We start from the raw sequence: 57671 nt of genomic DNA, 5'->3' as shown, positions 1-57671 counted from the left end.
TTTTTTAAACTGAATTCCAAACAATGAAATACTTTCAATTTGGGTATTTAATGAAGTAATTTGATTTGTAGAAGTATTAACGGCTGCCATTAAACTATCAATAGTTTTCTTTTGTGCTTGTATAGAATTATAATTTGAAATAATTTCTTTTTTGGAAGCTGACAAAGAATCAGAAACATTAGACTTTAATTTCACCAACCAATTGTATTTAACAACTTTATAATCTTGGTATTTATTGGATTCATCAATTAAATAATCAAACTGATTTTTTACAGAACCTGTATCAATAAATCTCTTTGTAGTTTGGCTAAATACTGTTGTAGTTATTAAAAATGCAGTGAAAGCTAAAATTAATTTTTTTAACATATATTGGTTAGTTTTTGTTTAATAACGAGCTTAAATTTTACTTATTGTTTGTGTAATAAACTTCTAATTCGTTTAAATATTGTTGTTTTTTTTCATCTTCTAATAAAGAATAGTTAAAAGAGTTTTTTGCTAACTCATAAATATCTGACTTTGTTAAATTTAAGGCTTTTTGAATTTCAATATAATTTTTGTTTACTTGTCCTCCAAAATAGGCTGGATCATCAGAGTTTATGGTAACTTTTAATCCTAACTCCATCATTTTTTTTAAAGGATGATTTTTCAAATCATCAACTACTTGTAATGCGGTGTTAGAAAGTGGGCATACAGTTAAAGCCAAATTTCGTTTTACGATTTCTTTGACTAAAGTTTCATCTTGTAAAGAATTATTTCCGTGGTCAATACGTTTTATTCCTAAAATATCTATAGCTTCCCAAATATAATCGGCATTACCTTCTTCTCCGGCATGGGCAACTGGTATATAACCTTCTTTTACTGAGGCTTTATAAACATTTTTAAATTTTGAAGGTGGATTTCCTTTTTCAGAGGAGTCTAGGCCAATTGCTTTAATTTTAGATTTAAAAGGAAGTGATTCTTTTAATGTTTTAAAAGCATCTTCTTCGCTTAAATGGCGCAAATAGCTCATAATTAAAAATGATGAAATGTTTAATTTTTCTTCGGCATCTTTACAAGCTTTGGAAATTCCATTAATCACAACTTCAAATGGAATACCACGTTCTGTATGAGTTTGTGGATCAAACATTATCTCAGTATGCCTTACATTTTGGTTGGCACATTTTTGCAGATAACTATAAGTTAAATCATAAAAATCTTGTTCGGAGGTTAGCACGCCTGCACCTTGATAATAAATATCTAAAAAATCCTGTAAGCAATTAAATTTATAAGCTTCTTCAATTTCGGCTACTGTATCATAGGGAATTTTGATATTATTTCTTTTAGCAATTTTAAACATTAGTTCAGGTTCAAAAGACCCTTCAATATGCAAATGCAATTCTGCTTTAGGTAAATTTTCAATAAAATTTTTCATCAGTTGTACTCTTTTTACTTGACAAAATTAACCAATTAAATATTTTAAATGATATTTGTTTAAAAGTTTAGCATGAAAAAAGTAATTTTTATAGGTTTAATTTTAATTGGAATTTTCATTCTTTTAAAGAAAATAACAGATACTACAATGGAAAAAATTGAGATTGGAGATGTAGTTCCATCATTTACATTATTGGATCAAAATGGAAATAAATTTACAGTTAACAATAAACTAAATAGACCAATAGTGATTTATTTTTATCCAAAAGATGATACCCCAGGATGCACTAAAGAAGCTTGTAAGTTTAGAGATGATTTTGAATTATTTTCAGATTTAAATGCGTTAGTTATTGGAATTAGTAGTGATAGTGTTCATTCTCACAAAAAATTTGAAGAAAAATATAATTTGCCATTTACTTTATTAGCAGATACTAATAATGTTATTAGAAAACTGTTTGGAGTTCCTAAAAGTATGTTTATTTTACCTGGAAGAGTTACTTATATAATAAATAAAAAAGGAAGAGTTGATTATATTTTTAACAATCAGTTTGAAGCAGAAAAACATATAGAAATAGCTCTTAAAAAACTAAAAGAACAATAAGGCTAAATTTAACCTTATTGTTCTTTTTTTTAGGAAGCCATTACATTGGGAGTAATTAAAGGAAATTTAAAAACTGCCTTACAAATGGTATCATTAGTATTAGAATGAAGCATTACTTTTGTTAACAAATGTAGCTCAGAAGTGTTGTATTTGATGATTTGAGATTTAAGAAGCAATTTATCATTTAAAAATGCATTTTTTAATACTTGTAATTTATAAAGTTTTGGAGTTGGAACAACTGTTTCTTTATGTGAAACAATTATATTTTTTACAAAATTTTCCATTTCATTATAAAGTACATTGGTTAATAGTGCATTGTTATTATTAATGTCTTTTTTAGTAACTGTAAAATATTTTTTAGGGCTAGGGTATGTGTTTTCAATAGTTTTCATTTTCAAATTTTTAGTGATGTATTATTAAGGGTATAGGTATGTGTCTATTTCTTTTTGATAATAATTGTTTACAAAGCGTTGAAATAGTTAAATAGACTTGTTGCATTAAGATTACATGTTTCATAATAGTTGTTTTTTAATTAATAATTTTGATATAAAAAAAGGTGCTTTTTGAAAAAAGCACCTTTTAAATATTATATAATTTATGTTAAATATTATTCATAATAACTGAAAGTGCCTTTAGTGGTTTTGCCTTGTTGTTTTAAAATACACATGGTATAGGTAATACACACAAACGAAATTAAGGAGCGCAGATCCTTAATGACTGTTTTAATAATTGATTGTATGCCTAAATTTGCTTTCATAATTGAACCAAAAATAATCAATTATTTTAATTAATAAACATTATTGATAAAATAATTATTTAATCATTAAAATCTTGTAAATTTGCACTTATTAATAAATTCAATAATTATGGCAAGTATAAAAAATTTAAAAAAAGATATTAATTACGTTTTAGGAGATATTATTGAAGAGTGCTACACTTGGGAATTATTAAATCCAAAAGCTGATACCAAAGCTTCTGAAGCAATTATAGAAGAAGCTATTGAAGCATTTGATAGTATGATTGATATGGTTCATAAAAAAGATGTGGAAAATAAAAAAGCACATTTTAAATCAGTAGAAAAAGAATTACACGCTAAAGCAGATGCTTTGATAGAAAAAGTAAATAAATTATAATCGTTAAATATATTTATTTAAGACTATTTTAAAATATATTTTTTTTTTGTAAATTGGTACAATAATTAACCAATAAATACGTTCTTATTTTTAACCAACTAAAAAATTTTAATCTATGGCAAGAGCAATGTTTGAGTACACTAAAACTGTACTCGAAAAAGTTAGCTTTAACACAGAATTGTTTAAAAAAGAATTAGAAAAAGCAGTTAACAGATTATTACCCTATGAAATAAAAGAATTATATTTTTGGCTAAAAGAATTCACCTCAAATAAACCAGAGTTACATAGATGTTTAGCTTTAGTAGAAAGAAATTAAAGAAAAGGAGCCTTAGGCTCCTTTTCTTTTTTGGATAGGGCTTATAATTTTAACATCATTAAAGGCAATTACACCTCTAATTACGCTATCTATTACACTTTTTAAAGTTTCAATTAAATGAATTTTCAATTGAGATTTGTGATAGATGATGCTTACTTCTCTTGCCGGAACAGGCTCTTTAAATTCTTTTAAATAAACTTGATCATTGGTGTTTACATCTAATGTTTGAAGATATGGAAGTAAGGTCATCCCTAACCCTTCTTTAGATAACTTTATTAAAGTATCAAAGCTTCCACTATGTAGTTGAAAATGTTGATTTTTGTTACCAAAGGTACTACATAGGTTTAAAATACTTTCTTTAAAACAATGCCCATCTTCCAAAAGTAGAATATCATCAATTTCTAAATTTTCTACATCTAAGGTGTCATTTTTAAAAAGCCGATGTTCTTTTGGTACAAAACCAACAAATGGTTCGTAATATAAAACACGTTCTTTGATAGCTTCATTTTCTAAAGGGGTTGCTGCAATGGCAACATCAATATGTCCATCAACTAATTTTTTTACAATTTCTTCGGTTGTGAGTTCTTCAATTTTTAAATTTACTTTAGGGTATTTTTTTATAAAAACTTTTAAAAATAAAGGAAGTAGTGTAGGCATAATAGTTGGAATAATACCTAACCTAAAGTCCCCACCAATAAACCCTTTTTGTTGATCTACTATATCATTAATTCGGTTACTTTCATCAACAATTATTTTAGCTTGTTCAATTATTTTTTCACCAACTTCAGTAAGTTGAATTGGTTTCTTTTTTCTATTAAAAATTTGAGTTTCTAGTTCTTCTTCTAATTTTTGTATTTGCATACTCAACGTAGGTTGGGTAACAAAACAATGTTCAGATGCTACAGTAAAATTTTGATATTCTGCAACCGCTAAAACATATTTTAATTGAGTAATGGTCATAGTTATAAATATTTATGATAAAGATATTAAAACTATCAATAATAATTATCATATTTTAAGAGTTTTTTTGAAGATATTTGTATTAGAAATTAAATCAAAAAAATAACTATATTATGAATACAACAATTATTGGATTAGATAAAAAGGAAACTGAAAGTTTAGCAAAAGATTTAAACGGTTTATTAGCAAATTTTCAAGTGTATTATCAAAATTTAAGAGGGTTACATTGGAATATTAAAGGAAAATCTTTTTTTGAATTACATGTTAAATTTGAAGAGTTTTATACAGACTCACAAGAAAAAATAGATTTGATTGCAGAGCGTATTTTAACATTAGGAGGTACTCCACTACATACTTTTAATGATTATACAGAATTGGCAAAAGTACCTGTAGGTAAAAATGTAACTAATGATGTTGAAGCTGTTCAGTTGGTAGTTACCTCATTATCAGAATTACTGAAAATTGAAAGAATTATTTTAGAAGCTTCGGGAGAGGCTAATGATGAAGGGACCAACTCTATGATGAGTGATTTTATTGCGGAACAAGAAAAAACAATTTGGATGTTAAACGCTTGGCTACAATAAGCTAAATAAAAAAAGCCGTTTAATTAAACGGCTTTTTTTAATACAAATCCCAGAATTTTCTTTTTTTGTTTAATTCTTCTTCTTGACGTGCGTACTCTTCAACAGGTACTACTTTTAAAAACGAAGGATGTTGTTCAATTTCAAATTCTATTCTTTTTACAATTTCATCAACAGTTTCATTTTCATAATCAATTTCCATAGGTGGTTTAATAACCATAGATTGTAAAATATTTCTTTTCTTTATAATTAATCCTTTTTTATCAAAAGAACGTCTAAAGCCATCAATTACTATGGGTACTACAACTGGTTTATAGGTTTTTATAATATGGGCAGTACCTCTTCTAATTGGTTTAAATGGTTTCGTTGTTCCTTGAGGAAATGTAATTACCCAACCATCATCTAATGCTTTTTTAATATTACTAATGTCAGACATTTTTACTTGTCTGTTAACTTCTTTTCCTGCACTTCTCCATGTCCTATCAATAGAAACAGATCCTGCATAAGCAAATATTTTAGGTAATAAACCTGATTTCATAGTTTCAGAAGCTGCAATAAAATAGATATTTAATTTTGGTTGCCATATGTAACCAATATTTTTTAATGAATCAACACGCCCTTTTAATGCAGCATTAAATACGTGAAACATAGCTGCTACATCTGCAAAATAAGTTTGATGATTTGAAACAAATAATACATTGGTTTCTGGAAGATCTCTAATAATTTCAGATCCTTCAATTTGTAATTTGTTAAATCTACGGTAACGTCCATGTGAAATGACTCCAAATATGCGTACGAGCCATTTTTTTAAAAATAAAATATGTCCGAACGGATTTCTCTTAAAAATCGGCATTTAGTTGGTTTGGTTTTGAATGAAGTACAAATTTAAGAAAATTTAGTTTAAAGTTCTTTTAATAACTCTTTGATTTCACTTAGCATCATGGCAGTTGCTCCCCAAACAATGTAATTGTTTAATTTAAAGCAAGGTACCTCCATATTTTTAGCATAGGAAGTTGATAAAGTAGTTTTAGAAAGCTTTTGATCGTCTAATAAATCTTTAAGTGAAACTTCAATTAATTGTTCAACTTCATAATTTTTAGTAAATGTTGGTGTTTCAGAAATTACACCTAAATAAGGAGTTACTAAAAAATTACTTGGCGGAATGTAAACCTCTGTCATTTCCTTAAAAACAGTAATTTTAGAGCTTCTAATCCCTACTTCTTCTTCAGTTTCTCTTAAAGCTGTATTTTTTAAAGTTTGGTCATTCTCATCAAATTTACCTCCAGGGAAACTAATTTGTGATGAGTGAGTTCCATTATAGTTTGCTCTTAAGGTTAGTAAAAATTGAGTTTGTTGAAATTTGTTAGGATAGAAAAGAGCGAGTACTCCAGCTTTTTTGGGGTTTTTAGCGTTAATTTTTTCTTCAGAATATTTTAAACGAATTTTTGGAGCTAATTTAAATTGCACCTCTAAACCACCAATTAACTTGGCTGAAATTTTAGAAAGATTATTATTAAAATAATTAAAATCCATTTATATTTTTGAATAAAAAGTAGGTAAAGACCAATGAAATTTCACAGCTAAAAGCCTCACTGTAATAATTATTGACGATGTAGAAATATAAATAATAGTTTCATTAAAATCTAAATGATGTAAAATTAAAAAAGTTATGGAACCTAATACACAAGCAGTGGCATAAATTTCTTTTCTAAAAATTACAGGAATTTCATTACATAAAATATCTCTAATAACACCTCCAAATGAAGCAGACATTGTTGCTATAGCAACAATTATAATAGGATGGAAGTTGTTACTTAAGCCTATCTCAGTTCCCATAATGGTGTATAAACCTAAACCAATTGTATCAAATAAAAAGAGTGATTTATTTAGGTACTTCAATTTTTTTCTAAAAAAAATAGCGATAAAATAAGCGGTAATAATTAAGAAAATTACATCGGTGTTTTTCATCCAAAAAACAGGTTGAGCACCAATTAAAAGATCTCTTAAAGTACCGCCACCAACGGAGGTTGCAAAAGCTATAATAAATACTCCAAAAGGATCCATTCGTTTACGCATGGCAACTAAAGATCCAGAAATTGCGAAGGCAAAAATTCCTAAAATATCAAAAATTTGAAATAGTGTCATTACATTTGTTGTGTGAAATAATTATAATCTTTTAATACAACATCAATCAATTCAATAGGTTTCAATTCAGAATTAATGTCTGTAATTTCAAGAATTTTTTGATGAATTTTTACAATGGTTTTATGGTTGCCATTTCTTTTGGCTTTTAAATACAATTCTTTTATAGTTTGAATATCGTTATCTGACAGCATAGTTACTTGTGGAAACGTTGGTTTATATTCATCGGGAAGTTCCATAATAAGCGTGTCATTAATTGAAATACTTTTTCTTTCTGAAATAACGGTAGTTCCAGCAGCTAAATCGCCTAAACGTTGTCCTTTGCCATTTAATAATATGGTTAATAAAGCGACTGATCCTGAAGCTATTGTAATGTCAATAATTCTTAAAACCCATCTTATTAAGAAACTACTAAATGTAGGTTTTGAACCATCTAATTTAGTAACTCTAATTTTACAAATATATTTTCCGGGTGTTTGTCCGTTAAATAAAGTTTCAAAAAATAAACTATAAAAAAATACTGGTAAACTCAATAAAGTATAAAATACGTAAATAGACTCAGTAGGCATAAACCCCAATGCATTAATAATTAATAACATAACTATATAGTAACCTGCAATAATAAACATATCCAATAAGAATGCACCAATACGAGTACTTAAAGAAGCTACGTTTTGCTGTATGGTAACATTTTGAGCGGTTTCAATATTAAAATTATCCATTTTTGTGTTTAAACTTTTTGGCGGAGACCATTTGATTTTTTACTTTCGTTGACTTAAATACTAGTCAAAAAATAATTGCTCCAATAAAAAAACAAAAGTATAAAAAATGCGTGAAGCATCATTTGTAAAAAAGAATAAAAATAAATGGTTGTTATTTGAAAGTGTTTTGGAAAAAACAACGGAAATATCACCAAATAAATTATCCGATTTATATATAGAAATTACAGACGATTTAAGTTACGCAAAAACGTTTTACCCTAAAAGTAAAACAGCTGTTTATTTAAATGTATTAGCCTCGAAAGCACATCAAAAAATATATACAACTAAAAAGGAAAGTAAAAACAGGTTAATCACCTTTTTTAAAACAGAATTTCCTTTAGAATTTGCTCAATATCATAAACAACTTGGTATTGCCTTTATCACTTTCTTATTATTTGCAATAATTGGAGCTTATTCAGCAGCAACTGATGGAGATTTTGTTCGTTTAATTTTAGGAGATAGTTACGTGAATATGACCCTTGACAATATAGATAAAGGAGATCCTATGGCTGTTTATAAACAAATGAATGAAGGTAATATGTTTTTGTTAATTACTTTAAATAATATTAAAGTAGCAATGACCGCTTTTGTTTTTGGAATGTTTTTTTCAGTAGGTTCGTTATATGTAATGTTGCAAAACGGAATTATGTTAGGATCGTTTTTATACTTTTTTTACGATAAAGGATTGCTTTGGGAATCTTCTCGTACTATTTGGATTCATGGTACTATAGAAATTTCGGTTATTATAATTGCTGGATGCGCTGGAATAGTTTTAGGAAATGGCTTACTTTTTCCAAAAACTTATTCAAGGTTAGCATCACTAAAAAAAAGTTTTAAAGCAGGACTTAAAATTATGGTTAGTACCATTCCTTTTTTTATAGTTGCCGGATTTTTAGAAGGTTTTGTAACAAGACAAACTCAAATGCCAGATTGGCTAGCAGTTTTAATTATACTAATTTCACTTTGCATCATCATTTATTATTATATTATTTACCCAATTAAATTAACCAAACAACTAAATGGAAACTAATTTTATTGAATTTAAAAAAGAACGTGACTTAGGTGCTATCATTACCGATACTTTTAAGTTTATTAGAGAAAATTGGAAAGAGTATTTTTTAACGGTGTTAAAAATTGTAGGTCCAGTGCTTTTAATTGCACTTACAGTATTGGTATTATATATGTTCACCATGTCAGATTTATTTAAAGATTTAGACAATGTTGATGCTAATCCTGGAGGTTTTTTGTCTAAAATATTCTCTTGGTTTTTTGGGTTAATGTTTGTGTATATTTTGTTATATACACTTTTATCTATGGCCTCATTATATTTTATAAAATCGTATATTAATAATTTTGGAAAACCTAATTTTAATGAAGTTAAAGCTAATATTTATAAAAATATTTGGAAGTTTTTAGGTTTAGGTTTTTTAATAACTTTAGTAACAGTTGCTGGAGCTATATTTTGTTACTTGCCAGGTATTTACTTAGGAACCGTTTTATCATTAGCAACTTCTATAATGGTTTTTGAGGAAAAAAGTATTGGAGATACTTTTTCTCAGGCATTTACTTTAATTAAAGGGCAGTGGTGGAATACTTTTGGAGTATTATTAGTTGTTTGGATATTGTTAATGATATTAGGACAAGCATTTTCAATTCCAGCGTTTATTTACCAAATGGTAAAAATGGGTACTATGATGCAAAATGAAGATCCAACAGCTGTTTTTGAAATTTTTAAAGATCCCATATATTTAATTTTAAATATTTTTTCTTACCTATTTCAATTCATTTTATATTCAATACCTCTAATTTCAACAGTATTCATTTATTTTGATTTAAATGAACAAAAAAACTTTACTGGAACTTTTGAAAAAATTGAAAACTTAGGAAACAATAATTAACTGTATTGAGATGAATAAAGTACTTGTAATCCTGTTTTTTATGTTACTAACTTTTGAAGCTTTCGCTAAGCAAGATTCATTAGTAATAAAAGTAATAAAAAGAGACACGAGTATTATTGTTCAAAAAAAAATCAATCAAAAAGCTTTAGAAACTTATAAAGCAGATAAAGAGTTTATTTATATTGAGGAAACTAATGAAGTAGAGCCAACTTGGTTAGATCGTTTATTAAATTGGTTGGGAAGGCAATTTGTAAAATTATTAGAATGGATATTTGGTGTGGAAAATGCTTCAGGTATTTTTGCTAAAATCCTAACAAGTATTCCATATATTATTGCTGCAATTTTATTGTTTTTGATTGTAAAATTCTTTTTAAAAGTAAATTCAAATTCTATCATAAATACTGGAACCAATTCAGCCATAGTTAATTTAACCAATGAAGAAGAGTTGATTAAAAACCAAGATTTACTAAAACTAATTCAGCAAGCAATTGCACAAAATAATTTTCGTTTAGCTGTAAGGTACTCTTATTTAAATATGTTAAAACAACTAGAACAACAAAAATTAATAGTTTGGGAGCAACAAAAAACCAATGAAGATTATATAAAGGAAATTTCAAAACAATCTTTAAAAAAATCATTTAAAGAACTCACTCGATTATACGATTTTGTTTGGTATGGAAATTTCGAAATAAACGAATTAGAGTTTGCCAAAGCAACTGCTAATTTTGAGGAGGTTTATAAATTAATTGAAAAAGCATAAGTGGATAAAAAAACAAAAATTTATAGCATTTTATTTTTAGTACTTATTTTAGGGTATATTTATCTTGAAAATACTAAAAAGCAACCTATAAATTGGTTTCCAACATATGCTGCTAAGCATAAAATACCTTATGGAACTTTTGTGCTTAAAAATCAACTAGAAAATTTATTTCCAACTACTGAAATTAAAACAATTAATTTACCTCCTTTTGAATATTTAAAAGATTCAACTCGAACAGGTACTTATTTTTTTGTAGATGATGCCTTAAATTTTGGAGATGCTGAATTTTTACGTTTAATGAAATTTGTTGAAAGAGGAAATGATGTATTTATTTCAACTCATGGAATGAATATAGATACCTTGAATTTTAAAACTGAACGATTATTAAGTACCAATTTTGATGAAAAAGTAATTTTTAAATTACCAAATAAAGCTTTTAAAAGTAAAGAATATACTTTTGATAGACCATTTATGAATCAGGTATTTACTAAAATTGATACTTTAAACTCAACTATTTTAGGAATTACTGCCTATGTTAATGAAAATGGTAAACGAACCGAAGAAGGTATTAATTTTGTAAAGTTTAGGTATGGAAAAGGAAATTTTTATTTGCATACTTTTCCAGAAGCTTTTACCAACTATTATATTTTAAAATCGCCAAATCAACAGCATGCAGCCAATATTTTATCCTATTTAAGAGAAGATATTCCCATATTATGGGACACTTATTATAAAACTGGTAAAAGCAAAATAGCTTCACCTATGCACTATTTATTGAGTTCAAAATATTTGAAATGGGCTTATTATATGGGCTTAGTAGGAGTTTTATTTTTTGTGCTCTTTGAAGGAAAAAGAAAACAACGAATGATTCCTATTCGTGTTCCGTTAAAAAACCAAACATTAGCTTTTACAAGAACCATTGCTAATATGTATTTTGAAAAACAAGCTCATAAAACAATAGCAGAACATAAAATAAATTATTTGTTAGAGTATATTAGAACTAAATTACATATTCCAACAACAAAAATAGATACTACTTTTTATAATTATGTAGCTTCACGAAGTGGTAATAGCTATAAAGAAGTTGAAAAACTCTTTCAATTTTGTGAGGAAATTCATTTAAAAAACGAAATAACAAACCTTGAGTTAATCAAGTTAAACGATATGATTGAAAAATTTAAAAAAACAATTCAATATGGAAACTAACGATTTGAATTTTAATAATAGAATAGATTTAGAGCACTTAAAAAATGCTGTTATTCAAATAAAAGAGGAATTGAGTAAAATAATTGTAGGGCAAGAAAATTTTATAGATCTTTTAATGGTAGCGTTATTGGCTGATGGACATGTTTTAATTGAAGGTGTGCCAGGAGTTGCTAAAACAATTACAGCCAAATTATTAGCAAAAACCATTGCTACAGATTTTAGCAGAATTCAATTTACACCAGATTTAATGCCTAGCGATGTTTTAGGAACCTCTGTATTAAATATGAAAACTTCAGAATTTGAATTTAAAGAAGGCCCCATATTTTCTAATTTAGTGTTAATTGATGAAATTAATAGAGCACCAGCTAAAACTCAAGCAGCATTATTTGAAGTTATGGAAGAACGCCAAGTTTCAATTGATGGGCACACTTATAAAATGCAACCTCCTTTTATGGTTTTAGCCACACAAAATCCAATTGAACAAGAAGGAACTTATGCTTTACCAGAAGCTCAATTAGACCGTTTTTTATTTAAAATAGATGTGGGTTACCCTAATTTAGAAGAAGAAATTTTGATTATAAAAACTCATCAAAATAGAAAAGGTGTATTGCCTTTAACTTTAATAAAATCATTGCTTTCAGAAGCTGATTTATTAGATTATAAAAGTAAAATCCACGAAATTTTAGTGGAGGAAAAAATTATGACATATATTGCCCAATTAATTACTAAAACACGCAATCATCCACATTTATATTTAGGAGGCTCTCCAAGAGCTAGTATAGCAGTACTAAATGCTTCAAAAGCTTATGCAGCTATTAACGGACGAGATTTTGTAATACCTGAAGATATTAAAAAAGTATTGTACCCAGTTTTACGTCATAGAATTATACTTACTCCAGAACGTGAAATGGAAGGAATGACAACTGATAAAGTAATTGAAATGATTGTGCAATCGATAGAAGTTCCACGGTAGTTATTCAATTTTTTTAGATGAACTTAATTAAAAATACCTACATACACCAACGCTTTTTTGTTTATATAAGCATAATTGCTGTTACTTTTTTGGTTTCATTTTGGTTTCCATTTTTGTATAGCATTGCTTGGTTTATGAGTACTTTTTTAGCAGTACTATTTATAAGTGATTTTTATGTGTTGTTTAATTTAAAAAAAGGGGTGGTGGCAAGAAGAATTTTATCAGAAAAATTTTCTAACTCAGATAAAAATCCAATTCCCATAACTATAAAGAACAATTACTTTTTTAAAATTGAAGCTAAAGTTATAGATGAATTACCAGTTCAATTTCAAAAAAGAGATTTTGAATATATCGTTGTATTGAAACCATCTGAAGTATATGATTTTGAGTATAACGTAACTCCTGTAGAACGAGGGGAGTATCTTTTTGGAAAATTAAATATTTATGTTTCATCTCCTTTAAAAATAATTTCGCGTCGTTTTAAATTTCAAGATAATCAATCGGTGGCAGTTTACCCTTCATACATCCAAATGAAAAAGTATGAATTTTTAGCAATGAGCAACCGTTTAACCGAATTTGGTTTAAAAAAGATTAGAAGAATAGGGCATACCTTAGAGTTTGAACAAATTAAAAATTACATTTCAGGTGATGATGTACGGACTATTAACTGGAAAGCTACAGCCAAACGTTCTCAATTAATGGTAAATCAATATCAAGATGAAAAATCACAACCGATCTATTCTATTATTGATTTAGGAAGGGTGATGAAAATGCCTTTTGAAGCATTAAAATTATTAGACTATGCTATAAATTCTACTTTAGCATTTTCAAATATAGCGCTTCGAAAAAATGATAAGGCTGGTTTACTTACATTTGCTAAAAAAGTGGATACCATAGTTGCTGCAAGCAATAAAAAAACACATTTAAATACTATAAATGAAGCTTTATATAAAATTACAACAACATATACCGATGCAGATTTCGGTTATTTATATGCAGTTATAAAACGTAAAATTACGCAACGAAGTTTATTAATTTTATATACTAACTTTGAACATATTTCATCATTAAAAAGACAACTTCCTTTTTTACAAGCAATAGCAAAGCAACACTTACTGGTAGTGGTATTTTTTGAGAATACTGAACTAGATGAGTTGATACAAAATAACGCAGAAGATTTGCAAGCCATTTACCACAAAACAATTGCTGAAAAGTTTGCATATGAAAAGCGTTTAATTGTAAAAGAATTAGAAAGTAAAGGAATTTATGGAATTTTAACGAAGCCTAAAAATTTAACGGTAAACGTTGTTAATAAATATTTAGAGTTTAAGGCAAAAGGTTTTATTTAAGCCCTTGTTTTACAGCTAAAGCAGCTCCTATAATACCTGCATCATTTTCTGCAATTGCAGGAACAATAGGAGTTTTAATATTTATTTGAGCTTCAAATTTGCTAAACTTTTTACTGGAGCCACCACCTACTATAATTAAATCTGGTGACAATATTAAATTTATATGTTTAAAGTATTTGTGAAGTCTTTTCCCCCATTGTTTTCGACTAAGATTTTCTTCTATTCGAACAGAATTTGCAGCGTATTTTTCAAAAACACAACCGCTTTTATGCAAAACATGTCCAAATTCGGTATTGGGTAATAATTTGCCATCTAAAAACAGCGCAGATCCTATGCCTGTTCCAAGTGTAACCATAATAACCACACCATTTACATTTTTTCCTGCGCCAAAGGCAACTTCTGAAAGTCCAGCAGCATCAGCATCATTTACAATTGTAAAATCATTTCCTGTTTTGGCTTTAAAAAAATCATCAATTTTTAAATTTTTAAAATCTTTATGTAAGTTCCCTCCACTTAAACAAGTTCCGTGCTGTAGAGGAGTAGGGAATCCACAACCTACTGGGCCTTTCCATTTAAAGTGAGTAATAATTTTTTGAATTGTTTCGGCTACAGCCTCTGGAGTAGCTGGATTTGGAGTTGGTATCCTTCGTCTGTTTGAAGTTAGTTTGCCTGTTTCAACATTTACTATAGCTCCTTTAATTCCTGTGCCACCCACATCTATACCGAGTATCTCCATAATGTGTTATATGATATTATAAAAAACAATAGTATAAAAATTATATGAATAAAAAAATGATAGCTATTAGTTTTTGTTTTTAAAACTTATGGGTATGGTTGTATAACTTAGTGAATTTGATTAAAAAATACGCAAAGAAATAACTAATTAATATATGCTTTATTGATTATGTGAATTATAAACAATATCCAACGCTTTCAGATTGCTCTTTAATAGCTGCTGTGATATTTTCAAAACTAAATAAAACATCACTATCTTTTTTTAAATTTATAATGACATGACCATCCGATTTATTAATTATGGGAACTAAAGGTTCATATAAAACATGAAATGCTTTATAGGCATAAATAAATCTTTCATTAAAACTAATTTCATTTAATTGGTAGGTTTTACCATCTGCATCAATAAAAACAACACGTTGTAATTTTTCATTCATGGAATTGTTAGGTACCTCTTTTTCTTTCATAGATAGTTGTATTTTTAATAATCCATAGCATTGGATGTTAACCTAAAGTTAGAAACTTTGGTTTTTGGAGTTAAAAATAACAATTTTATTTTTTAAAAGTATTCTAAATATTAAATTTAAATTAACATTTTTTTAATTAGTTGACAATTTAGACATTTTAAAATGTAATTAAAATAGTTTTCTGATAAGGTTTTTGCTTTAGAAGTATTTTTATGTTATTGACTGACAGAATATAACTGAATTTTTTAGGGTTATTTATACCAAAAAATCTTGTGATAAGAAAAAGGTTAAGTTTGTTTTATTTTTTTATAAAAAAATAAATTAGTTTAATTTATATATTTTTGAATCGTAATTAAATATCAACATGGTAAATTCAAAACAGATTAAGGATGCTGCAATAATTGAGCGTTTAGCTAATAGTGATGCAACAGCATTGAATTTACTTTATGAAACCTATTGGGAACGACTATTTATTTCAGCTTATAACTTATTAAAAAATAAAGAAGCTTGTGAAGATATTTTACAAGAACTTTTTATTAGTTTATGGAATAAGAGAGAAAAACTACAAATCAATATTTCCATAAAAAGCTATTTATATGCAAGTGTTACTTATAAAGTTTATGATTATTTAAGAAAAAATTCCAAAGTAATTCAACTTGAATTATTGGAAGATTTTGATAAAAGAATCCATTTTTCAAATCCTGAATCCAAAATGATTCATGAAGAACTAGTACAGTTGATAAATGAGGCCATACAAACCTTACCTGAAAAATGTAGAAAGGTTTTTGTGATGAGTAGAGAAGAACAACTTAGCCATAAAGAAATTGCCGAAAAACTTCAAATTTCATCCAAAACTGTTGAAGCTCATATTACAAAAGCACTTAAAACAATTAAACTTTCATTGGGGTCATTAGCCACTTTAGAGCTTGTATATTACATAGTTTACAACTTCAATTAATAACTTTTTAAAACATTAATTATCTAATGTTTTACCTAAAAAATTAATTATTTTAAAAAAAAATCAAATTCCTATTAGGGATAAGATTGTTTTTAACGACATATATTATAAATACAATGAAAAGAAAAATGAATACTAAACAAAAGACATATCTTCTTCAGCTTATAGATAAGTTCCAAAAAGGAACAGCTTCAAATGAAGAAATATCATATTTAACAAATTTTTATTTGAGTCATCAAAACTCAAAGGAATGGCCAATTGAAATAAAGAATAAAGAAATTATTAAAGAAATAATATTTAATAATATCAAATCAAGTACCTATAGTCAAAGCAACAAAAAATCTAAAATAAGATTTTTAGGAATCAAAAACCTATTAAAATATGCTGCAGTTTTAATAGGTGTTTTGTTTGTAACAATTTACTTTTTCGATAATGAGCTATTTTTAAAAAATGAAATTTCAAGCAATAAAATTATAGAACCTGGTAAAGATAAAGCCATTTTAACTCTAGAAGACGGAACCAATGTTGCTCTAGAAAAAGGGAAGACTTATGCAACAGAAAATATAAAGAGTAATGGAGAAGAATTGGTTTATGATTCAGAAAAAAAAGAAAATAATAATCATAAACTAACCGACGAAGCATCCAACCAACCTATAGCTTATAATTATTTAACAATTCCTAGAGGAGGGCAATTTTATTTAGTTTTAACTGATGGTACTAAGGTTTGGTTAAATTCAGATACTAAATTAAAATACCCAGTATCATTTACTGCTGGAACATCGCGAGAGGTAGAATTAGTTTATGGTGAGGCCTATTTTGAGGTTTCACCTAGTACACTTCATAATGGTGATTCTTTTGTAGTAATTTCTAAAATGCAACAAATAGAAGTGCTTGGAACTGAGTTTAATGTGAAAGCTTATAAAGATGAAACAATTTCTTATACCACTTTAGTAGAAGGAAAAGTCGCTCTACTAGTTGACAATTCAAAAGAGTTTTTGGTTCCTAATCAACAAGCCAAGGTAGCTATAAATACTAAAGAAATAATTGATATTTTAAATGTAGATGTTGATGATGAAATTTCTTGGAAAGAAGGAGTTTTTAGTTTTAAACACAAAACTCTTAAAGAAATCATGAAAGTTTTAGAAAGATGGTACGATGTAGAAATTAATTTTTCTAATAGCAATATTGAAGAAGTAAAATTTGTTGGAGTTCTTAGCAAAAAACAACCATTAGATGATATTTTAACAATTATTAAAAACACCAATACCATAAGTGATTATGAAATAAATAATAAAATAATAATGCTTAAATAAAAAAATAAAAAAGAGAGTAAAGCAAAGACCGACCAAAGTACCGTGCTCTCTCTCTTTATTTATGAATTAATTAATTAAAAAATGTTTAACTAACTAACATGCAAATTTATGAAAATTAAATTAACCAATCGGTTTTTCTATTTCAGAAAAATCCTATTAATGAACCTTATGAGAACTTTTATCTTACTATTTTGTTCCACGGTTTTTAGTTTTACTTCTGGAAGCCTTTTATCACAAAATGCAAAAATTACAATTGACAGTGATAAAACAATCACAGTAGATGAAGTTTTCGAAATAATTAAATCACAAACAGATTATACATTTCTTTACCAAGAAAATTTGTTTAAAAACTTACCAAAAGTCAAAGTTGAAAAAGGAGTAATTAAAGCTAATACTCTTTTAAAAATGAGCTTACCACCAGGTGTTTTTGATTTTGAGTTTACTTCAAGTAATAGCATTATTATAAAACAAATTATAGCTATTGATGAAACTGAGAGTTTTGGAAAACAACAAATAATTAGTGGTGTTGTTACCGATGGTAATAATGTGCCATTATTTGGAGTTACCGTGTTAGTCAATAAAAATGAACGAGGTACAGCAACCGATATGGATGGTAAATATAGCATTCAAGCAAAAGAAGGAGATATTATCAGCTTCAGTTATGTAGGTTTTACCAATCAAGAATTTACATTGACAGCTGACCAAACTACACTCAATGTGGTTTTAAAAGAAAATGCTGCTGAATTAGAAGAAGTTGTATTGATAGGTTATGGTAGCCAAAAAAGAAAAAACATAACAGGGTCGGTGACAAAAGTTGATCTTAAAGAGTTACATAAACTCAACTCAACAAGTATTGACAATGCATTGGTGGGTAAGGCTTCTGGAGTTTATGTTGTTACTTCATCTGGAGCACCAGGTTCATCAGCAGCTATAAGAATTAGAGGGATAACTTCAATTTTTGGTAATAATGAGCCACTTTATGTAATAGATGGTGTTCCAATTGAAATAGGTCAAGGATTAGGAAATTCTTATTATTCACAAAATTCTTCTAGCTCACTTTCGCCTTTATCATCAATAAATCCACAAGATATTGAGAGTATTGATATTTTAAAAGATGCTTCTGCAACAGCTATATATGGATCTAGAGGTGCAAACGGTGTTGTAATTATAACCACCAAAAAAGGAAGTTATTCTTCTGTGCCAAACATTAGTTTAAGCACAAGAGGAAGTGTTTCTAAATTTACTAAGGAATACTCCATGTTAAATGCAAATCAATTTCATGATATAGTTAAAACTGCTTATGAAAATGCAGGAAGTGATTTGCCTGAAGATGATCAATTATACCCTTATGGTGAAGATGTTAATACCAATTGGCAGGAAGCAACTGCACAAGATGCTTTTGATACTAATTATTATTTAAACGCCAATGGAGGTTCTATTAATGGTGGATCTCTTTATTCATTATCAGCGAGTATAAATGATCAAAAAGGAGCTATTTATGGTACTGGTTTCAAAAGAAATAATGTAAGAACAAAACTTGAAACTAAATTGTCTGAAAAACTTAGAGTTGGTACTAACTTTAATTATAGTGATTCTAACAATAAAGGTAGTAATACTACATTTTATTACCAAACTATAAAATATAGACCAGATGTTCCTATTTATGATGAAGAGGGGAATTTTGGAGCAGATACTGGAGGAGTACAATCTAACCCTTATACAAAAGTTCGTTACCCTTCTTATGTAGATAGTAAAAACTTAATGATTTCGTTGTTTGGTGAATATGAATTAATGCAAGGATTAATGTTTAAATCTACCTATTCATATACAACTGCAAATAACAAAAGTTTTAGATATACTCCTAGTCACGATGTCTTTGAGTTACGAAACAACCGTAAAGGAACTTTAAACCAAACAGATTCTCAATTTTCATCTAGAATTTTAGACAATACATTAACGTACAATAAGAGCTTTGATAAACACGATTTTAATTCTGTTTTAGGGGTATCATATACACAAAACAAAAGTGAGTTTTCTTCAATAAGAGCTACAGATTTTCCTGATGATAACGTAATGGTTACACCAGGAGCAGCTTCAAATTTAAGTTTATCTAGCGGAGGAACAATTAGTGGTTTATCTTCCTATTTTTTAAGAGCAAATTATAATTTTGATGATAGATATTATGTAACGTTTACTGGTAGAGCAGATAATTCTACCAAATTTGGACCTAATAATCAATGGGGATATTTCCCGTCAGGAGCTTTAGCTTGGAGAATTTCTAGAGAAGACTTTTTAAAAGATATTGAATTTATTAACGATATTAAATTGCGTGCTTCTTATGGTAAAACAGGTTCTGCTAACTTTGCAGATTTTCAATACGCAACATTTTTTAGCTCTGGAAGCTTTTACAATAACAATAATGGAGTAGTTTCTAATACCATCCCAAATCCAGACATTAAATGGGAAACTACCAATCAGCTTGATATAGCTGTTGACTATTCATTATTAGATAGAAGAATTAATGGTTCTTTAGGATATTTTCATAAAAAAACCTCAGATCAAATTTTATATAGAGATGTAATTCTTGAAACAGGAGGAAGCAGTCAATATTCAAATATTGGAGATTTTCAAAATAAAGGATTTGAATTCCAAGTAGGTGTTGAAATTTTTTCAAATGAAAAATTTCAATGGACAACAGAATTAAATTTAACTACTATAAAAAGTAAAGTTTTAAAACTAAATGGAGGTTACTATAATAATTTGGTTGAAGGAGAATCAATGAGTTATTTTTCGGGCTATAAAGTAGCAGGAATTTTCCAAACTCAAGCAGAAATTGATGCTTTAAATGCTACTTCACCAGAAGGAGTGTATCAATCATCTAATACTGCTCCTGGTGATTTTATGTTTGTGGATGTAAATGATGATGGATTTATTGGTGATGATGATAATACCATTATTGGAAATGCTGAGCCAGACTTTTTTGGAGGCTGGAACAATATTTTTAGATTTGGAAATTTTGAAGTATCTACCTTGTTTAACTTTAGCGTTGGTAACTACTTATATAATTCAAATAAAAAAGACCTGCTAATTTTTAATAATTATTCTAGCAATTATTCAACTGGAATTTTAAATGCTTGGACACCAGACAATACCAATACTAATATTCCACGTTTAGTTTCAAGAGATCCAAATAATAATAGAAGAGATTCAGATTTCTTTATAGAAGATGCTTCATTTTTTAAATTAAAAAATATTAATATAACTTATAAGTTTAATCCAAAATTATTAGAAAAGTTATTCATTCAACGTGCTAGTGTCTCATTATCAGCTAGTAATGTATTTGTAATAACAAAGTATAGTGGTTTAGATCCAGAGGTTAATTATGGTGCTGCTAGTAATTTTAATCAAGGTTACGATAGTGCTTCATATCCACCTGTTAGTACAATTTCATTAGGGTTAAACTTAAATTTATAAAATTATGATACAAATTAAATATATTAAACATATACTGATAGTTACAGGAATTTTAATGTTCACATCTTGTAATTTAACAGATGTTACAGATGTAGATCCTGTTTATCAAATATCTGAAGACAAAGTAATAACAAATATAGATCAGGCTCAAACTGCTTTATATGGAACTTATGGAGCACTAATTGATGGCGCTTCATACATAAGTTATACACCAGCAATAACTTCAATGATGGGACTAACTATGAAACCTGGAGTTTGGGGTGGAGGAACTGAAAACTCATTTTTTAAGAATGATGTATTGTCGGATAATTATTATCTTGAATTGATTTATACAGATATGTATTTCCTAATCAACAATGCCAATCATGTAATTACTAAAACTGAAAAATTAGAAACGGAAGATGCTAGAAAGAATGAAATTGTAGCAGAAGCCAAGTTTTTAAGAGCATTATCAAACTTTTATTTATTAAGACTTTGGGGAGAATTTTTTGATGAAAATTCTACAAATGGAATAGTGCTTAAAAAAGAACCAATTGTAAGTGCTAATCCACAAGCAAGAGCATCAGTTGCTGAAACCTACAATTTAATTTTAGAGGATCTGGAGTATGCAATTCAATATGCACCTAGTTTTTCTGATACATTTTATGCTTCAAGTATAGCAGCTAAAGCTTTAAAAAGTAAAGTACTTTTATATAAAAAAGACTATAGTAATGCAGCACAAGTAGCCTTAGAGGTAATTAACTCTAATGAGAGAGAATTAGAAGATACATTTTCTGATATTTTCACTAAAAAAATTATTGAAACTAAAGAAGCTATTTTTCAAACTCCATTTGATAATTCAAATGACAGAAATAATAAAGCCTTTATGTATAGAGCTTATTTTGGAGTTTCTGATTATTATATAAGTCAAATGGAAGATGATGCTAGATATGAAGCAGCAATTGCTTATACTTCATCTGGAAGTGCAAGAAACAATAAATTTAACAATTCAGTTTATAACGGAGTTCCATTAACTGCTGATACTGAATATTTTATTCGTTTGGGCGAAATATATCTTATTTATGCTGAAGCAGTTTTAAGAGGAAATGATGATATTGATGAGGCTTTAGATGCTTTAAATAACATTAGAGAGCGAAGCGAAAATATTTTAATTTCATCTACTAATAAAGATGAAATATTAGAAGCCATAAGAGTTGAAAAAGTACTTGAACTTGGAGCCGAAAGTGGTGAAGAATGGTATGATTTAGTACGTTATCATAAAGAGGGCAATATAGATATTAACACTTACAAAGAAATCTCTTCTGATAGTAAATTAATACTTCCATTACCAATACAAACAGTACAATTATCAGAAGGTTTAATTAATCAGAATCCAGGCTATTAATGAAAAATATATTTTATATAATTTTAGTGGGAATCATATTTTCTTGTGCTCAAGAAAAAAAAGAACTCCCTAAAGCTATCGATTTTAGAAATGGTACTTTTAAAGAGTTATTAGCAGTAGCTGAAAAAGAAGATAAACTTATTTTTATTGATTGTTATACTTCTTGGTGTGCACCTTGTAAATGGATGGATAAAAATGTTTTCGTCAATGAAAATGTCTATTCTTTCTACAATTCAACATTTATCAATTATAAAATTGATATGGAAAAAGGAGAAGGACCAGAATTGGCAAAGAAATACCAAGTAAGTTCATATCCTACATATCTTTTTATAAATTCTAAAGGAGACTTAGTACATAAGTCAACTTCAAGAATGAGTGTTGAAGAGTTTATAACTGTAGGTGAAAATGCTATAGATCCAAGTAAAGCTTTTGGAATTTTGACTGCAAAATATGAGCAAAACAAAATGTCGAATGATGAAATGCTTAATTACGCTATTTCTCTACAAAAGATGAGAATTAATACAGCTGATGAAGTTTTGGACAAGCTAATGTTAAAAGTAGATGATGAGTGGTTGTTATCTTTATCAGGTTGGAAACTAATAGAGAGCTTTGTTTTTGATGAAAATTCTAAATTATTTAATGTATTAAACTCTAATAAAGAATACTTTATTTCAATAACAAATAAAAAAACTGTTTATAAAGTTTATCAAAGAATTTTACAAAGAAAGATGTATGCTTCAACAAATGAGCAAAATGAAACCTTGTTTTTTCAACAGTTAGATTCTTTAAAAAAATTAACAGATAAGGCAAGGGATATAGCCATACTTCATTGTAATTATTATGCTAAAGCAAACGATGCTGATAAATTTATAAAAACTTCCAATTACTATGTAGATAACTTTTTAACGGATGATCCTGAAACAATTGCATTTATTGCTAGAAGCGTTTATAGAAAGTCTTTTGAAGAGAGCCCTAAAATTCTTCTTCAAGCAGCTGAGTTAATAACAAAGGCTTATGAAATGAATCCAAACGATTATGGAACCGTTAGTACTTTTGCACAAATACAAGGTATTGTGGGAAATAAAGAAGAAGCAATTAAAGCAGGAGAATTAGCTGTAAAAATGGCTGATACTATAAGTAGTAAAGTTAAAAAAAGAGCTTTACAAAACTTAAAAGAATTAAAAGAGAAACAATAATTTTTCATATTTGAGTTAATGAACCGCTTTATTTAATTTATTTAAATGGGCGGTTTCTTTTTGTGAAAATTACAATTTAAAGCAATCTATAACAATTAAAAAATACACATGAAAAAAATTATCTACGGAATATTAATTTTTAGCATCCTTTCTTGTAAAAAAGAAGAAATAAAAGAGTATGTACTTTTTTCAGGCAATATAAAAAATAGTACAGCAAACGACTTAATAATAATGAGTAGTAATTCAACTTTTAGAGACACTATTAAAATTTCAGCTAATGGAACTTTTAAAGATACTTTAAAAATTGACAATGGAACACACTTAATTTCATATGGGAAGCTATTTACACGAATTTATTTTGAACAAGGAACTTCTTTTGAAGTAAATTTTGATGCAAATAACTTTAGAGAGACTTTAACATTTTTAGGTGAAAACCCTCATGAAAATAATTACTTATTACAAAAGCAAGAAAAACAAAGCGAGCTAATTGGTAAAAGAAATGATTTTTATGCGTTAAATGAAGATGAATTTAAAACAAAATCAAAAATTATTGAAGAAACTCTTTTAAGAGAAATAAATAAGAATAAAACAGTTTCTGAAGCATTTAAAGAATTAGAAAAAAAGAATATCAAATATGAACATTTAAATAGATTGAGTTCATATGAGAAGTCACATGCATACACAACTAAAAATCCAGATTTTAAAGTATCTAGTGAGTTTTTACAAGAAATCAAAGATATTAACTATTTTAATGGGGAAGATTTTCTTTTTTCTAATAATTATAAAAGGTTAGTAGATAAGTATGTAGAGTCTAAAACAAAAGAGCTAATTGAAAATAATTCTGAAGCTGAAGATATCGTTAAGTTAAAAGTAATTGCTGAAATTCCTAACGAAGTTATTAAAAATAATCTTTTGTATAAAGAAGCCAAATATGGAATAACATACACTTACGATTTAGAAGCATATTATACAATATTTAATAATGCATCAAGTAACCCAATATACAAAAGCGAAATCACTGAAAATTATAAAAAATTAATTAAGGTTGCCAAAGGTAAGCCTTCTCCTTTATTTGAAAATTATGAGAATTATAATGGAGAAACTACATCTTTTAATGACCTTAAAGGAAAATACCTTTATATAGATGTTTGGGCAACTTGGTGTGGACCTTGTAAAATTGAAATACCACACCTAAAAAAGATTGAAAAACTATATCATAATAAAAATATCGAATTTGTAAGTATATCAATAGATAAACAATCTGATAAATTAAAATGGAAAAAGATGGTTGAAAAAGAGCAACTAGGAGGTGTTCAATTATTAGCGGATAAAGATTGGAACTCTCAATTTGTTAAAGATTATTTAATTAAAGGGATTCCACGATTTATTTTAATTGATCCACAAGGGAATATTATTACAGCAAATGCCCCAAGACCCTCTGAAAATTCATTAATTGATTTATTTAATGAGTTAGCTATTTAAAAATTAATTAAATACGCTCCTCAATCCATTTTTTAAAATCAAAAAAGTTTTGGGGAGCTACTCCATGTCCTACTGGATATTCTTGATAACTATTTTTAATTTTTAATTGATTTAAAAACTGAGGTGATTTGTTTGCCCATTCTACAGGAATTACTTGATCTACAGTTCCGTGTGAAATAAAGAAATCTAATTTAGAATAATCTTTTAAAGTCAAATCAGATGGTAGTAACTCTGGGTTTACATAACCACTTAAAGCAATAATTTTTTGAACTTTTTCAGGATAATTTAAAGCTACAGCATAACTTAATATGGTTCCTTGGCTGAACCCTAATAAAAATGTTTTTTCAGGAGTTATTTTATATTCATTCTGAATTTCATCTATAAAAGAGGAAATCAAATCTCTCGCTGAAATTGCTTCTGGGATATCTGAAAACTTACCAGCATCAGCTGTAAAATTTATAGTATACCAAGAATAGCTTCCAAAGCCTAAATTTTGAGGGGCACGCGCACTTATAATAATTAACTCTTCTGGTAGCTCAGTAGCAAAAGAAAATAAATCTTCTTCGTTGCTACCGTACCCATGTAATAAAATTAATAGCGGTGTGTTTTCTGTAATTTGATTAGGTTCTCTTGAGATATAGTCGAGTGATAATTTTTTCATAAAGTAATATAAAAGTCGTGCTGTTTGGCACGACTTCAAAAGTAAGTTTTAATATACGATTACGCAATTCCTTTAAACCAATCTTGAAATAAATCTCCAATTAAAGGTATCTTTTTCTCTTCACCTTGTGCAGCTCCAACAAGTCCAATAATCCAAAATACAAATAAAATTAGGCTGATAGGACCTGAAATCCAGTAACCTCCAAACCTTCCAATAATAAATATATTTACCACATAAAATACGGTTAGTCCTATAGTTTGTCTGATGTGAAAAGAAGCAAAGGAGTTTCTTTTATCATTGTTCATAATAAACGCAATTAAAGTACCTATCCAAGTAATGTAACTTATAATTGCCATTGTTTTACCTTCTTTAACTGTGAAATTTTCCATTTTAATATATTTTTTAGTTGAAGTAATTATTCTATTTAAAGTACCATTTTATTATTTGAAATTACACCATAAACTTTCCCATTCATAAGTTTGTTTAAAAAGATAGAGTTTTTTGACGTAGAAAGTATATTTTCTTCTTTAAAACTATAATTATGTTGAGGGTTAAATAGTGTTAGATTTGCCTTTTTTCCAATATTTATTGAGGTATTATCAATCCCAAATCGTGTTCTTGGATTCGAAGTTAAAGCTTTGATTAATACGTCTAAATTTATAATGTTATTTAAAGCGCCAAATAAACTTTCTAATCCAATAGTTCCAAATTTAGCACTCTCATATTCTACTTTTTTATGTTCAATATCAATGGGGTTGTGGTCACTTGTAACCATATCAATTGTTCCTTCATTTAAACCTTTAATTAAGGCTTTAGTATCTTTTAAAGTTCTTAAAGGAGGTAGTACTTTTGTATTAGAATCAAAGTGATGTAATTCTTCATCTGTTAATGCCAAATGATGAGCGGAAACACTGCAAGTAACATTTAGTCCTTTCTTTTTAGCTTCTTTAATAAGTTTTACTGATTTTTTTGTAGAAATGGTTGGGATATGTAATTTTCCACCGGTGTATTCTAACAAAAATAAATCTCTTGCAATTTGTAGTTCTTCAGCTAAAGCAGGAATTCCTTTCAATCCTAATTTAGTACTATTTACTTCTTCATTCACTAAACCAGAAGTAGCTATAGAATTGTCTTGAGGGAAACTTAAAATTAAACCATCAAAATTTTGAGCATATTGTAAACCAATTTTTAATAAGTTAGCATTGTTGATAGGTTTATTATAGTCTCCAAAAGCAATAGCTCCAGAGTTTTGCATATCAAATAATTCTGCAATATCATCACTTTTAGCTCCTTTGGTTAAGGCTCCAATAGGGTATAAGCTAGTTGCAAAATTAGCTCCTTTATTTTTAAGAAATTCAATCGCAGATTTGTTATCAACTATTGGATAGGTATTTGGGTTAACTGCTACGGCAGTAAAACCACTTTTTGCAGCAGTAATTAAACCATTTTCAATGGTTTCACGTTCTTCAAAACCAGGCTCTCCAAAACATACACTTGAATCGAACCAACCTTGTGAAATATGAAGGTTTTCTATATTTATTTCTTTATAATTCTTCGTGTTTTTTAAAGAATCTTCTATTTGAGTAATTTTTCCATTTTCAATTAAAAGATCTTTAGTTTGGAGGTGAAACGGACTAGAACTATCAATAATTATTGCAGATTTTAAGAGTACATTCATATGTTGAAATATTTTAATATAAGCATTTCAAGAAACAAAAATAGTATAGAAAATGCTAAAAACCATTTAAAAAGCCAATTGATTTTCCCTTGATTGGAAATTTCATCAAAAACTTGTTCTGTAGAAGTTGTTACCTCAACGTTTGGATTGTTATTTGATAATTTTTGTAAATCTAAATATTCAAGTTCGCTTTCTTGTTTTGGATAGTTGAATGCCAGTGTTTTAATCTTGGAATTGTTATATGAAACCGAATAAAAACCACTTTTTAAAATTTGGTTTTGTAAGTTTAAAATTACTTTATTTTGAAACGCATTTTGAAGCGGAATAAATTCAGTATCACCATTAGACATTTTAAGTATTTGATCTTTTCCAATAGTTGAATAAATTGGAATTTCATTTTCTGAAGTGATATAATAATACAAATTAGTGGGTTGTAAACTATGTTTGGCAAAGTTGTAAAAAATAGGTACAACTAAGGGAGATTGTATAAAGTTTGAAATATTGATGTTTAATGGAGAATTAAATAAATAAAATGAACTATTGTTTGTGGTGCTTGATGAAACAAAAGGCTTGTTAGAATCTAAATTTACAATAGCTGTACTATTGAGTAAGTTGGTTGAGTATTGTAACGAGGTTTTAGGATATTTAAAATTTGAGATTCGTTTTTCAAATACATTTTTTACAATTGGATGCTCATAATTAATGGTTGTTACAAAATGTTCATTTTCAATTTTTGAACCTATAGAGCCTAAAGCTAATTTATTTAATAAATTATTATAAGTGGCTATTTCGCTATCTTTTGAAGGAATTACTACAATATTTCCTCCAGTATTAAAATATTGTTGTAAACTACTTATTAATTGTGTTGGAATTGAAACTAATTCATTTAAAATAATTAAATGTTGATGATTAAAAATGTTATAATTTATCTGTTGTATAGTTTGATGCTTATAATTAAATTCATCAAGGGTATAAATTTTTTTCAAAAATGAAGAGTTTTCTCCAATGGTTAATACATTTATTTTTTCGGGATTTGTAATGGTAAAAAAGAAATCGTTATCAAATTCTAAACTAGAATCCTGAAGTGTTAATTTGCCATTAAAATTTTGTTCTTTTTTAACACTAAATTCAATAGTACTTTTATTTGAATTACTAAAAACAGCGGTTGTTTTACCAATTAAAGTTGAATTATTAAAAAGAGAAACAGTAATTTTTTCAGAAGTATTTTTGGTACATTTAATAATTGCATTAATTGTTAAGTCTGTTAATAAGTTGTCTTCAACGTATACACTATCAATAAAAAAGTTAATGTTATTTTTGGGAGTTACTTTTAATAAATTTGTTGAAGTGTTATTGGATGTAAAGTTTAATTTGTTGTTTAAATTAAATTTCTGAAAATCAGAAATTAAAATTGACTTATGTATGGTGTTAGGTTGGTTAGAATTTACTTGGTTTAATTTCAATAAAACAGTATTTAAATCAATTTTATATGGAGAATATTTGATAGAAATAAGGGTATTTTTTAAACGGGTTTCATCTAAACCTTTGAAATAATTATCATTGGTAAGTATTGATATTCTGTTATTTTTTTGATGAGTATTTTCAATAATCTCTTGTGCAATGCTTTTTAAGAGCTCACCCGATTCTCCTTTAGCTTGCATGCTATACGAATTATCTAAATAAATACTGGTTTCAAAATTTTGCTGAGTTGTGTACTTTGAAAAGTAAGGTTGTGAAAAAGCGATAATTATACAGCTAAAGGCTAAAATTCGAGTAATTAAAGTTAACCACTTTTTTAACCGAGCACTTTTGCGAGTTTGTTGTTCAATTTTTTTTAAAAATTTAACATTGGTAAAAGGAACTTTTGCAAATTTTTGTAATTGAAATAAATGAACAATTATTGGAATAATTACTAAAAAAAGTGCGTATAAAATTTCCGGATGCTTAAACTGCATTGTTCAAAAAGATTTTTCAAAGATATTAAATTACAAGTAATTTATGCAAAATAGTTTTTTAAAATCCCTAAAGCATAATGACTGGCTATAGTATTGGCAAATTTTGGAAAATCTATGGTTGCATTGTCATTTGCTTTATCAGAAATTATTCTAATGATTGAGAAGGGAATTTGATATTCATAACAAACTTGGGCAACAGCAGCACCTTCCATTTCAACACAACATGCCGAAGGCAACCAATTATTTAATTGTTTTATTTTTTCAATAGATGAAATAAATTGATCTCCACTAGCAATATCTCCTTCAATTACTTTTGGCTGAGTAATTTGAAATTTTAAAGCATCATGAACAGTTATGAATTGATGATACGAATTTAAAAAATTGTTGGCGGCTTTTAAAAGTTGCTTTGTGTTGGATGTTTCTAAATATTTTTTTCTTAAAATAGGAATTTCAAATTTTTCAAATAGTGGACTGGCATCCATATCATGTTGGTATAAGTTTTTGCCCAAAACAATATCTCCAATATTTAATTTTGAATTAATAGCTCCGGCCACACCAGTAAAAATAATTTCATCAACATCAAAGTCATTAATAAGTTGTGTTGTTGTTACTGCAGAAGCTACTTTACCCCAACGAGAAAATACCAACACTACTTTTTTATTAAATAGGGTTCCAGAAAAATAAGTTCTCATTCCTTTTTCTGTAGTTGTAACGTTCTTAAGTTCGTTTAAAAGTGCTTGAATTTCTTCTTGCATTGCACTTATAATTCCTATTTTAATCATTTTTTATTTTAAAATTGAAAACTTATTTTGTGAGTACCAAGCTAACTTTGATTGCTGTGAAGGTTTGATAATTTTGTTTTTGCAACAATAAGTCCATCCTTCATTTCTAATTTACGATCAGCCATATTTGCTAGTTCAGAATTATGAGTAACTATCACAAAAGTTTGATTGAATTTATTGCGAAGTTCAAAAAATAATTCGTGTAAATTTTTTGCAGAAGCGGAATCTAAATTTCCACTAGGTTCATCAGCAAAAATCACATCGGGGTTGTTAATTAAGGCTCTTGCAACCGCCACCCGTTGCTGTTCACCACCTGAAAGTTCGTTGGGTTTATGGTTCATTCTTTCAGATAAACCTAAAAAGCTTAAAAGTTCTTTTGCTTTTACTTCCGTTTCTTTTTTTTGTTGACCTCCTATATAGGCTGGAATACACACATTTTCCAAAGCAGTAAATTCTGGTAGTAATTGGTGAAATTGAAATATAAAACCAATATGTTTATTTCTAAACTTTGATAAATTTTTGTCTTTTAAATTTAATAAGTCTGTAGTGTTTATTGATAGTGTTGAAGTTTTGTTTAAATGTGGTTTGTCTAAAGTTCCTAAAATTTGTAGTAAAGTTGTTTTACCTGCTCCAGACGGACCAACTATAGCTACTATTTCTCCTTTTTTTATAGATAAACTAACACCTTTTAAAACTTCTAAATCGCCATAAAATTTGTGAATATTTTTTGCTTCAATCATAGTGTAAATTAATGTTGTGAAAATACACAATTAAATTAAACTTACAACCAAGTTTTAAGTTTGTTATAATCTAAATAATAGATAAGCTTTAAAGAAATATTATTAACTACAGGCTCTTTAAAAAGGTTGTCTAAGTTTTCTTTAAATTTTAAATGAGATAAATCATCTTCATTAAAAATTGAATTTCTGTATAATGCAACCAGTTGACTTCCAGGAGCAAACTCCCAAGTGTAGCTTAAGTCAAAATTCCAAATATTATAATTAATATCGTGATTTGCCGTATAATCACTTTCAGTTAAAATACCATCTTCTTCTAGTAAATAAAACTGAGTTTTATATTCAACAGGTGACCAATAGTGACGGAATGTAAGGTTAAGAGCTGATTTAATACTGAAATTATATTTTCCAGATATAGCATTTGTAATAGATTTGGTATCTCTTTTTCCAAAAATAATAGTTCCATCTTCCAAATCATTCACGTATCCTTTATCGTTGGTATCTTTTGAATATTCTAATTGATAAACAAAGGATAATTTATCATTTACTCTAAAACGTGGGGAAAAACCAGTATTGATAAAATAGTTATCATCATTTATTCTTTTAGAAATAAAGATGTTGGCATCTATGGCAAATTTTTTCCTGTAATCAGTAGAAATCCATTGATTTGAAGCAATTCTTCCAGGTTTTTTATAATAGCGATTTTCAACTCTAGGTTCATAATAATCATATTCATTTCCTATAATTGTTTGAAAATTACCACCAAAGGCAAGTTTTGTTTTTTTGGTGTAAAAATTATAATTAACCCCAACAGAGTTACTGGTATATTTATTGGGTTTGTACAGATAATCTAAGTCAGCCCAAAAAGTAATGCGATAATCATCAAATTTTTCAGTAGGTTCAAAAACCCTATAGCTTATGTAAGACTCAAAATTGCTAAAATTATTTCTTCTTTGAAAGCCTAAATCATTTTTATTAAACTTTTTATCTTCTAAGTGGTGTTCAATTCCCCATTGCCAGTTACCACTAATTTCTCTAAAAGCAATATCGGTAAAAAAGCCATTTGTTTTTTCGCCAAACTCGTTTATATAACTCATACCAACACCACCTTCAATTTTAAAAATATTTGCTTTATTGGTGAGGTCAAAAAGTAGTGCTGAAACATTGGCATCTCTAAAAGATCCTTCTCTGAAAACATTTGTGTTGATAAAGCTTACAGATGAATTTTTGTTGAATTGTTGATCTAAAACGAGTACGTTATAATTAGCAAAAGGTTCGGTTATAACTTCTCTAACTTCTTGCGTATTTTTATCTTGTATCCTTGTAACGGTTTTTTCGGTAATTGCATTAAAAAAGCCAATGCCTAGTCCATTTTTTGTTCTTCCTGAAATTTTTAAAGCATTTAACATTTTAACATTTGAAGGTGCTTCTAAAATTTCTTCATTTTCGAGTAATTCTTCTTCCTCAACATAAGTAGAAGGAGAATTTCCAACTCTTCGAGAATAGAATAAGTTTCCTTTGCTAAACAATTCTGTCCCTTCTGTAAAAAAAGCTCTTTTTTCAGAATATTGCTGTTCAAAAGGTCCTAAATTTAAGGTTACATCATCAAAAGCAGTTTGACCAAAATCTGGAATTAAAGTAGCATCTAAAGTAAAGCTTTCACTAATTCCGTATTTAACATCCATTCCTAAGCTAGTATTAACTTCATTTTCACCATCATAAGTAGTGAAAGCAATTGAAGAGTAGGGAGAAAAACTTAATCTAATAGGAGGAGAAATATTGGAAATACCTTTTAAAATTCCAGCATATTGTTGAATATTACCTTTGGTTTTGTCAATAGGATTCCATACAAATTGTTCTTTAGTATTTTGTATTCTTCTGTGAAAATTTAACCCCCAAGTTTGGATTTCTTGGTTTGAAAAACGCAAGGCGGAATATGGTATTTTTACTTCAACTACCCATTTTTCATCATCAAGCTTTACAGCACTTTCCCAAACACTGTTCCAACTAAAATCTTCATTATTAATGGTAGCTTTGGCATCACCTTGGTTTCCTGTTGCTTGAATAAAAAATTCGGTATCATTCTGTCCATCATTTAATGGATTTAACATAATTCCAAACCAATCAACCTGAGCAAAATTATCTCTAGTTGCAGATTCAAAAGCAATATTTTTTATATCATCATCATATAAAAAAGCCCCAAAATAAATGGCTTCATCATCATATACAACTTTAACTTCTGTCTTTTTTCCAGGATATTCTTTATCACCATTTCCAGGTCTAAACATCACAAAGTCTTTTGCTATTTGTGCTCCAAACCAAGCATCATCATTCAAAACGCCATCTATTTTTGGAGGTGTAGTAATTCGTCTAGTAATTAAATTTTTTTTATTTTCTTGTGCTGAAATAAGGATGCTATAAAATATGGCAAAAAGCCAAAAAAAATTTTTCATAAACTATGATAGTTCTATTATGTAAAATAATTATGCTAAAATATTTAACATATTTTGTAACCAATCATAAATAAATGTTAATAATGAGTTAATGGTATTGTTTTATGAAAATAATTTAATTATAAATTTGTTGAGTAAATAATCTGAAAATTAAGTTAATGTAACCAATGTATGAAGCTGTAAAAACTAAAAGTATTGCAGCAGATAATAGTAGAGCAGGGGTTAAAATAACGGATTTTAAAAAGATTTTTTTCATGAGATTTAAAGTTTAAAGTAGTACTATATGCTACATTAAATTTAAATTATTTTAAAGGCTTTTCACTGTAGTTTAAACAATTAAATTAAAGTGTTTTCAAAGTAATATTCAATAGTTTAGAATGTAATTTTCAACTTATTAAAATTGTAATTTTTGAAATTGAAATTTTATCAAATTTTTGTAAAAAAATAAGCAACACTATTTATTTAAGTAACTTAATTAAGGTTATTTCAAAACTTTTTAATAATTCATCTAAATTTTAAGTTTTGATTATTACATTTGTGAATATTTTTTAAAATAATATTTCTAATGAATTTACACGAATACCAAGGAAAAGAGTTGTTAAATAGTTTTGGCGTTAGAATACAACGCGGTATAGTTGCTAATAATCATAAAAAAGCTGTAGAAGCTGCAAAACAATTAACTGCAGAAACTGGTACAGGTTGGTGGGTTGTTAAAGCACAAATTCACGCTGGAGGACGTGGAAAAGGTGGCGGAGTTAAATTAGCTAAAAATTTGCAAGAAGTAGAAACTATTTCTGAAAATATAATTGGAATGATGTTAAAAACACCTCAAACACCTCCACAAGGAAAAAAGGTGAACCAAGTTTTAATTGCTGAAGATGTCTATTATCCTGGAGATAGTGAACCAGAAGAATATTATATGTCGGTTTTATTAAATAGAGCAACCGGAAGAAATATGATTATGTATTCTACTGAAGGGGGAATGGACATTGAAACTGTTGCAGAAAAAACACCTCATTTAATTTTCACAGAAGAAATTGATCCTTTATTAGGATTAATGCCATTCCAAGCGCGTAAAATTGCTTTCAATTTAGGGTTGTCTGGAGCTGCATTAAAAGAGATGATTAAGTTTGTAACATCGTTATATACTGCTTTTGTAAAATCTGACTCTTCATTATTTGAAATCAATCCAGTATTAAAAACTTCAGATGATAAAATATTAGCAGTTGATTCTAAAGTTACTTTAGATGATAATGCATTATTTCGCCATAAAGATTTAGCAACTTTAAGAGATTTACGTGAAGAAAATGAAATTGAAGTAGAAGCAAATGCTGCAGGTTTAAACTATGTTGATTTAGATGGAAATGTAGGGTGTATGGTTAATGGTGCAGGTTTAGCGATGAGTACAATGGATTTAATTAAACAATCTGGAGGAGAGCCTGCTAACTTTTTAGATGTTGGTGGTACTGCTGATGCAAAACGTGTTGAAACAGCCTTTAGAATAATTTTAAAAGATCCAAATGTAAAAGCTATTCTAGTGAATATATTTGGAGGTATTGTGCGTTGTGATAGAGTAGCACAAGGAGTTATTGATGCCTATAAAAACATGGGTGATGCTATTAAAGTTCCAATAATTGTACGTTTACAAGGTACAAATGCAATTGAGGCAAAAGAGTTAATTGATGCTAGTGGTTTAGACGTAATATCTGCTACTGAGTTTCAAGAAGCTGCAGATAAAGTTCAAGAAGTTTTGGCTTAAAGACAAAAACTTACATAACAAAAGATAAAGAAACTCTCAAATAAATGAGAGTTTTTTTATGCTCAAAAATTAACCATAAAATTACGGTAACTTTTGTTGCTAAAGCTATTTTAAACCTTTATGAATTCATTACGTCAAATCTAGTATAAAATAATTTACTTATGAGAAAAATGATTTTAGTAACTGTAATTGTGTTTTTGGCTATAACAGTTGGTTGTACTAATGATAATAATGAAAATTCTATAATTGATATAGTTTTAACACAAGATGAAATTAATGATTTACTTTTTTTAAGAGAAGAAGAAAAATTAGCAAGAGATGTTTATTTGTATTCATATGATAAATATGGAACTATTGTATTTAACAACATTGCCTCTAGCGAATCTTCTCATATGAATAGCGTATTAATTTTATTAAATAAATACAATATAGAAGATCCTATATTGGAAAATAGAGGAGAGTTTAGAAACACTACACTTCAAAAAATTTATAATGATTTAATTGAACTCTCCGATATATCATTATTAGAAGCTTTAAGAGTTGGTAATATTATTGAAGATTTGGATATTAAAGATTTAACTTTAAATGAAAGTAGAACTGAAAAAATAGATTTATTAAGTCTGTATGATTTCTTAAAATGTGGTTCTCAAAATCATTTAAGAAATTTTAATAATCAGTTAATTTCAAATGGAGGAAATTATGTTCCTGAATATCTTACACAGATAGCATTTGAGACTATAGTGAATAGTACAAATGAATGGTGTGGTTTTAATTGATTAGTTTTTAGAAATTAAATAAGTTATTTTTGTAGTTGTTATATAAAAAGCTATAAAGTAATTTGGTGGAATCAGCTAGAATTCAACAGCATGTTGCTAGTGAATATTCTAATTAAAATGTAGCTATAAAAAAACACCTTTGTAATTACAAAGGTGTTTTTTTATGTATAAAAGTATATTTATTAAATATCTTCAAAATTTACATCGGTAAAACTTTCTGTACTTGAAGAGGCTTCGTTTAATTCAGAAGGTCTTTTAAAATCTTTTTGGTGACGTTCAGAGATCACTTCTTCACCTTTTTCATTTAAAATATAATCAGTTGCAGCTTTTAGCATCTCATTAAATTCATTAAAATCTTCTTTGTATAAGTAAATTTTGTGTTTTTTGTAATGGAAAGATCCATCGTCATGTGTAAATTTTTTACTCTCGGTAACAGTTAAGTAATAGTCATCTGCTTTTGTAGCTCTTACGTCAAAAAAGTAGGTTCTTCTTCCTGCTCTAAGAACTTGAGAGAATATCTCTTCTTGTTCTAAATGTTCTTTGTCATTCATAATTAACTTTCTATATTTAGTAATCTTTTTTTTAGATTTATTCACAAATCTATAAAATTATTTCAGTTATTTAACAATTTTTAAATTTCTTTTTCTAAAAGTTGTTGTTCGTAGAGTTCTTTATAATATCCATCAATATTAACTAGCTCATTATGTGAACCTTTTTGAATTATTTTTCCATCTTCTAAAATAATAATCACATCTGCATTTTTTACAGATGATACTCTATGACTAACAATTAAAGTAGTTTTATTTCTACTTATTTTATGAAGATTGTTCAAAATTATTTCTTCAGTTTCGGTGTCAACTGCAGAAAGGCAATCATCAAAAATTAAAATATTAGGATTTTTTATAATTGCTCTAGCTATTGAAATACGTTGTTTTTGTCCTCCAGATAAAGTTACACCTCGTTCACCAACATAGGTGTCATATCCTTTATTAAACTCAATAATGTTATGATGAATATATGCGTCTTTAGCTGCTTGTTCAATTTTAGCATTTGAGGCATTTTCATCTCCAAATTTGATATTGTTTTTGATGGTGTCAGAAAATAAAAATGCTTCTTGAGGAACAAAACCAATATTTTGACGTAAGTTATTTAAGTTTAGTTGCTCAATATTAGTACCATCAATTAATATTTCTCCAGTATCAACATCGTACAAACGAGCAATTAAATTGATGATGGTGGATTTTCCGGAACCAGTATTTCCTAAAATGGCTAATGTTTTTCCTTTTTCAAGTTTAAAACTTACATTTTTTAAAGCGGTAATATTGGTGTCATCATAAGTAAATGTAACATTTTTAAACTCTATGGTTCCTTCAATAGTTGAAGGTTGTTCTTGATTGTTTTTTATTTCGGGTTCATGTTTTAAAAATTCATTAATACGTTGTTGAGAAGCCTCAGCTTGTTGTACTATTGAAGTTACCCAGCCAACTACTGCAACGGGCCAAGTTAACATGTTTACATACATAATAAATTCTGCAATAACACCTAAAGAGATCGTGCCTTCAATATAACGCATACCTCCAATATATATGACTAAGATATTGCTTAAACCTATCAATAAAATCATTAATGGGAAAAATAGGGCTTGAGCTTTAAATAAATTGATGTTTTTATCTTGTGCTTCATTTGCTAATGTTCCAAATTCAACCATTGTTTTATGTTCAATTCCATAAGATTTTAAAATACTTATTCCAGAAAATGTTTCTTGAGCATTAGCTGTTAACTTAGATAAATATTGTTGAACTATGGTACTTCTTTTATTAATAACTCTACTTAAAATATAAATTGAAATCGATAAAATTGGGAGTGGTAGTAAGGTGTAATTAGTTAATATTGGGTCAATATTATACATTTTTATAATTGCTACTACAAACAGTACTAGCATATTAATAGAGTACATTATTGCTGGTCCAAAATACATGCGAACTTTACTAACATCTTCACTAATTCTATTCATTAAATCACCTGTTTGATTTTGTTTGTAAAAGTTTAGGGATAAACGTTGATATTGTTGGTAAATCTCATTTTTTAAATCAAACTCAATTAATCTAGACATTACAATAATTGTTTGTCTCATTAAAAAGGTGAAAAAACCAGCTAAAAGTGCGGCCCCAACAATAAGTAAAATATTATTTAACAACTGGGCTTTAACAATTGGCAAATCAGAAACAATCCCATTTGTATAGTCTTCAGCAATGTTAACCGACTGCCTAATAAGTTGTGGTACTTGTAAAGCTAAAAATTTAGAAGCAACAGTAATTATAATTCCAATTAGTAATCTGTATTTATATTTAAAAAAGTATTTGTTTAAGTATTGTAAGGCTTTCATAAAAGAATTAAGGGCAATCAATTTTAAAGCACGAAGATACATTATTAATATTTTAATTTCGGTATTTTAAGATAGAATTAACTTTACTTAAAAAATGAAAAACACTGCTCATTTTATAAAAAATAATACTATTTTTGCCGTGTTAAAAACAATTTTTTCAAAGTTCTTTAAATGATAAATAGAAGACATATTAGAGTTAAAGTAATGCAATCGGTTTATGCTTTACTACAGTCTAAAAGTGACAACTTAACAAAAGAAGAAAAGTTCTTATATGCAAGTATTGATAAAATGTATGATTTATATGTTTTATTAATTCGTTTACTTGTTGAAGTTAGAAATATGGAAAAAAACCATATTGAAATTTCTAGAAAAAAGTTTTTAGCAACTTCAGAAGATTTGAATCCAAATATTAAATTTATAAACAATCAAGTTTTTAATACCTTAAATGAAAGTGTTTCATTAAATGAGTATTTAGAAACTAAAAATTTAAATTACTGGACTTTAGATAACGAGTATATCACAGAAATTTGGAAACAAATTAAAGAAAGTGAGTTGTATGCTACTTATATGAACTCTAAACATTCAAATTTTCAAGAAGATAAAGAGTTTGTAGTGGCTATTTTTAAAACTATTGTAGCTCCTAATGAAAAATTAGCTGAGTATTTTGAAGATAAAAATATAAGTTGGTTAGATGACATTCCTTTTGTAAATACTTGGATTGTAAAATCATTAAATCAATTAAATGTAAATCAATCTTTTCAACTTGGGAAGCTTTATAAAGATGAGGACGATAAAAAGTTTGTAGTAGATTTGTTTAGAAAAGTAGTGTTAAAACACACTGAATTTGAAAAGGAAATTGAAGATAAAACACCTAATTGGGATTCAGATAGGATTGCTGAAGTTGATATGATATTAATTAAAATGGCTATTTGTGAGTTTGTAAATTTCCCTTCAATTCCAACCAGAGTTACTATTAATGAATATATTGAAATAGCCAAAGATTATTCAACCAATAAAAGTAGTTACTTTATAAATGGAGTATTAGATAAAATTTTAAAAGATTTTACAACTTCAAAAAGATTGAATAAAATAGGGAGAGGATTATTATAATTTTTTACTTTTACTGAAATTTACTTATTATGAAAAAAATTACGATTATTTGTGCAACTTTATTAAGTGTAGTTTTTATTTCTTGTAACGACAGTGCTACCAAAAAAATAAAATCTACTAATTTAGAAACTGCTAAAGAAAGAGATGAAATCATTAGCCTTGGAGGACCAGTTATAGAGTTTGACAAAATGGAATTTGATTTTGGTACCATTACAGAGGGAGAAATAATAGATGGAACTTTTAAAATTTCCAATACAGGAAAAACAGATTTATTAATTATAAATGCAAAACCATCTTGTGGATGTACTGTTCCAGAATGGCCAAAAGAACCTATTAAACCAGGAGCTTCAGCCGAACTTAAATTTTCTTTCAATTCTAATGGAAGAGTAGGTAAACAGCATAAAACCATAACTTTACAAACAAATACTGAAAAAGTTACAGAAATGTTACGTATTAAAGGTACGGTAACAGCAAAAAACTCATAAATATTAATATACTTAAATAAATAAAATGTATACAACAATTTTTTTACAAACAGGAGGAGGAAGTACTTTAACGGGAATGTTGCCTTTTTTATTAATGTTTGTGGTGATTTATCTTTTTATGATTCGCCCACAAATGAAACGTGCAAAAAACGAAAAACAATTCCAGAGTTCTATAGCTAAAGGAAATAAAATAGTTACTACTAGTGGTATTCATGGTAAAATTGTTGATATTGTTGATAGTGATAATACTGTAATAATTGAAACAGGAGCAGGTAAAATTAAATTTGAACGCTCCTCAATTTCTATGGAGCTGAGTAAAAAATACCAACCAGCTATAGAAAAAAAATAAGAAATTTTTATATGATTTAAAGTGAGCCATTGAGCTCACTTTTTTTGTATATTTATTTTTTAATTTATACTATGAATGCAGCAGCAAAACAAGCTAAATTATCATTAAAAAATAATAGAAAATTTAAAATATTTTTATTTTTTTTAATATTAACTTCTATAATTTGGTTGTTAATTGAGTTGTCTAAAACTTATACAAGCACAGTTAATTTTAAAGTTGAATATAGAAACTTACCAAAAGATAAGTTATTACAAAGTAAGCCGATAGTTAATTTAGAAGGAGTATTAAAAGGTCCTGGATTTTCGTTATTAAAACATAATATTATTCATAAAAAACTTCTTATAAATTTAAAAAGTATTACTAAAGGCGAAAGGACTTATTATATTTTACCTAATAATCAGCTTCAAAATTTAAATGCTCAGTTAACAGGAGATATTGAGTTACTTAGAATTTTAAATGATACCATTTTTATTGATTTGGGTTTAAATATTTCAAAAAAAGTTCCTGTAGCTTCTAATGTTAGTATTGACTTTAAGTTAGGCTACAACTTAACAAATGAATTAAAGTTTTCTCCAGATTCTATAGTAATTACTGGCCCTAAAAATAATATAGATTCAATTAAAGAAATTCAAACTAAAGCAATTTCATTAAAAGATATTTATAAAAATATTGATCTTGATATAGCATTAATACTACCACCCAAAACTAGTAATGTACAATTATCTGAAACTAAGATACATGTTAAAGCAGAAGTTGATAAATTTACAGAAGGCAGGTTTTTATTACCTGTTGAAGTAATAAATGTTCCTGACAGTTTGAAAATTAATCCTTTTCCAAAAGAAATTGAAGTTATTTATCAAGTAGGTCTTTCAAATTTTAATAAAATAAATAAAAATAGCCTATCCATTGTTTTTGATTATAAGCAATATGAAAATGATTCTTTAGTAAAGTATCTAACTCCTGTTATAAAACAAAAAAGCGAATTTATAGCTTCAATTAAAATTAATCCTAGACAAATTGAATTTTTAATTCAAAAATAAGGATATCATTTATTGAAAATTTTATAATTAAATAAATTTTATGAAAATAATTGGTTTAACTGGCGGTATTGGGAGTGGTAAAAGTACTGTTTTAAAGATGTTTAAAGAATTAGGTGTCGATACATATGTTGCAGATGTAGAAGCAAAAAAAATAATGAATTCTGATAAAGATTTAATTCGTCAAATTTGTGAAGCATTTGGAGAGAAAACCTATGTAAATGGTGCTTTAAATAATTCATATCTAGCTTCTTTAGTATTTAATAATAAAGAGAAATTAACTCTTTTAAATGGTTTAGTTCATCCAAAAGTTAAAGAACATTTCAATGCTTTTATACAAACTTCAACTTCAAAATTTATAATTTATGAAGCGGCAATTTTGTTTGAAAGTGGTAGTTCTAAATTTTGTGATTTAATCATAACTGTAATTGCAGATTTTAAAGATAGATTAGAAAGAATACAAAAAAGAGATAAAATTAGTGAAGCACAAATTTTGGAAAGAGTTAATAATCAACTAGATGACAATTTTAAAATTAAACATTCAAATTTTGTGATTAAAAACACTAATTTAAATGCTACAAAACTGCAAGTAAAAACTATTTTTGAGCTTATTTCTAAAACTTGCAGTAACTAAAATATTTCTTAAAATACTGTTAAAAAATTATAGAATTTGTTAACTTTCGTTAAAATAAGTTGTTATAAGTGTTAAAAGTTTAAATTTGAGTAATGGGGAAGAGGATATTTTTGCTCATCATTGTATTAATGAGCATCGCTTTAATTGGGATTATATCAGTACAAGTATTTTGGATAAAAAATACCATTCAAATCACAGAAGAGCAATTTACCTCTAATGTTAGATTTGCTTTGGCAAAAGTATCTGAAGATATACGTCAAAGAGAGTTTAATGATTTTTATAACAAATTTGCGGATACGTATAAAGAAGGTCAAGAGTTAAATAAATCCGATATACGTAATTATATTTTTGAAAAGGTTGACACTACAAAAAATGAAAGGTTTACCTATTCTCAAAGTATCATTGAGCAAAATTATAAAGTTCCAACAGAGTTCTTTGAAAATGATTCAATATTCTTTAAAGAAATTTTCAGCAAAGAAGAATTTGTAATTCAAAAAGATATTTTAGGTAGTGGAAAAGAAGAATTTGAAAATTCTCCAGAAGAGAGAGTAACTAAAATTGGAAGATTTCCTAAGGCAGAAAAAGCTTATTTAGAAAGAGATTTTGATGTATACACAAGCAGATTACCTATACATCAAAGAGTAAGCAATAATGAAATTACAATGCGCTTAGATAGGGAACTTAAACAAAAAGGGATTGAAACGGCTTTTAAATATGGAATTTATAGTAATGGTTTAGCAACACAAGTTAAATCTGGTTATTTTAGTAAAGAAGCAGGGAAAAGTTATATGGTGCCAATGTTTGCTGATGCTGATGGAAATAGTAATTTTAAGTTGTATGTGTCTTTTCCTGAAAAGAAGAATTTCATTCTTTCTTCAATTTCAAAAATATTGGCATTATCAGCTATTTTTATTTTAATCATTATAATGGCATTTGTCACAGCGTTGTATCAATTAATTAGACAAAAACAAATTTCAGAAATAAAAACTGATTTTATTAATAATATGACCCACGAGTTTAAAACACCTATTGCAACTATTAATTTAGCTTTAGATGCAATAAAAAACCCTAAAATAGTTGAAGATAAGGATAAGGTGTTACGTTATGTGAAAATGATTCGTGATGAAAATAAAAGGATGCATGCACAAGTTGAAAATGTATTAAGAATATCTAAGCTTGAAAAAAATCAGTTAGATGTTAGTAAGGAAAAAGTAGATATACACGACATTATTGAAGAAGCAGTAACGCATGTAGAGCTATTGGTTAAAAATAAAGGAGGCTATATAAAAGTTAATTTAAAAGCAAGTTTAACGGAAATATTGGCAAATCATTTTCATTTAACTAATGTAATTGTTAATGTTTTAGATAATGCAATTAAGTACTCGTTAGAGGCACCTAAAATTTCAATTTTTACTGAAAATACAGCTAAAAGCGTTACAATACAAGTTAAAGATCAGGGAATTGGAATGAATAAAAATGTTCAAAAAAATATATTTAAAAAATTCTATAGAGAAGAAACAGGAAATATTCATAATGTTAAAGGGCACGGTTTAGGGCTCTCATATGTAAAAAAAATAGTAGAAATTCATCAAGGTATCGTGTATGTTGAAAGTGAAAAAGGAGTTGGAAGTACTTTCACCATAAAGCTACCTTTAATTTAAATAATAATATGGAAAATAATAAAATTTTATTAGTTGAAGACGATCCTAATTTTGGAACCGTTTTAAAAGATTACTTATCGTTAAATGATTATAATGTTACTTTAGCAAAAGATGGATTAGAAGGATTAATTATGTTTAAAAATGATGAATACGACTTGTGTATTTTAGATGTAATGATGCCTCGAAAAGATGGATTTTCTTTAGCTAAAGACATTAGAACTGCCAATGCAGAAGTGCCAATTATTTTTTTGACAGCTAAAACTATGAAAGAAGATGTTTTAAAAGGTTACCAAGCTGGAGCAGATGATTATTTAAACAAACCTTTCGATTCGGAAGTACTTTTATATAAAATTAAAGCAATACTTCAACGTAAAGAAACTGAACAAGATGTTGAAGAAGATACTTTTGAATTTAAAATTGGAAAATTTGATTTTAATTCTAAATTACGCCATTTATCATATAGTGGAGAGGAACCTCAAAAGTTATCACCTAAAGAAAGTAAATTGTTAAAAATGCTAGCGACTCATATCAACGATTTAATGCCAAGAGAATTGGCTTTAACTAAAATATGGAGAGATGATAATTATTTTACGTCAAGAAGTATGGATGTATATATAGCCAAGCTTAGAAAATATTTAAAACAAGATGAAAATGTAGAAATTCTCAATATACATGGAGAAGGCTTTAGGCTAATAGATAAATCATAAATTAAAAAACCTGCTTAATTAAGCAGGTTTTTTTATATTTAGACAATTAATTTATGTAAAAAAAATAAGATGGCTCAACTGGTTAGAATTTTTGAAGAAAATCCAAATGAACGCGAAATTGAAAGAGTAGTCCAAGTTTTAAAGCAAGGAGGCTTAATTATTTATCCAACAGATACCGTTTATGGTTTGGGTTGTGATATTACTAACACAAAAGCCATGGAAAAAGTAGCAAAATTAAAAGGTGTAAAACTAAACAAAGCTAACTTTTCATTTATTTGTCATGACTTAAGTAATTTATCAGACTATGTTAAGCAAATAGATACGCCAACTTATAAAATTTTAAAAAAATCATTGCCTGGACCATTTACATTTATTTTACCTTCCAATACTAATTTGCCAAAATCCTTTAAAGGAAAAAAAACTGTAGGGATAAGGATTCCGGATAATAATATAATTAGAGAATTGGTTAAAGCATTAGGTAACCCAATAGTATCCACTTCAATTTATGATGAAGATGATTTGTTAGAATATACTACAGATCCAGAGTTGATTTTTGAAAAATGGCAAAATAATGTAGATATTGTTATTAATGGAGGCTATGGAGGTAATATACCCTCAACAGTTGTAGATTTATCTGATGGTGAAGTAATTGTTATTAGAGAAGGTAAAGGAGATGTTGATGAACTTTAAATTTACAAAGTTTCTTTATAGTGTTTTTTTCTTAAAATAAAATGCTCCCAAACTATACTTTTTAACGTGTAATAGTTTTCTTTAGGTTTGGTTCTAGATCTCTTTTTTAGCATTTTAGTCAAGTTATTATAAAAACTAAAATGAGCTTTAATAATAACTAATGTGTGGATAGGTTTAAGTTCAAATATAAATTTTATTCCAGCAATGCCATCCAAAATCAATCGTGTTAAAATAATACTGATTAACTTTTTTTTAGGTAAGTTTTTAAGCAGTGTAAATAAGCTATTTCTAAAATTTAAAAAGGTTTTTCTTGGACTTTCTTCTTTTAAAGTTGCTCCTCCAACATGATAAACAGTTGAAGTACCAACATATTTAATAATGGAGTTGTTGTTTATAGCTCTCCAGCATAAATCAATTTCTTCTTGATGCGCAAAATAATCTTCATCAAATCCTTTTAAATTGTGAAATACCTTAGATCTAATAAAAAAACAAGCACCCGAAGCCCAAAAAATTTCAGTTACGTCATTAAATTGCTGGGTGTCATTTTCTAATTCAGAAAAAATACGACCTCTGCAATAGGGATAGCCATATTTATCAATAAAACCGCCACCAGCTCCAGCATATTCAAATTTAGTTTTGTTTTTATAATCTAAAATTTTTGGTTGAATAATATCTGTATAAGGTTCATTTTTGAAGGTAGTAATTATTGGATTTAACCAATTTTCGGTAACCTCAATATCAGAATTTACCAAGGCATAAATATCTGCATTAACCTTCTTTAATGCATCGTTATATCCTTTTGCATAACCGCCATTTATTTTATTTTTTACAATTGAAATAGAGGGATAATTATTTTTAATAAATTCAACAGAATTATCCGTAGAAGCATTATCAGCAATTACAATTTCAACATTTTCAATGTTGCAGAATTTGATGATAGATGGAAGAAATTTTTTCAATAATTTTTCTCCATTCCAATTTAATATAACTATGGCAATTTTCACAATGCAAACTTAACTAATTGCTTTTAGAATTGAATTAATTTAATCAGAAATATAATGGGGGATATTTTCCAAAAAAACATACTGCTCTTTTTCAACATCCATAAAACAAAAATAATGGTTTAAACCATTACTTACAATCAAATAATTAGCTGCTAATTTTAAATTGTATCGAGCAATTTGATCAAATGAATTTTGATTAATTTTAACTGACGGAGCTTTGCATTCAACAATAATATTAGGAGTTCCTTTAGAGGTAAAAACTAAAATATCGGTTCTTTTGCTTAATTTATTGATGATTAGTTTTTTTTCAATAGCGATTAATGAAATAGGATAATTTTTATCATTAATTAAATAATGAATGATATGTTGTCTAACCCATTCTTCAGGTGTTAAACTCACATATTTTTTTCGAACAATATCATAAATAAAAAGCTTATTTTCCCTACTTTTGATTTTGAACTTATATGTTGGTAAATTTAATGCCTGCATATCGCAAAAATGCTAATTTTTTTTGATTAATGAGTGATGTCACTAAAATAGTTTCAGATATAAAAAGTGGAAATATAAAGCCTATTTATTTTTTAATGGGTGAAGAACCTTATTATATTGATAAAATTTCAGAATATATTGAAGAAAATATTCTTTCTGAAGAAGAGAAGGGATTTAATCAAATGGTTTTGTATGGAAGAGATGTTAGTATTGATGATATAGTTGACAACGCAAAGCGCTTTCCAATGATGGCTGATAAACAGGTGGTAATTATTAAAGAAGCTCAAGATTTATCAAGAACTATAGAAAATTTAACATTGTATGCTAGCAATCCGCAACCATCTACTGTATTGGTAATTTGTTATAAATATAAAAAATTAGACAAGCGAAAAGCTTTGTATAAAGCTATTCAAAAAGTAGGGTTAGTGTATGAGAGTAAAAAATTATATGAAAATCAGGTAGCTGATTGGATAAGAAGGGTTTTAGCAGGTAAAAATTATAAAATTGATACCAAAGCCACACTAATGTTAGTGGAATTTTTAGGAACCGATTTAAGTAAAATTAGCAATGAACTAGATAAATTAATGGTAGTATTACCTAAAACATCTACCATTTCACCTAAAGATATTGAAGTAAATATAGGAATAAGTAAAGATTATAATAATTTTGAATTGCGTAAAGCTATTGGTGAAAAAAATATTGTAAAAGCTAATGAGATTATTAATTATTTTGGTCAAAATCAAAAAGCAAACCCTTTAGCTGTTACTATTTCTTTATTAAATAGTTTATTTACCCAATTATTGATTTACCATAGTTTAAAGGATAAGTCAAAAAATAGCATTGCAAAATCTTTAGGAATTAGCCCTTTTTTTGTTTCGGACTATTCCATTGCCGCTAAAAATTATCCAATGCGTAAGGTGTCACAAGTAATCTCATTACTTCGTGAAGCAGATATTAAAAGTAAAGGTGTTGGTGCCAATGCACTTCCTGCAAGAGATATTTTAAAAGAATTATTATTTAAAATTATGCACTAATAAAGCATTAAAAATTTATTTATCAACAATAATTCTTTGTTCTCTATTTGCAATTTCCCAAGCAGTATAAAAAACCAACTGTGCTCGTTTGGCTAATAATTGGTAATTAATTTTATCAGGTGTGTCTGAAGGTTTATGATAATCTTGATGAGTGCCATTAAAATAAAAGATAATAGGAATGTTATTTTTAGCAAAATTATAATGATCAGATCTATAATAAAAGCGATTAGGATCATTTTCATCGTTGTATTTATAGTCTAATTTAATTTTAGTAAACTTTTCATTCATAGCTTCTGAAAGCTCGTGTAATTCTGAACTTAACTTATCTGAACCAATCAAATAAATATAGTTTGGATTTGCTTCATGAGCATCATCTACACGACCAATCATGTCCATATTTAAATTAGCAACTGTATTAGCTAAAGGGAATATTGGAAAATTGGTGTAAAATTTAGATCCTAATAAGCCTTTTTCTTCTCCAGTTACATGTAAAAAAAGTATGGATCTTTTTGGTTTATGGCCATTTTCTACAGCTTTTTGAAACGCTTGAGCAATTTCTAAAATAGCTACTGTGCCTGAACCATCATCATCAGCTCCGTTATAAATTTCACCATCTTTCATGCCAACGTGATCAAAATGTGCAGAAATAACTATAATTTCTTCTGGTTTTTCAGAACCTTCAATAAAAGCAACAACATTTTCAGAAGGCTTTAAATTTGGTCTTAAATATTCCGTAGGAATATCTTGGAAATAATTATCATTACCCAGCGGAGAGGCAATATTGTTACTAATATAGAAATCTTTTAGGTATTCAGCAGCTTTTTTTTGCCCAACTTCGCCTGTGTTTCTTCCTTCAAATTCATCTGAAGCAATTATATATAGGTGATCTTTTAAGTTTTCTGGGCTAATGGTAGCTGCAAATTCCATTGCAGTTTTACCAGTTACTTCAATTTTTTCAGTAATATGATTGTTTACTTTACAGCTAATTAGTAAACATAAGACAATTATAAATGACAGTATTTTTTTCATTTTTAGTAGTTGAAATTTGTCAAATATATTAAAATTATTATGAGTTGGAAATTGTAAATTGTTTTAAGGTTTTATTGAAAGAAATTAATTTAGAATCGAAAAGAAGGTCTAGGGCATTTTTTTCTATTAATTCATCGGTTTTTCCACTGATAAATTTTGAAGGAGACATCAGCCAAAGTTCATCTGCTAATTGAAGTGCTAGATTTGTTTCGTGAGTAGATATAATGATTGTTTTGTTAAATTCTGAAGCTAAGTTTTTAAGTAGTGAAAATGTATTTATGGTATGGTGGATGTCTAAATGAGCAGTTGGTTCATCTAACACAATAATGGGTGTATTTTGTGCCAAAGCTCTAGCAATTAATACTCTTTGTAACTGTCCATCACTTAATTCATAGCATTTAGAATTCATTAAGTGTTTGGTATTTGTTTTTTCAAAAGCCGTATAAATTATTTGTAGATCTTCACTGGTTAAATATCCAATCCAGTTGGTGAATGGTTGACGTCCTAAAGCAACCAATTCAAACACTGTTAAACTGCTATCTGGAAGGCGCTCGGTTAAAACTAAACTTAGTGTTTTTGCTAATTCATTATTGGATAATGAATTTAAATTTGCATTATTGATAAAAATTTCACCTTTTAAAGTAGGTTGTACTTTTGTTAATGTTCTTAAAAGTGTAGATTTCCCTATACCATTTTTGCCTAGTAAACACACCATATTACCTGTTTGCAGTTGAATGTTTAAATTTGAAGCAATAGTAATGGTTTTCTTTTTGGAAGAATAACCAATACTTAAATTATCAATTTTTATAATATGTTTTGCTTGGTCTTTCATTAATAATAAATCTTACGTTTTCTAACTAATAGCCATATAATGATTGGTGCCCCAAATAATGAAGTAATTGCATTTATAGGTAATGTAAATTCACTTGTTGGCAATTGAGCAATACTATCACAAATTAACATTATAATAGCACCACTTATAGCAACAGCTGGTAATAAAATTTTATGATTTGAAGTGTTAAAAAGTAGTTTTGTTAAATGTGGAACGGCCAAGCCAATAAAAGCAATTGGACCAGAAAAAGCAGTAATTACACCAGTTAACAAACTAGTAGCTATTAAAATTAAATTTCTTGTTTTTTTAACATTAACTCCCATACTTTTAGCATAGTTTTCACCTAAAAGTAGGCTGTTTAAAGGTTTAATGATAAATACAACCAATAAAATTCCTATTAAAAAAGTAGTAAGTAACACAGTTATTTCTTTCCAACTTAAATTACCAAGGCTACCAAAACTCCAAAACATATATTGTTGTAATTGACTGGCACTACTAAAATAAGCTAAAATACTAATAACGGATGCTGTTAAACTTCCAAACATTAAACCAATAATTAAAATAGACATGGTGTTTCTAACTTTAATAGCAGCCAACATAACTGCAGAAAGAACCAAGAAAGCCCCTAAGCTAGCAGCTATTGCAAGCCCAAAATTTGTAAATGCATAACTTGATAATGTTGCCCCAAAAAAAGAAGCTCCTAAAATTAAAATGGCAACGCCTAAACTAGCTCCTGAACTTATTCCTAACACAAAAGGTCCGGCCAATGGATTTCTAAATAAAGTTTGCATTAATAAACCACTAATAGATAAACCAGACCCAACAATAATAGCTGTTATTGCTTTAGGAATTCGATAACTTAATACAATAGAGCGCCAAGAATCTTTTTCAACATCACCATTTATAATTGATAAAAATATTTGTTTTAATGGAATATATACAGATCCCAAACTAATGTTTACAAAGCAAATAAGTGCCAATGCAAAAAATAAGATAAGAAATGTGTTTTTATATGATTTTATTGGACTTACCAAGTAGATTTATTTAAAAAGTTAACTAATTTTTGAATGGCTTTTCCTCGGTGACTTATTTTTCCTTTTTCTATCAATTCCATTTCTGCAAACGATTTATCAAAACCATCGGGTAAAAAAATAGGATCGTAGCCAAAACCGCTATTTCCTTGTTTATGTTTTAAAATTTGACCTTTGCAAATGCCTTCAAATATAAATTGTTTTTGATTAATATTTAAAGCTATTGCTGTTCTAAATTGAGCTCTTCTATTTAAATTATCACCAAGATTGTTTAATAGCTTATTCATATTGGCCTCAGCATTATTATCTATACCTGCATAACGAGCAGAATAAACTCCTGGTTGGTTATTTAAAGCTTCTACTTCTAAACCAGTATCGTCCGCAAAGCAATTTAAACCAAATTTATGAGTTATATAGTTGGCTTTTAAGATTGCGTTTCCCTCTAAAGTTTCTGCTGTCTCAGGTATTTCATCAAAACAATTGATGTCAGCCAAACTAACTATTTCAAAGTTAGTTAACATTGCCTGTACTTCTTTAAGTTTATTTTTATTATTAGTGGCAAAAACCAATTTTAATTTATTCATGATGATAAGGTTCATTTTTTAAAATCGTAAAGGCTCTATAAATTTGTTCAACTATAAACAAGCGAATCATTTGATGCGAAAAAGTCATTTTTGATAATGAAATTTTTCCTTGTGATTTTTTATAAACCTCTTCAGAAAATCCATAAGGACCTCCAATTACCAAAACCAATTGTTTAATTCCTGCATTCATTTTTTTTTGAAGATATTCTGAAAAAGTAACTGATCTGAATTCTTTTCCTTTTTCATCTAACAAAATTAAGACATCGGTTGGATTTAATTTTTTTAAAATGAAGTCTCCTTCCTTTTCTTTTTGTTGAGTTTCACTTAAGTTTTTAACTTTTTTTAAATCTGGAATAATTTCAATTTCAAAATTTACATAATGTTTTAACCTATTTTGATAAGTTTCAATTAGTGTTTGTAAATTTTTATCATCGGTTTTACCAATGGCCAATAACTTAATTTTCATTTGGCAAATATAAAAAGAAATAAAGCTTTAATTTTTGAAAATAAAAAAGTTATTTTTGTTTGAAAATACTGGTTAAAATGATAAGTAACGAACAATTTGAAAAAGAGTTAGATATAATAATTTCCAATGCTATTAGAGAAGATGTTGGTGAAGGAGATCATAGTTCTTTAGCATGTATTCCTGTTGAAGCCAAAGGAAAAGCAAAACTTTTAGTAAAAGAAGATGGAATTATTGCAGGTGTAGAAATGGCCAAAAGAATTTTTAAGTATGTTGATTCATCATTGAAAATTGAAATCCTAATTAATGATGGAGAATTTGTAACATATGGAGATATTGTTTTTTATGTGGAGGGAAGTTCTCAAGCAATTTTAAAAGCCGAGCGTTTGGTGTTGAATGTAATGCAGCGAATGAGTGCAATTGCTACCAAAACGAATAAATTTGCTAATTTATTAGAGGGTACAGCAACTAAAGTTTTAGATACTCGAAAAACAACTCCAGGAATTAGAGCTATTGAAAAATGGGCTGTAAAAATAGGTGGTGGAGAAAACCATAGATTTGCGTTGTATGATATGATTATGTTAAAAGATAATCACATAGATTTTTGTGGAGGTGTTACAAAAGCAATACAACAAACCCAACAATACTTAAAAAATAAAAATTTAGAGTTAAAAATTATAGTTGAAGCTAGAAGCTTGGATGAAATTAAAGAAATTTTAAATGTAGGCGGGGTGTATAGAATTTTAATTGATAACTTTAATTATAAAGACACCAAAAAAGCAGTTCAGTTAATAGGAAATCAATGTCAAACAGAATCATCAGGAGGTATAAATTTGGAAACTGCTAGAAAATATGCAGAATGCGGTGTAAATTATATTTCGTCTGGAGCATTAACACACTCTATATATAATATGGATTTAAGTTTAAAAGCTGTAGATTAGTTTGAAAATTTAAATTTTTAATGCATCAAAATGACTAAAGAAATAGAAAAAAACCTTTCTAAAATTCCTATAGTAAATTGGATTGTAAAGCTTGGAAAACAAGTTAGAATTCCTGGTTTGCAAGGGATGTCGTTGTATGATGTTATTGAAATGTATATTATTGGTATCGTTAAAGGAGCTTTAACTTCTAGGGCTGGAGGTATAGCATTTAGCTTTTTTATGGCATTGTTTCCCTTTATTCTATTTATTCTTACATTAATACCTTATGTACCCATTGAAGGGTTTCAAGAAGATTTTTTATTAATTATTGAACAGTTATTACCACCCAACACAGCAGAAACTGTTCATGAAGTTATTGAAGATATTGCCAATAACAGATATGGAGGATTACTTTCTTTTGGGTTTGTAGCTTCAATTTTTTTAATGGCAAATGGTGTAAATGCAATTTTAGGGGGATTTGAATATTCGTATCATGTCACTAAAATGAGAAATATATTAAGGCAATATATTATTTCAATGGGAATGGCAATTTTATTAGCATTTATTTTGGTATTGACGGTTGCAATAACCCTGTATTTTGAAATTGGAATTGCGAGTTTAAAAGATAAAGGCTGGCTAGCAGATGATGTATTTTGGATTGAAAAAGGACAATTCTTATTTTTTGTATTATTAATTTTTGTCTCTGTATCATTTTTGTACAAATATGGAACTAAAGAAGTAAAATACCATTCATTTTTTACACCTGGTTCCATTTTAACCACCCTACTAACACTCTTAATGTTTAAATTGTTTTCAATTTATGTGTTAAAATTCGCAACCTATAATAAATTGTATGGTTCTATAGGTACGCTTTTAGTATTAATGTTGTTTGTTTGGTTAAACTCAATAATCCTATTACTTGGATTTGAATTAAATGCCAGTATTAGTCGATTAAAAAGATTACATTTAAGATATAATAAAGAATAAAATGAAAGCAGTAGCTATGATTCCGGCTCGTTATGAAGCAAGTAGATTTCCTGGTAAATTAATGAAAGATTTAGCTGGTAAATCGGTTATTTTAAGAACTTATGAAGCCACCAAACAATCAAATTTATTTGATGAAGTTTATGTAGTTACAGATAGTGATATTATTTATAATGAAATAATTTCTAATAGCGGAAAAGCAATAAAAAGTAAGAAAGAACACGAGTCAGGCAGTGATAGAATTGCTGAAGCAATAGAAAATTTAGAGGTTGATATTGTTGTAAATGTTCAAGGAGACGAGCCCTTTACGCAAACCGAGCCACTTCAAAAATTATTACAAGTTTTTAAAAATGACTTAGCTAAAAAAGTTGATGTAGCCTCATTAATGTTCAAAATGAATGATTTGGAAGAAATCAATAATCCAAACAATGTAAAAGTAGTATGTGATGAACATAATTTTGCAATGTATTTTTCACGTGCTCCTATTCCTTTTCCAAGAGATAAAACCAAAGCAAACTATTTTAAACATATTGGAATTTACGCATTTACCAAACAAGCATTATTAAAATTTACTACCTTACCAATTAACCAATTAGAAGCTGCAGAAAAATTAGAAAATCTTCGTTTTTTAGCTAATGGATTAAAAGTTAAAATGGTTGAAACTTCTAAGGTTGCCATTGGTATTGATACTCCTGAAGATTTAGAAAAAGCTAACGCTATTTATAAAGAGATGAACAAATTTAAAAAACCATAAAAATTACTTTATGAGCTACGCTAATAAACAACCAAAAGACTTTATTAAATCGCTACAACTTATTCATTTTGCATTATTTTTAGGGGTGATAATTTTTGCAATTTATGTGGTGTATACTGCCAAAGACCAACTATTTTTTTCATATACAACCAATAAAGCATTTTTATATTTAGCAATTATTATTTCATTTATTGGAAATTTAGCAAGTAAATCATTATACTCAAAGCTGATAAAACAAATTTCTAAAGAAGCTAGTTTAACTCAAAAAGCAATAAAATATAGTACAGCTCATGTGTTTAGAATGGCAATGTTAGAGTTTCCAGCTTTTATGTGTTTATTTTTTGCATTTCAAACCAATAACAGCTTTTATTTTATTTTGGCAGGAATTTTAGTTTTAATGATGTTAGCTATTTATCCAACCAAAGCTAAGTTTGAAAATGATGTACCGCTAACCAATAGTGAAAAAACTATGTTAGAAAAGCTTTAATTAGTTTTTAAAATTTCAGATATTTGCAAACTAATTTTTTAAAATGGCACAAAAACCAAGCATACCAAAAGGAACACGTGATTTTTCACCTACCGAAGTAGCAAAAAGAAACTATATTTTTTCAACAATTAAAGAAGTATTTGAAACGTATGGTTTTCAACCTATTGAAACTCCATCTTTTGAAAACTCTTCAACTTTAATGGGAAAATATGGAGAAGAAGGAGATAGGCTAATTTTTAAAATATTGAATTCTGGTGATTTTTTGAAAAAAGTAGAAGATGATTTATTAATTTCAAAAGACAGTATAAAAATAACTTCAAAAATTTCTGAAAAAGCATTACGTTACGATTTAACAGTCCCTTTTGCACGTTATGTAGTTCAACACCAAAATGAAATTGAGTTTCCATTTAAACGGTATCAAATGCAGCCAGTTTGGCGCGCAGATAGACCCCAAAAAGGACGTTTTAGAGAATTTTATCAATGTGATGCTGATGTAGTTGGAAGCAAAGGTTTATGGCAAGAAGTAGAATTTGTACAATTGTATGATGCCGTTTTTAGTAAGTTAAAGTTAACAGGTACGACCATTAAACTTAACAACAGAAAAATATTAGCAGGAATTGCTGAAATTATTGGAGCTAAAGATAAATTAATAGATTTTACTGTTGCTTTAGATAAATTAGATAAAATTGGTGCTGAAGGTGTTACTAAAGAAATGTTGGATAAAGGAATTTCTGAAGCAGCAATACAAAAGGTAGAGCCTTTATTTAATTTTAAAGGAAGTAATCAAGAAAAATTAAAACAACTTCAACAACTATTAACAACTTCTGAAGAAGGAACTAAAGGAGTGGAAGATTTAAAATTTATTGTTGATAATATAGAAATGTTAGGATTACAAACGGCTAATTTAGACATTGATGTTACTTTAGCACGTGGGTTAAATTACTATACTGGAGCTATTTACGAGGTTACAGCGCCACAAGGTGTTAAAATGGGCTCTATTGGTGGAGGTGGTAGATATGATGATTTAACAGGTATTTTTGGATTAAAAGATATGAGTGGAGTTGGGATATCATTTGGATTGGATAGAATTTATTTAGTATTGGAAGAATTAAATCTTTTTGATGCAGTAGAATTACCAAAACCAAAGGTATTATTTATTAATTTTGGTGAAAAAGAAGCAGCATTTTGTATGAAGGCTTTGGTAACCTTAAGAAAAAACCATATCAAATCTGAATTATATCCAGATGCTGCTAAAATGAAAAAGCAGCTTAATTATGCGAATAGAAGACAAATACCTTATGTGGTTTTAGTAGGAGCATCAGAAGTTGAAAATAATAAGTATACCTTAAAAAATATGCAAACGGGTGAACAACAAGTTTGTACTTTAAAAGAATTACTCGAAATCACTAGCTAATTTAAAAAAGTAAATTGTAAATTTGCAGGCTAAAGAAAATCAAAATGTTTGAAGGTAAAAACGTAATGACAGATAAAATAGATGATAGAGGAGATGATCACGTAGGATCATCTGCTAAAACACCATTAAGAGCTGATGCTTTTGAGATTTCAGATCAAGAAAAAGTTAAACGTATTCAAGAAAGTGTAAAAGATATTTTGAATACTTTAGGAATGGATTTGGAAGATGATAGTTTAAAAGGAACTCCTAAAAGAGTAGCAAAAGCTTTTGTGAATGAACTTTTTGGAGGTTTAAACCCAGCAAATAAGCCTAAATTATCAACGTTTGATAATAATTATAAGTATGGTGAAATGTTGGTTGAAAAAAACATTACAGTGTATTCAACTTGTGAACATCATTTATTACCTATTGTAGGAAGAGCTCACGTAGCATACATTTCTAATGGTCATGTTATTGGGTTGTCTAAAATGAATAGAATTGTAGATTATTATGCGAAAAGACCACAAGTACAAGAGCGTTTAACAATGCAAGTAGTACAAGCATTGCAAAAAGCATTAGGTACTGAGGATGTTGCCTGTGTAATTGATGCGAAGCATTTATGTGTTAATTCTAGAGGAGTTCGTGACATTGAAAGTAGTACAGTAACCTCTGAATTTGGTGGTAAGTTTAAGGAAAAAGATGTTAAACGAGAGTTTTTAGATTATATCAACCTAGAAACTGAATTTGAATAGCATTTCAAATAATATAAATAAAAAAGCACTCAGAATTGAGTGCTTTTTTTGTGAAAAGAGTTTTCTTTATGATTCTTTTTCAATTAATTTTTTAGATAAAGTAAATCCTACAAATAAACCAATTCCTGCCATTAAAAATATTGAACCTGTATAAGCTACACCATCATTTATTAGAGTATATGCTTCTAAAATTGAACCAATAAATATTCCCGATCCGATACCCATTAATAAAACGGCTAAATTTAAAATCAATACTTTCCAAATAGGTACTGAAGGTTTCTTTTGAGCCTTTGCACTAAAAAAGATACTTGCATCAGCACCTTTTTCAATTAATGCTAATCGTTCTTTATTTCTTGTTGAAAAGTGTAAATAAAAGATTCCAAAAACTACTACAAATAATGATATAAATACTAGTACTGCTTCCATATTAAATAAAATTTAAGTTTTTAATTTGTTTCATAAGGTATGACGAAATTAATTTTAACTAGGTTACAAAAAAATTAAATTAATTAATTTAGTATAATTTGTAACCAACTTTATTCAATAATCGTCTTATGTTAAAATGAATGCCAAACCCGACGAATACTATATAAATGAAACCTTAAATGGTAACGTTAATGCGTATGCTTTTTTAGTTGAAAAGTATAAACATATGGTGTTTACACTTTCTTTACGTATAGTTAAAAATAGGGAAGAGGCTGAAGAAATATCGCAAGATGTTTTTGTAAAAACATATACAAACTTGAAAAGTTTTAAAGGCGACTCTAAATTTTCAACTTGGATTTATAAAATTGCGTACTATGCTAGTTTGGATGTTTTAAAAAAACAAAAAAGAACGATTTATCCTGAAAATATAGATATATTTAATGAAAGTGATGTAGAAAGTGTTTCGTACGGATTGAATTTTTTAGAGTTACAAGACCGAAAAAAAATAATTAATACAGCGCTTTTAAAAC

The 57671-nt window shown here is 27.8% G+C and carries 61 protein-coding genes (2 of these 61 running past the window's edge); 34 read left to right on the top strand and 27 right to left on the bottom strand.

Annotated elements, in window-relative coordinates:
- Both ACFQZW_RS10440 and ACFQZW_RS10435 read right to left on the bottom strand, forming a co-directional pair.
- Positions 1 to 366, bottom strand: partial view of a hypothetical protein gene (locus ACFQZW_RS10440; protein WP_298263166.1) — the 5' portion only. Its footprint begins 225 nt before the window's first position; only the first 366 of its 591 coding nucleotides appear in the window; it begins with the start codon at positions 364 to 366; the stop codon falls past the left edge of the window.
- Positions 367 to 403: 37 nt separating this feature from the next.
- On the bottom strand, positions 404 to 1411 hold the full coding sequence (locus ACFQZW_RS10435) for an adenosine deaminase (protein ID WP_298263165.1): 1008 nt from the start codon (positions 1409 to 1411) through the stop codon (positions 404 to 406).
- A 72-nt stretch (positions 1412 to 1483) separates the two neighbouring features.
- On the opposite strand from ACFQZW_RS10435, the gene ACFQZW_RS10430 reads away from it, so the two are divergent.
- Positions 1484 to 2011, top strand: a complete 528-nt coding sequence (locus tag ACFQZW_RS10430) for a peroxiredoxin (protein ID WP_367181319.1) — start codon at positions 1484 to 1486, stop codon at positions 2009 to 2011.
- Between the two features lie 29 nt (positions 2012 to 2040).
- On the opposite strand, the gene ACFQZW_RS10425 is transcribed toward ACFQZW_RS10430, so the two are convergent.
- On the bottom strand, positions 2041 to 2403 hold the full coding sequence (locus tag ACFQZW_RS10425; RefSeq protein WP_298263164.1) for a hypothetical protein: 363 nt from the start codon (positions 2401 to 2403) through the stop codon (positions 2041 to 2043).
- 474 nt (positions 2404 to 2877) lie between these two features.
- Here ACFQZW_RS10425 and ACFQZW_RS10420 point away from each other — a divergent pair, with 474 nt between their 5' ends.
- On the top strand, positions 2878 to 3144 hold the full coding sequence (locus tag ACFQZW_RS10420; protein WP_298263163.1) for a hypothetical protein: 267 nt from the start codon (positions 2878 to 2880) through the stop codon (positions 3142 to 3144).
- A gap of 115 nt (positions 3145 to 3259) precedes the next feature.
- The gene (locus ACFQZW_RS10415) at positions 3260 to 3460 is read left to right on the top strand and encodes a hypothetical protein (RefSeq protein ID WP_298263162.1); all 201 of its coding nucleotides are present in this window, start codon (positions 3260 to 3262) and stop codon (positions 3458 to 3460) included.
- A gap of 12 nt (positions 3461 to 3472) precedes the next feature.
- On the opposite strand, the gene ACFQZW_RS10410 is transcribed toward ACFQZW_RS10415, so the two are convergent.
- The gene (locus ACFQZW_RS10410) at positions 3473 to 4420 is read right to left on the bottom strand and encodes a hydrogen peroxide-inducible genes activator (RefSeq protein ID WP_298263161.1); all 948 of its coding nucleotides are present in this window, start codon (positions 4418 to 4420) and stop codon (positions 3473 to 3475) included.
- Between the two features lie 113 nt (positions 4421 to 4533).
- Here ACFQZW_RS10410 and ACFQZW_RS10405 point away from each other — a divergent pair, with 113 nt between their 5' ends.
- Positions 4534 to 5004: a Dps family protein gene (locus tag ACFQZW_RS10405; RefSeq protein ID WP_298263160.1), complete on the top strand. Its 471-nt coding sequence runs from the start codon at positions 4534 to 4536 to the stop codon at positions 5002 to 5004.
- Positions 5005 to 5041: 37 nt separating this feature from the next.
- On the opposite strand, the gene ACFQZW_RS10400 is transcribed toward ACFQZW_RS10405, so the two are convergent.
- From ACFQZW_RS10400 to ACFQZW_RS10385, 4 genes are read right to left on the bottom strand one after another with little or no spacing between them, the layout of a single operon-like run.
- Positions 5042 to 5854, bottom strand: a complete 813-nt coding sequence (locus ACFQZW_RS10400) for a lysophospholipid acyltransferase family protein (RefSeq protein ID WP_298263159.1) — start codon at positions 5852 to 5854, stop codon at positions 5042 to 5044.
- A gap of 47 nt (positions 5855 to 5901) precedes the next feature.
- On the bottom strand, positions 5902 to 6534 hold the full coding sequence (locus ACFQZW_RS10395; protein ID WP_386782843.1) for an NUDIX hydrolase: 633 nt from the start codon (positions 6532 to 6534) through the stop codon (positions 5902 to 5904).
- On the bottom strand, positions 6535 to 7146 hold the full coding sequence (locus tag ACFQZW_RS10390; RefSeq protein ID WP_298263157.1) for a trimeric intracellular cation channel family protein: 612 nt from the start codon (positions 7144 to 7146) through the stop codon (positions 6535 to 6537).
- The gene (locus ACFQZW_RS10385; RefSeq protein ID WP_298263156.1) at positions 7146 to 7865 is read right to left on the bottom strand and encodes an RDD family protein; all 720 of its coding nucleotides are present in this window, start codon (positions 7863 to 7865) and stop codon (positions 7146 to 7148) included. The genes ACFQZW_RS10390 and ACFQZW_RS10385 overlap by 1 nt, the downstream gene beginning before the upstream one ends.
- Before the next feature lie 106 nt (positions 7866 to 7971).
- On the opposite strand from ACFQZW_RS10385, the gene ACFQZW_RS10380 reads away from it, so the two are divergent.
- From ACFQZW_RS10380 to ACFQZW_RS10355, 6 genes are read left to right on the top strand one after another with little or no spacing between them, the layout of a single operon-like run.
- Positions 7972 to 8934 carry a stage II sporulation protein M gene (locus tag ACFQZW_RS10380; protein ID WP_386782840.1) on the top strand — a complete coding sequence of 321 codons (963 nt, stop codon included), beginning with the start codon at positions 7972 to 7974 and terminating at the stop codon, positions 8932 to 8934.
- The gene (locus tag ACFQZW_RS10375; RefSeq protein ID WP_386782838.1) at positions 8924 to 9802 is read left to right on the top strand and encodes a hypothetical protein; all 879 of its coding nucleotides are present in this window, start codon (positions 8924 to 8926) and stop codon (positions 9800 to 9802) included. The genes ACFQZW_RS10380 and ACFQZW_RS10375 overlap by 11 nt, the downstream gene beginning before the upstream one ends.
- Before the next feature lie 10 nt (positions 9803 to 9812).
- Complete coding sequence (locus tag ACFQZW_RS10370) at positions 9813 to 10562, top strand: DUF4129 domain-containing protein (RefSeq protein WP_386782836.1); 750 nt, start codon at positions 9813 to 9815, stop codon at positions 10560 to 10562.
- Positions 10563 to 11768: a DUF4350 domain-containing protein gene (locus ACFQZW_RS10365; RefSeq protein ID WP_298263152.1), complete on the top strand. Its 1206-nt coding sequence runs from the start codon at positions 10563 to 10565 to the stop codon at positions 11766 to 11768.
- Positions 11758 to 12741 carry an AAA family ATPase gene (locus ACFQZW_RS10360; RefSeq protein WP_386782834.1) on the top strand — a complete coding sequence of 328 codons (984 nt, stop codon included), beginning with the start codon at positions 11758 to 11760 and terminating at the stop codon, positions 12739 to 12741. Before ACFQZW_RS10365 ends, ACFQZW_RS10360 begins: the two co-directional genes overlap by 11 nt.
- A gap of 17 nt (positions 12742 to 12758) precedes the next feature.
- Positions 12759 to 14090 (top strand): DUF58 domain-containing protein, encoded by a 1332-nt coding sequence (locus tag ACFQZW_RS10355; RefSeq protein WP_386782832.1) that lies wholly within the window; start codon positions 12759 to 12761, stop codon positions 14088 to 14090.
- Here ACFQZW_RS10355 and ppgK read toward each other — a convergent pair.
- Both ppgK and ACFQZW_RS10345 read right to left on the bottom strand, forming a co-directional pair.
- Positions 14083 to 14826 (bottom strand): polyphosphate--glucose phosphotransferase, encoded by a 744-nt coding sequence (ppgK, locus tag ACFQZW_RS10350; RefSeq protein ID WP_372801588.1) that lies wholly within the window; start codon positions 14824 to 14826, stop codon positions 14083 to 14085. The two genes, ACFQZW_RS10355 and ppgK, sit on opposite strands and share 8 nt — an antisense overlap.
- A 175-nt stretch (positions 14827 to 15001) precedes the next feature.
- Positions 15002 to 15292, bottom strand: a complete 291-nt coding sequence (locus ACFQZW_RS10345; RefSeq protein WP_298263148.1) for a hypothetical protein — start codon at positions 15290 to 15292, stop codon at positions 15002 to 15004.
- A gap of 364 nt (positions 15293 to 15656) precedes the next feature.
- Here ACFQZW_RS10345 and ACFQZW_RS10340 point away from each other — a divergent pair, with 364 nt between their 5' ends.
- The 6 genes from ACFQZW_RS10340 (at position 15657) to ACFQZW_RS10315 (ending at position 25099) form a co-directional block, all read left to right on the top strand.
- Entirely contained in the window at positions 15657 to 16250 is a 594-nt protein-coding gene (locus ACFQZW_RS10340) for an RNA polymerase sigma-70 factor (protein WP_386782828.1), read from the top strand.
- Positions 16251 to 16378: 128 nt separating this feature from the next.
- On the top strand, positions 16379 to 17563 hold the full coding sequence (locus tag ACFQZW_RS10335) for a FecR family protein (RefSeq protein ID WP_298263146.1): 1185 nt from the start codon (positions 16379 to 16381) through the stop codon (positions 17561 to 17563).
- 108 nt (positions 17564 to 17671) lie between these two features.
- Positions 17672 to 21037, top strand: coding sequence for a SusC/RagA family TonB-linked outer membrane protein (locus tag ACFQZW_RS10330; RefSeq protein WP_372801592.1), 3366 nt, complete (start codon positions 17672 to 17674; stop codon positions 21035 to 21037).
- A gap of 4 nt (positions 21038 to 21041) precedes the next feature.
- Positions 21042 to 22421 (top strand): RagB/SusD family nutrient uptake outer membrane protein, encoded by a 1380-nt coding sequence (locus ACFQZW_RS10325; protein WP_386782825.1) that lies wholly within the window; start codon positions 21042 to 21044, stop codon positions 22419 to 22421.
- Complete coding sequence (locus ACFQZW_RS10320; protein ID WP_386782823.1) at positions 22421 to 23617, top strand: thioredoxin family protein; 1197 nt, start codon at positions 22421 to 22423, stop codon at positions 23615 to 23617. The genes ACFQZW_RS10325 and ACFQZW_RS10320 overlap by 1 nt, the downstream gene beginning before the upstream one ends.
- A 108-nt stretch (positions 23618 to 23725) precedes the next feature.
- Entirely contained in the window at positions 23726 to 25099 is a 1374-nt protein-coding gene (locus ACFQZW_RS10315; RefSeq protein ID WP_386782821.1) for a TlpA family protein disulfide reductase, read from the top strand.
- A gap of 7 nt (positions 25100 to 25106) precedes the next feature.
- Here ACFQZW_RS10315 and ACFQZW_RS10310 read toward each other — a convergent pair whose 3' ends face one another.
- From ACFQZW_RS10310 to ACFQZW_RS10280, 7 genes are read right to left on the bottom strand one after another with little or no spacing between them, the layout of a single operon-like run.
- Complete coding sequence (locus ACFQZW_RS10310; RefSeq protein WP_298263141.1) at positions 25107 to 25760, bottom strand: alpha/beta hydrolase; 654 nt, start codon at positions 25758 to 25760, stop codon at positions 25107 to 25109.
- A 59-nt stretch (positions 25761 to 25819) separates the two neighbouring features.
- On the bottom strand, positions 25820 to 26149 hold the full coding sequence (locus ACFQZW_RS10305) for a DUF4870 domain-containing protein (protein WP_298263140.1): 330 nt from the start codon (positions 26147 to 26149) through the stop codon (positions 25820 to 25822).
- Between the two features lie 35 nt (positions 26150 to 26184).
- A complete protein-coding gene (locus ACFQZW_RS10300; RefSeq protein WP_298263139.1) occupies positions 26185 to 27438 on the bottom strand; it encodes a dihydroorotase in 1254 nt (417 codons plus the stop codon).
- A complete protein-coding gene (locus tag ACFQZW_RS10295) occupies positions 27435 to 29393 on the bottom strand; it encodes a BatA domain-containing protein (protein WP_386782818.1) in 1959 nt (652 codons plus the stop codon). The genes ACFQZW_RS10300 and ACFQZW_RS10295 overlap by 4 nt, the downstream gene beginning before the upstream one ends.
- 41 nt (positions 29394 to 29434) lie before the next feature.
- Positions 29435 to 30175: a 5'-methylthioadenosine/adenosylhomocysteine nucleosidase gene (locus tag ACFQZW_RS10290; protein ID WP_298263137.1), complete on the bottom strand. Its 741-nt coding sequence runs from the start codon at positions 30173 to 30175 to the stop codon at positions 29435 to 29437.
- Positions 30176 to 30216: 41 nt separating this feature from the next.
- Positions 30217 to 30915, bottom strand: coding sequence for an ABC transporter ATP-binding protein (locus tag ACFQZW_RS10285; RefSeq protein WP_298263136.1), 699 nt, complete (start codon positions 30913 to 30915; stop codon positions 30217 to 30219).
- 41 nt (positions 30916 to 30956) lie between these two features.
- Positions 30957 to 33365, bottom strand: a complete 2409-nt coding sequence (locus ACFQZW_RS10280) for a DUF5916 domain-containing protein (RefSeq protein ID WP_298263135.1) — start codon at positions 33363 to 33365, stop codon at positions 30957 to 30959.
- 565 nt (positions 33366 to 33930) lie between these two features.
- On the opposite strand from ACFQZW_RS10280, the gene sucC reads away from it, so the two are divergent.
- Both sucC and ACFQZW_RS10270 read left to right on the top strand, forming a co-directional pair.
- Positions 33931 to 35124, top strand: coding sequence for an ADP-forming succinate--CoA ligase subunit beta (gene sucC / locus ACFQZW_RS10275; RefSeq protein WP_298263133.1), 1194 nt, complete (start codon positions 33931 to 33933; stop codon positions 35122 to 35124).
- 161 nt (positions 35125 to 35285) lie between these two features.
- Positions 35286 to 35900, top strand: a complete 615-nt coding sequence (locus tag ACFQZW_RS10270) for a DUF2202 domain-containing protein (RefSeq protein ID WP_386782814.1) — start codon at positions 35286 to 35288, stop codon at positions 35898 to 35900.
- A gap of 182 nt (positions 35901 to 36082) precedes the next feature.
- Here the strand turns inward: ACFQZW_RS10270 and ACFQZW_RS10265 are convergent, their stop codons facing one another.
- Together ACFQZW_RS10265 and ACFQZW_RS10260 are read right to left on the bottom strand one after the other, a co-directional pair.
- Positions 36083 to 36451 (bottom strand): PUR family DNA/RNA-binding protein, encoded by a 369-nt coding sequence (locus ACFQZW_RS10265; protein WP_298263131.1) that lies wholly within the window; start codon positions 36449 to 36451, stop codon positions 36083 to 36085.
- Positions 36452 to 36531: 80 nt separating this feature from the next.
- Complete coding sequence (locus ACFQZW_RS10260; protein WP_298263130.1) at positions 36532 to 38286, bottom strand: ABC transporter ATP-binding protein; 1755 nt, start codon at positions 38284 to 38286, stop codon at positions 36532 to 36534.
- Between the two features lie 171 nt (positions 38287 to 38457).
- On the opposite strand from ACFQZW_RS10260, the gene nusB reads away from it, so the two are divergent.
- From nusB to ACFQZW_RS10220, 8 genes are all read left to right on the top strand, one after another.
- Positions 38458 to 39396, top strand: a complete 939-nt coding sequence (nusB, locus tag ACFQZW_RS10255) for a transcription antitermination factor NusB (protein ID WP_298263129.1) — start codon at positions 38458 to 38460, stop codon at positions 39394 to 39396.
- 29 nt (positions 39397 to 39425) lie between these two features.
- Positions 39426 to 39881, top strand: a complete 456-nt coding sequence (locus ACFQZW_RS10250) for a DUF1573 domain-containing protein (protein WP_298263128.1) — start codon at positions 39426 to 39428, stop codon at positions 39879 to 39881.
- Between the two features lie 25 nt (positions 39882 to 39906).
- Positions 39907 to 40230, top strand: a complete 324-nt coding sequence (gene yajC, locus ACFQZW_RS10245; protein ID WP_298263127.1) for a preprotein translocase subunit YajC — start codon at positions 39907 to 39909, stop codon at positions 40228 to 40230.
- 71 nt (positions 40231 to 40301) lie between these two features.
- Positions 40302 to 41270, top strand: coding sequence for a CdaR family protein (locus tag ACFQZW_RS10240; protein ID WP_386782809.1), 969 nt, complete (start codon positions 40302 to 40304; stop codon positions 41268 to 41270).
- 40 nt (positions 41271 to 41310) lie between these two features.
- Positions 41311 to 41901, top strand: a complete 591-nt coding sequence (gene coaE, locus ACFQZW_RS10235; RefSeq protein WP_298263125.1) for a dephospho-CoA kinase — start codon at positions 41311 to 41313, stop codon at positions 41899 to 41901.
- A gap of 128 nt (positions 41902 to 42029) precedes the next feature.
- Positions 42030 to 43562: a sensor histidine kinase gene (locus ACFQZW_RS10230; protein ID WP_298263124.1), complete on the top strand. Its 1533-nt coding sequence runs from the start codon at positions 42030 to 42032 to the stop codon at positions 43560 to 43562.
- An 8-nt stretch (positions 43563 to 43570) separates the two neighbouring features.
- Positions 43571 to 44269 (top strand): response regulator transcription factor, encoded by a 699-nt coding sequence (locus ACFQZW_RS10225; protein ID WP_298263123.1) that lies wholly within the window; start codon positions 43571 to 43573, stop codon positions 44267 to 44269.
- Positions 44270 to 44338: 69 nt separating this feature from the next.
- Positions 44339 to 44959 carry an L-threonylcarbamoyladenylate synthase gene (locus ACFQZW_RS10220; RefSeq protein WP_298286473.1) on the top strand — a complete coding sequence of 207 codons (621 nt, stop codon included), beginning with the start codon at positions 44339 to 44341 and terminating at the stop codon, positions 44957 to 44959.
- A gap of 2 nt (positions 44960 to 44961) precedes the next feature.
- Here ACFQZW_RS10220 and ACFQZW_RS10215 read toward each other — a convergent pair whose 3' ends face one another.
- Positions 44962 to 45963: a glycosyltransferase family 2 protein gene (locus ACFQZW_RS10215; protein ID WP_386782804.1), complete on the bottom strand. Its 1002-nt coding sequence runs from the start codon at positions 45961 to 45963 to the stop codon at positions 44962 to 44964.
- A gap of 39 nt (positions 45964 to 46002) precedes the next feature.
- Entirely contained in the window at positions 46003 to 46452 is a 450-nt protein-coding gene (locus tag ACFQZW_RS10210) for a type I restriction enzyme HsdR N-terminal domain-containing protein (protein WP_298263120.1), read from the bottom strand.
- Positions 46453 to 46481: 29 nt separating this feature from the next.
- Here ACFQZW_RS10210 and holA point away from each other — a divergent pair, with 29 nt between their 5' ends.
- On the top strand, positions 46482 to 47486 hold the full coding sequence (gene holA / locus ACFQZW_RS10205; protein WP_386782801.1) for a DNA polymerase III subunit delta: 1005 nt from the start codon (positions 46482 to 46484) through the stop codon (positions 47484 to 47486).
- Positions 47487 to 47501: 15 nt separating this feature from the next.
- On the opposite strand, the gene ACFQZW_RS10200 is transcribed toward holA, so the two are convergent.
- From ACFQZW_RS10200 to rlmH, 5 genes are read right to left on the bottom strand one after another with little or no spacing between them, the layout of a single operon-like run.
- Positions 47502 to 48515 carry a M28 family metallopeptidase gene (locus ACFQZW_RS10200; RefSeq protein ID WP_298263118.1) on the bottom strand — a complete coding sequence of 338 codons (1014 nt, stop codon included), beginning with the start codon at positions 48513 to 48515 and terminating at the stop codon, positions 47502 to 47504.
- A gap of 37 nt (positions 48516 to 48552) precedes the next feature.
- Positions 48553 to 49347 (bottom strand): ABC transporter ATP-binding protein, encoded by a 795-nt coding sequence (locus ACFQZW_RS10195; RefSeq protein WP_298263117.1) that lies wholly within the window; start codon positions 49345 to 49347, stop codon positions 48553 to 48555.
- On the bottom strand, positions 49347 to 50369 hold the full coding sequence (locus ACFQZW_RS10190; protein ID WP_386783061.1) for a FecCD family ABC transporter permease: 1023 nt from the start codon (positions 50367 to 50369) through the stop codon (positions 49347 to 49349). The genes ACFQZW_RS10195 and ACFQZW_RS10190 overlap by 1 nt, the downstream gene beginning before the upstream one ends.
- A 5-nt stretch (positions 50370 to 50374) precedes the next feature.
- Positions 50375 to 50962: a non-canonical purine NTP diphosphatase gene (locus ACFQZW_RS10185; RefSeq protein ID WP_298263115.1), complete on the bottom strand. Its 588-nt coding sequence runs from the start codon at positions 50960 to 50962 to the stop codon at positions 50375 to 50377.
- Positions 50955 to 51428: a 23S rRNA (pseudouridine(1915)-N(3))-methyltransferase RlmH gene (gene rlmH, locus ACFQZW_RS10180; protein ID WP_298263114.1), complete on the bottom strand. Its 474-nt coding sequence runs from the start codon at positions 51426 to 51428 to the stop codon at positions 50955 to 50957. The genes ACFQZW_RS10185 and rlmH overlap by 8 nt, the downstream gene beginning before the upstream one ends.
- A gap of 77 nt (positions 51429 to 51505) precedes the next feature.
- Here rlmH and nadC point away from each other — a divergent pair, with 77 nt between their 5' ends.
- The 6 genes from nadC to folE are packed head-to-tail and all read left to right on the top strand — an operon-like array spanning position 51506 to position 56715.
- A complete protein-coding gene (nadC, locus tag ACFQZW_RS10175) occupies positions 51506 to 52366 on the top strand; it encodes a carboxylating nicotinate-nucleotide diphosphorylase (RefSeq protein WP_298263113.1) in 861 nt (286 codons plus the stop codon).
- Positions 52367 to 52396: 30 nt separating this feature from the next.
- The gene (locus ACFQZW_RS10170; protein ID WP_298263112.1) at positions 52397 to 53332 is read left to right on the top strand and encodes a YihY/virulence factor BrkB family protein; all 936 of its coding nucleotides are present in this window, start codon (positions 52397 to 52399) and stop codon (positions 53330 to 53332) included.
- Position 53333: 1 nt separating this feature from the next.
- On the top strand, positions 53334 to 54083 hold the full coding sequence (gene kdsB, locus ACFQZW_RS10165) for a 3-deoxy-manno-octulosonate cytidylyltransferase (RefSeq protein ID WP_298263111.1): 750 nt from the start codon (positions 53334 to 53336) through the stop codon (positions 54081 to 54083).
- Between the two features lie 10 nt (positions 54084 to 54093).
- Entirely contained in the window at positions 54094 to 54570 is a 477-nt protein-coding gene (locus tag ACFQZW_RS10160; RefSeq protein ID WP_298263110.1) for a hypothetical protein, read from the top strand.
- A 43-nt stretch (positions 54571 to 54613) separates the two neighbouring features.
- Entirely contained in the window at positions 54614 to 55984 is a 1371-nt protein-coding gene (gene hisS, locus ACFQZW_RS10155; RefSeq protein WP_372801938.1) for a histidine--tRNA ligase, read from the top strand.
- A 44-nt stretch (positions 55985 to 56028) separates the two neighbouring features.
- Entirely contained in the window at positions 56029 to 56715 is a 687-nt protein-coding gene (gene folE / locus ACFQZW_RS10150; protein WP_298263108.1) for a GTP cyclohydrolase I FolE, read from the top strand.
- Positions 56716 to 56781: 66 nt separating this feature from the next.
- Here folE and ACFQZW_RS10145 read toward each other — a convergent pair whose 3' ends face one another.
- The gene (locus tag ACFQZW_RS10145; RefSeq protein WP_298263107.1) at positions 56782 to 57141 is read right to left on the bottom strand and encodes a DUF6249 domain-containing protein; all 360 of its coding nucleotides are present in this window, start codon (positions 57139 to 57141) and stop codon (positions 56782 to 56784) included.
- Between the two features lie 136 nt (positions 57142 to 57277).
- On the opposite strand from ACFQZW_RS10145, the gene ACFQZW_RS10140 reads away from it, so the two are divergent.
- Positions 57278 to 57671: the 5' portion of an RNA polymerase sigma factor gene (locus ACFQZW_RS10140; RefSeq protein WP_386782793.1), read on the top strand. It continues 182 nt past the right edge of the window; the window shows 394 of its 576 coding nt (coding positions 1–394); it begins with the start codon at positions 57278 to 57280; its stop codon lies beyond the right edge, outside the window.

The sequence above is a fragment of the Lutibacter aestuarii genome, assembly GCF_042676885.1.
GTDB lineage: Bacteria > Bacteroidota > Bacteroidia > Flavobacteriales > Flavobacteriaceae > Lutibacter > Lutibacter aestuarii.
Note: the sequence above shows the minus strand (reverse complement) of the source record. Positions and strands in the feature narration are given on the sequence as shown.

What these genes read in the sequence shown, in the direction of transcription:
- ACFQZW_RS10305 (WP_298263140.1), bottom strand. Translation starts at nt 26,149, where the DNA reads ATGGAAAATTTCACAGTTAAAGAAGGTAAAACAATGGCAATTATAAGT.
- ACFQZW_RS10400 (WP_298263159.1), bottom strand. Translation starts at nt 5,854, where the DNA reads ATGCCGATTTTTAAGAGAAATCCGTTCGGACATATTTTATTTTTAAAA.
- ACFQZW_RS10330 (WP_372801592.1), top strand. Translation starts at nt 17,672, where the DNA reads ATGAAAATTAAATTAACCAATCGGTTTTTCTATTTCAGAAAAATCCTA.
- nadC (WP_298263113.1), top strand. Translation starts at nt 51,506, where the DNA reads ATGATAAGTAACGAACAATTTGAAAAAGAGTTAGATATAATAATTTCC.
- ACFQZW_RS10375 (WP_386782838.1), top strand. Translation starts at nt 8,924, where the DNA reads ATGGAAACTAATTTTATTGAATTTAAAAAAGAACGTGACTTAGGTGCT.
- kdsB (WP_298263111.1), top strand. Translation starts at nt 53,334, where the DNA reads ATGAAAGCAGTAGCTATGATTCCGGCTCGTTATGAAGCAAGTAGATTT.
- folE (WP_298263108.1), top strand. Translation starts at nt 56,029, where the DNA reads ATGTTTGAAGGTAAAAACGTAATGACAGATAAAATAGATGATAGAGGA.
- nusB (WP_298263129.1), top strand. Translation starts at nt 38,458, where the DNA reads ATGATAAATAGAAGACATATTAGAGTTAAAGTAATGCAATCGGTTTAT.
- ACFQZW_RS10195 (WP_298263117.1), bottom strand. Translation starts at nt 49,347, where the DNA reads ATGAAAGACCAAGCAAAACATATTATAAAAATTGATAATTTAAGTATT.
- ACFQZW_RS10290 (WP_298263137.1), bottom strand. Translation starts at nt 30,175, where the DNA reads ATGATTAAAATAGGAATTATAAGTGCAATGCAAGAAGAAATTCAAGCA.
- ACFQZW_RS10285 (WP_298263136.1), bottom strand. Translation starts at nt 30,915, where the DNA reads ATGATTGAAGCAAAAAATATTCACAAATTTTATGGCGATTTAGAAGTT.
- ACFQZW_RS10435 (WP_298263165.1), bottom strand. Translation starts at nt 1,411, where the DNA reads ATGAAAAATTTTATTGAAAATTTACCTAAAGCAGAATTGCATTTGCAT.
- ACFQZW_RS10370 (WP_386782836.1), top strand. Translation starts at nt 9,813, where the DNA reads ATGAATAAAGTACTTGTAATCCTGTTTTTTATGTTACTAACTTTTGAA.
- ACFQZW_RS10345 (WP_298263148.1), bottom strand. Translation starts at nt 15,292, where the DNA reads ATGAAAGAAAAAGAGGTACCTAACAATTCCATGAATGAAAAATTACAA.
- ppgK (WP_372801588.1), bottom strand. Translation starts at nt 14,826, where the DNA reads ATGGAGATACTCGGTATAGATGTGGGTGGCACAGGAATTAAAGGAGCT.
- ACFQZW_RS10160 (WP_298263110.1), top strand. Translation starts at nt 54,094, where the DNA reads ATGAGCTACGCTAATAAACAACCAAAAGACTTTATTAAATCGCTACAA.
- ACFQZW_RS10420 (WP_298263163.1), top strand. Translation starts at nt 2,878, where the DNA reads ATGGCAAGTATAAAAAATTTAAAAAAAGATATTAATTACGTTTTAGGA.
- ACFQZW_RS10355 (WP_386782832.1), top strand. Translation starts at nt 12,759, where the DNA reads ATGAACTTAATTAAAAATACCTACATACACCAACGCTTTTTTGTTTAT.
- rlmH (WP_298263114.1), bottom strand. Translation starts at nt 51,428, where the DNA reads ATGAAAATTAAGTTATTGGCCATTGGTAAAACCGATGATAAAAATTTA.
- ACFQZW_RS10410 (WP_298263161.1), bottom strand. Translation starts at nt 4,420, where the DNA reads ATGACCATTACTCAATTAAAATATGTTTTAGCGGTTGCAGAATATCAA.
- ACFQZW_RS10385 (WP_298263156.1), bottom strand. Translation starts at nt 7,865, where the DNA reads ATGGATAATTTTAATATTGAAACCGCTCAAAATGTTACCATACAGCAA.
- ACFQZW_RS10230 (WP_298263124.1), top strand. Translation starts at nt 42,030, where the DNA reads ATGAGCATCGCTTTAATTGGGATTATATCAGTACAAGTATTTTGGATA.
- ACFQZW_RS10300 (WP_298263139.1), bottom strand. Translation starts at nt 27,438, where the DNA reads ATGAATGTACTCTTAAAATCTGCAATAATTATTGATAGTTCTAGTCCG.
- ACFQZW_RS10240 (WP_386782809.1), top strand. Translation starts at nt 40,302, where the DNA reads ATGAATGCAGCAGCAAAACAAGCTAAATTATCATTAAAAAATAATAGA.
- ACFQZW_RS10390 (WP_298263157.1), bottom strand. Translation starts at nt 7,146, where the DNA reads ATGACACTATTTCAAATTTTTGATATTTTAGGAATTTTTGCCTTCGCA.
- ACFQZW_RS10270 (WP_386782814.1), top strand. Translation starts at nt 35,286, where the DNA reads ATGAGAAAAATGATTTTAGTAACTGTAATTGTGTTTTTGGCTATAACA.
- ACFQZW_RS10145 (WP_298263107.1), bottom strand. Translation starts at nt 57,141, where the DNA reads ATGGAAGCAGTACTAGTATTTATATCATTATTTGTAGTAGTTTTTGGA.
- ACFQZW_RS10250 (WP_298263128.1), top strand. Translation starts at nt 39,426, where the DNA reads ATGAAAAAAATTACGATTATTTGTGCAACTTTATTAAGTGTAGTTTTT.
- ACFQZW_RS10430 (WP_367181319.1), top strand. Translation starts at nt 1,484, where the DNA reads ATGAAAAAAGTAATTTTTATAGGTTTAATTTTAATTGGAATTTTCATT.
- ACFQZW_RS10315 (WP_386782821.1), top strand. Translation starts at nt 23,726, where the DNA reads ATGAAAAAAATTATCTACGGAATATTAATTTTTAGCATCCTTTCTTGT.
- ACFQZW_RS10395 (WP_386782843.1), bottom strand. Translation starts at nt 6,534, where the DNA reads ATGGATTTTAATTATTTTAATAATAATCTTTCTAAAATTTCAGCCAAG.
- ACFQZW_RS10170 (WP_298263112.1), top strand. Translation starts at nt 52,397, where the DNA reads ATGACTAAAGAAATAGAAAAAAACCTTTCTAAAATTCCTATAGTAAAT.
- ACFQZW_RS10380 (WP_386782840.1), top strand. Translation starts at nt 7,972, where the DNA reads ATGCGTGAAGCATCATTTGTAAAAAAGAATAAAAATAAATGGTTGTTA.
- ACFQZW_RS10415 (WP_298263162.1), top strand. Translation starts at nt 3,260, where the DNA reads ATGGCAAGAGCAATGTTTGAGTACACTAAAACTGTACTCGAAAAAGTT.
- hisS (WP_372801938.1), top strand. Translation starts at nt 54,614, where the DNA reads ATGGCACAAAAACCAAGCATACCAAAAGGAACACGTGATTTTTCACCT.
- ACFQZW_RS10320 (WP_386782823.1), top strand. Translation starts at nt 22,421, where the DNA reads ATGAAAAATATATTTTATATAATTTTAGTGGGAATCATATTTTCTTGT.
- coaE (WP_298263125.1), top strand. Translation starts at nt 41,311, where the DNA reads ATGAAAATAATTGGTTTAACTGGCGGTATTGGGAGTGGTAAAAGTACT.
- ACFQZW_RS10260 (WP_298263130.1), bottom strand. Translation starts at nt 38,286, where the DNA reads ATGAAAGCCTTACAATACTTAAACAAATACTTTTTTAAATATAAATAC.
- ACFQZW_RS10335 (WP_298263146.1), top strand. Translation starts at nt 16,379, where the DNA reads ATGAATACTAAACAAAAGACATATCTTCTTCAGCTTATAGATAAGTTC.
- holA (WP_386782801.1), top strand. Translation starts at nt 46,482, where the DNA reads ATGAGTGATGTCACTAAAATAGTTTCAGATATAAAAAGTGGAAATATA.
- ACFQZW_RS10425 (WP_298263164.1), bottom strand. Translation starts at nt 2,403, where the DNA reads ATGAAAACTATTGAAAACACATACCCTAGCCCTAAAAAATATTTTACA.
- ACFQZW_RS10220 (WP_298286473.1), top strand. Translation starts at nt 44,339, where the DNA reads ATGGCTCAACTGGTTAGAATTTTTGAAGAAAATCCAAATGAACGCGAA.
- yajC (WP_298263127.1), top strand. Translation starts at nt 39,907, where the DNA reads ATGTATACAACAATTTTTTTACAAACAGGAGGAGGAAGTACTTTAACG.
- ACFQZW_RS10265 (WP_298263131.1), bottom strand. Translation starts at nt 36,451, where the DNA reads ATGAATGACAAAGAACATTTAGAACAAGAAGAGATATTCTCTCAAGTT.
- ACFQZW_RS10310 (WP_298263141.1), bottom strand. Translation starts at nt 25,760, where the DNA reads ATGAAAAAATTATCACTCGACTATATCTCAAGAGAACCTAATCAAATT.
- ACFQZW_RS10200 (WP_298263118.1), bottom strand. Translation starts at nt 48,515, where the DNA reads ATGAAAAAAATACTGTCATTTATAATTGTCTTATGTTTACTAATTAGC.
- ACFQZW_RS10325 (WP_386782825.1), top strand. Translation starts at nt 21,042, where the DNA reads ATGATACAAATTAAATATATTAAACATATACTGATAGTTACAGGAATT.
- ACFQZW_RS10225 (WP_298263123.1), top strand. Translation starts at nt 43,571, where the DNA reads ATGGAAAATAATAAAATTTTATTAGTTGAAGACGATCCTAATTTTGGA.
- ACFQZW_RS10340 (WP_386782828.1), top strand. Translation starts at nt 15,657, where the DNA reads ATGGTAAATTCAAAACAGATTAAGGATGCTGCAATAATTGAGCGTTTA.
- ACFQZW_RS10295 (WP_386782818.1), bottom strand. Translation starts at nt 29,393, where the DNA reads ATGCAGTTTAAGCATCCGGAAATTTTATACGCACTTTTTTTAGTAATT.
- ACFQZW_RS10405 (WP_298263160.1), top strand. Translation starts at nt 4,534, where the DNA reads ATGAATACAACAATTATTGGATTAGATAAAAAGGAAACTGAAAGTTTA.
- ACFQZW_RS10280 (WP_298263135.1), bottom strand. Translation starts at nt 33,365, where the DNA reads ATGAAAAATTTTTTTTGGCTTTTTGCCATATTTTATAGCATCCTTATT.
- ACFQZW_RS10360 (WP_386782834.1), top strand. Translation starts at nt 11,758, where the DNA reads ATGGAAACTAACGATTTGAATTTTAATAATAGAATAGATTTAGAGCAC.
- ACFQZW_RS10185 (WP_298263115.1), bottom strand. Translation starts at nt 50,962, where the DNA reads ATGAATAAATTAAAATTGGTTTTTGCCACTAATAATAAAAATAAACTT.
- sucC (WP_298263133.1), top strand. Translation starts at nt 33,931, where the DNA reads ATGAATTTACACGAATACCAAGGAAAAGAGTTGTTAAATAGTTTTGGC.
- ACFQZW_RS10210 (WP_298263120.1), bottom strand. Translation starts at nt 46,452, where the DNA reads ATGCAGGCATTAAATTTACCAACATATAAGTTCAAAATCAAAAGTAGG.